Annotated in this window: 38 protein-coding genes and 1 pseudogene; 18 read left to right on the top strand and 21 right to left on the bottom strand. The window is 60.1% G+C overall.

What is annotated here, in order from left to right; translation table 11 throughout:
- The 3 genes from IVB29_RS26585 to IVB29_RS26595 all read left to right on the top strand — a co-directional run.
- Positions 1-1,116, top strand: a 1,116-nt coding sequence (locus IVB29_RS26585; protein WP_346731303.1) for a site-specific integrase, incomplete at its 5' end; no start/stop codon positions are given.
- 266 nt (positions 1,117-1,382) lie between these two features.
- Complete coding sequence (locus IVB29_RS26590) at positions 1,383-2,396, top strand: hypothetical protein (RefSeq protein WP_247506369.1); 1,014 nt, start codon at positions 1,383-1,385, stop codon at positions 2,394-2,396.
- Between the two features lie 332 nt (positions 2,397-2,728).
- Positions 2,729-3,052, top strand: a complete 324-nt coding sequence (locus IVB29_RS26595) for a hypothetical protein (RefSeq protein WP_247506370.1) — start codon at positions 2,729-2,731, stop codon at positions 3,050-3,052.
- A 142-nt stretch (positions 3,053-3,194) separates the two neighbouring features.
- Here the strand turns inward: IVB29_RS26595 and IVB29_RS26600 are convergent, their stop codons facing one another.
- Together IVB29_RS26600 and IVB29_RS26605 are read right to left on the bottom strand one after the other, a co-directional pair.
- Positions 3,195-3,758, bottom strand: coding sequence for an ImmA/IrrE family metallo-endopeptidase (locus IVB29_RS26600; protein WP_247506371.1), 564 nt, complete (start codon positions 3,756-3,758; stop codon positions 3,195-3,197).
- Between the two features lie 6 nt (positions 3,759-3,764).
- The gene (locus IVB29_RS26605; protein WP_247506372.1) at positions 3,765-4,121 is read right to left on the bottom strand and encodes a helix-turn-helix domain-containing protein; all 357 of its coding nucleotides are present in this window, start codon (positions 4,119-4,121) and stop codon (positions 3,765-3,767) included.
- A gap of 167 nt (positions 4,122-4,288) precedes the next feature.
- Here IVB29_RS26605 and IVB29_RS26610 point away from each other — a divergent pair, with 167 nt between their 5' ends.
- The 4 genes from IVB29_RS26610 to IVB29_RS26625 are packed head-to-tail and all read left to right on the top strand — an operon-like array spanning position 4,289 to position 7,279.
- Positions 4,289-4,705 (top strand): hypothetical protein, encoded by a 417-nt coding sequence (locus tag IVB29_RS26610; RefSeq protein WP_247506373.1) that lies wholly within the window; start codon positions 4,289-4,291, stop codon positions 4,703-4,705.
- Complete coding sequence (locus IVB29_RS26615; protein WP_247506374.1) at positions 4,705-5,211, top strand: hypothetical protein; 507 nt, start codon at positions 4,705-4,707, stop codon at positions 5,209-5,211. The genes IVB29_RS26610 and IVB29_RS26615 overlap by 1 nt, the downstream gene beginning before the upstream one ends.
- 2 nt (positions 5,212-5,213) lie before the next feature.
- The gene (locus tag IVB29_RS26620; RefSeq protein ID WP_247506375.1) at positions 5,214-5,753 is read left to right on the top strand and encodes a Mov34/MPN/PAD-1 family protein; all 540 of its coding nucleotides are present in this window, start codon (positions 5,214-5,216) and stop codon (positions 5,751-5,753) included.
- The gene (locus tag IVB29_RS26625; protein WP_247506376.1) at positions 5,744-7,279 is read left to right on the top strand and encodes a ThiF family adenylyltransferase; all 1,536 of its coding nucleotides are present in this window, start codon (positions 5,744-5,746) and stop codon (positions 7,277-7,279) included. Before IVB29_RS26620 ends, IVB29_RS26625 begins: the two co-directional genes overlap by 10 nt.
- A gap of 188 nt (positions 7,280-7,467) precedes the next feature.
- On the opposite strand, the gene IVB29_RS26630 is transcribed toward IVB29_RS26625, so the two are convergent.
- On the bottom strand, positions 7,468-8,643 hold the full coding sequence (locus IVB29_RS26630; RefSeq protein ID WP_247506377.1) for a serine protease: 1,176 nt from the start codon (positions 8,641-8,643) through the stop codon (positions 7,468-7,470).
- Between IVB29_RS26630 and IVB29_RS26635 the strand changes: the two genes are divergently transcribed.
- The 3 genes from IVB29_RS26635 (at position 8,615) to IVB29_RS26645 (ending at position 17,557) form a co-directional block, all read left to right on the top strand.
- Positions 8,615-12,643, top strand: a complete 4,029-nt coding sequence (locus tag IVB29_RS26635) for a CHAT domain-containing protein (RefSeq protein ID WP_247506378.1) — start codon at positions 8,615-8,617, stop codon at positions 12,641-12,643. The genes IVB29_RS26630 and IVB29_RS26635 overlap by 29 nt on opposite strands.
- A gap of 641 nt (positions 12,644-13,284) precedes the next feature.
- Entirely contained in the window at positions 13,285-14,061 is a 777-nt protein-coding gene (locus IVB29_RS26640) for a Hachiman antiphage defense system protein HamA (protein ID WP_247506379.1), read from the top strand.
- Entirely contained in the window at positions 14,045-17,557 is a 3,513-nt protein-coding gene (locus IVB29_RS26645; protein WP_247506380.1) for a DEAD/DEAH box helicase, read from the top strand. Before IVB29_RS26640 ends, IVB29_RS26645 begins: the two co-directional genes overlap by 17 nt.
- Before the next feature lie 264 nt (positions 17,558-17,821).
- On the opposite strand, the gene IVB29_RS26650 is transcribed toward IVB29_RS26645, so the two are convergent.
- The 7 genes from IVB29_RS26650 to IVB29_RS26680 all read right to left on the bottom strand — a co-directional run bounded on the left by IVB29_RS26650 (position 17,822) and on the right by IVB29_RS26680 (position 25,814).
- Positions 17,822-18,301 (bottom strand): hypothetical protein, encoded by a 480-nt coding sequence (locus tag IVB29_RS26650; protein WP_247506381.1) that lies wholly within the window; start codon positions 18,299-18,301, stop codon positions 17,822-17,824.
- A 77-nt stretch (positions 18,302-18,378) separates the two neighbouring features.
- On the bottom strand, positions 18,379-19,158 hold the full coding sequence (locus IVB29_RS26655) for a hypothetical protein (RefSeq protein ID WP_247506382.1): 780 nt from the start codon (positions 19,156-19,158) through the stop codon (positions 18,379-18,381).
- 322 nt (positions 19,159-19,480) lie between these two features.
- On the bottom strand, positions 19,481-21,436 hold the full coding sequence (locus IVB29_RS26660; protein ID WP_247506383.1) for a hypothetical protein: 1,956 nt from the start codon (positions 21,434-21,436) through the stop codon (positions 19,481-19,483).
- Positions 21,433-22,389, bottom strand: a complete 957-nt coding sequence (locus IVB29_RS26665; RefSeq protein WP_247506384.1) for a hypothetical protein — start codon at positions 22,387-22,389, stop codon at positions 21,433-21,435. Before IVB29_RS26665 ends, IVB29_RS26660 begins: the two co-directional genes overlap by 4 nt.
- Before the next feature lie 4 nt (positions 22,390-22,393).
- A complete protein-coding gene (locus tag IVB29_RS26670) occupies positions 22,394-23,404 on the bottom strand; it encodes a hypothetical protein (RefSeq protein ID WP_247506385.1) in 1,011 nt (336 codons plus the stop codon).
- On the bottom strand, positions 23,401-24,471 hold the full coding sequence (locus tag IVB29_RS26675; protein WP_247506386.1) for a GTPase-associated system all-helical protein GASH: 1,071 nt from the start codon (positions 24,469-24,471) through the stop codon (positions 23,401-23,403). The genes IVB29_RS26670 and IVB29_RS26675 overlap by 4 nt, the downstream gene beginning before the upstream one ends.
- Positions 24,471-25,814, bottom strand: coding sequence for a metallophosphoesterase (locus IVB29_RS26680; protein ID WP_247506387.1), 1,344 nt, complete (start codon positions 25,812-25,814; stop codon positions 24,471-24,473). Before IVB29_RS26680 ends, IVB29_RS26675 begins: the two co-directional genes overlap by 1 nt.
- Before the next feature lie 191 nt (positions 25,815-26,005).
- Between IVB29_RS26680 and IVB29_RS26685 the strand changes: the two genes are divergently transcribed.
- The 4 genes from IVB29_RS26685 to IVB29_RS26700 all read left to right on the top strand — a co-directional run bounded on the left by IVB29_RS26685 (position 26,006) and on the right by IVB29_RS26700 (position 28,542).
- The gene (locus IVB29_RS26685) at positions 26,006-26,416 is read left to right on the top strand and encodes a hypothetical protein (protein WP_247506988.1); all 411 of its coding nucleotides are present in this window, start codon (positions 26,006-26,008) and stop codon (positions 26,414-26,416) included.
- Positions 26,417-26,481: 65 nt separating this feature from the next.
- Positions 26,482-26,880, top strand: coding sequence for a hypothetical protein (locus IVB29_RS26690; protein ID WP_247506388.1), 399 nt, complete (start codon positions 26,482-26,484; stop codon positions 26,878-26,880).
- Between the two features lie 13 nt (positions 26,881-26,893).
- Positions 26,894-27,805 (top strand): tetratricopeptide repeat protein, encoded by a 912-nt coding sequence (locus IVB29_RS26695; protein WP_247506389.1) that lies wholly within the window; start codon positions 26,894-26,896, stop codon positions 27,803-27,805.
- An 11-nt stretch (positions 27,806-27,816) separates the two neighbouring features.
- Positions 27,817-28,542, top strand: coding sequence for an SOS response-associated peptidase family protein (locus tag IVB29_RS26700; protein ID WP_247506390.1), 726 nt, complete (start codon positions 27,817-27,819; stop codon positions 28,540-28,542).
- 172 nt (positions 28,543-28,714) lie between these two features.
- On the opposite strand, the gene IVB29_RS26705 is transcribed toward IVB29_RS26700, so the two are convergent.
- Positions 28,715-29,338, bottom strand: a complete 624-nt coding sequence (locus IVB29_RS26705; RefSeq protein ID WP_247506391.1) for a hypothetical protein — start codon at positions 29,336-29,338, stop codon at positions 28,715-28,717.
- 205 nt (positions 29,339-29,543) lie between these two features.
- On the opposite strand from IVB29_RS26705, the gene IVB29_RS26710 reads away from it, so the two are divergent.
- The gene (locus IVB29_RS26710) at positions 29,544-31,622 is read left to right on the top strand and encodes a hypothetical protein (protein WP_247506392.1); all 2,079 of its coding nucleotides are present in this window, start codon (positions 29,544-29,546) and stop codon (positions 31,620-31,622) included.
- 402 nt (positions 31,623-32,024) lie between these two features.
- Here IVB29_RS26710 and IVB29_RS26715 read toward each other — a convergent pair whose 3' ends face one another.
- Together IVB29_RS26715 and IVB29_RS26720 are read right to left on the bottom strand one after the other, a co-directional pair.
- Positions 32,025-32,525: a hypothetical protein gene (locus IVB29_RS26715; RefSeq protein ID WP_247506393.1), complete on the bottom strand. Its 501-nt coding sequence runs from the start codon at positions 32,523-32,525 to the stop codon at positions 32,025-32,027.
- Positions 32,526-32,584: 59 nt separating this feature from the next.
- Positions 32,585-32,929, bottom strand: a complete 345-nt coding sequence (locus tag IVB29_RS26720; protein WP_247506394.1) for a hypothetical protein — start codon at positions 32,927-32,929, stop codon at positions 32,585-32,587.
- 273 nt (positions 32,930-33,202) lie between these two features.
- Here IVB29_RS26720 and IVB29_RS26725 point away from each other — a divergent pair, with 273 nt between their 5' ends.
- Positions 33,203-33,538 carry a hypothetical protein gene (locus tag IVB29_RS26725; protein ID WP_247506395.1) on the top strand — a complete coding sequence of 112 codons (336 nt, stop codon included), beginning with the start codon at positions 33,203-33,205 and terminating at the stop codon, positions 33,536-33,538.
- Positions 33,516-35,177: a hypothetical protein gene (locus IVB29_RS26730; protein ID WP_247506396.1), complete on the top strand. Its 1,662-nt coding sequence runs from the start codon at positions 33,516-33,518 to the stop codon at positions 35,175-35,177. The genes IVB29_RS26725 and IVB29_RS26730 overlap by 23 nt, the downstream gene beginning before the upstream one ends.
- Positions 35,178-35,600: 423 nt before the next feature.
- On the opposite strand, the gene IVB29_RS26735 is transcribed toward IVB29_RS26730, so the two are convergent.
- The gene (locus tag IVB29_RS26735; protein WP_346731304.1) at positions 35,601-35,822 is read right to left on the bottom strand and encodes a helix-turn-helix transcriptional regulator; all 222 of its coding nucleotides are present in this window, start codon (positions 35,820-35,822) and stop codon (positions 35,601-35,603) included.
- Here IVB29_RS26735 and IVB29_RS26740 point away from each other — a divergent pair.
- Complete coding sequence (locus tag IVB29_RS26740) at positions 35,809-36,306, top strand: hypothetical protein (RefSeq protein ID WP_247506398.1); 498 nt, start codon at positions 35,809-35,811, stop codon at positions 36,304-36,306. The two genes, IVB29_RS26735 and IVB29_RS26740, sit on opposite strands and share 14 nt — an antisense overlap.
- Here IVB29_RS26740 and IVB29_RS26745 read toward each other — a convergent pair.
- The 7 genes and pseudogenes from IVB29_RS26745 to IVB29_RS26775 all read right to left on the bottom strand — a co-directional run.
- Positions 36,293-36,655 carry a DUF2274 domain-containing protein gene (locus IVB29_RS26745; protein WP_247506399.1) on the bottom strand — a complete coding sequence of 121 codons (363 nt, stop codon included), beginning with the start codon at positions 36,653-36,655 and terminating at the stop codon, positions 36,293-36,295. The genes IVB29_RS26740 and IVB29_RS26745 overlap by 14 nt on opposite strands.
- Positions 36,656-36,660: 5 nt before the next feature.
- Positions 36,661-37,938: a TrbI/VirB10 family protein gene (locus IVB29_RS26750; protein WP_247506400.1), complete on the bottom strand. Its 1,278-nt coding sequence runs from the start codon at positions 37,936-37,938 to the stop codon at positions 36,661-36,663.
- The gene (gene trbG, locus IVB29_RS26755) at positions 37,935-38,960 is read right to left on the bottom strand and encodes a P-type conjugative transfer protein TrbG (RefSeq protein WP_247506401.1); all 1,026 of its coding nucleotides are present in this window, start codon (positions 38,958-38,960) and stop codon (positions 37,935-37,937) included. Before trbG ends, IVB29_RS26750 begins: the two co-directional genes overlap by 4 nt.
- A complete protein-coding gene (gene trbF, locus IVB29_RS26760) occupies positions 38,957-39,661 on the bottom strand; it encodes a conjugal transfer protein TrbF (RefSeq protein ID WP_247506403.1) in 705 nt (234 codons plus the stop codon). Before trbF ends, trbG begins: the two co-directional genes overlap by 4 nt.
- 3 nt (positions 39,662-39,664) lie before the next feature.
- Positions 39,665-40,828 (bottom strand): P-type conjugative transfer protein TrbL, encoded by a 1,164-nt coding sequence (gene trbL / locus IVB29_RS26765; protein ID WP_247506404.1) that lies wholly within the window; start codon positions 40,826-40,828, stop codon positions 39,665-39,667.
- Positions 40,829-40,839: 11 nt separating this feature from the next.
- Entirely contained in the window at positions 40,840-41,592 is a 753-nt protein-coding gene (gene trbJ, locus IVB29_RS26770; protein WP_247506405.1) for a P-type conjugative transfer protein TrbJ, read from the bottom strand.
- Positions 41,593-41,619: 27 nt separating this feature from the next.
- Positions 41,620-42,897 (bottom strand): annotated as a pseudogene (locus IVB29_RS26775) (conjugal transfer protein TrbE); the annotation flags it as partial.

A 42,897-nucleotide genomic window follows, 5' to 3' on the forward strand; every position in this document is an offset into this window, starting at 1 on the left:
CGAAAGTCGGAGTGCACACGCGTGGCGACCTTCACACAAATGGCATCTGGGAACTGGCGCGTCCAGGTCCGCCGGAAGACCCGCTATGTGGCCGAGACATTCCGACGGCGTAAGGACGGCGAAGAATGGGCGCTCGAGATGGAGCGCAATATCGACCGCAACGGATCGTCCAAGCCGCGCATGGCGCGGAACGTTCGCACGTTTGGCGATCTGATCGACCTGCACGATGAAGACATGCATGAAGTTGGAAAGCCCCCTCGCCGGTCAAAAGCTGCTGTGATGGCGTCGCTCAAGACTGCGCTCGGCAGCGTGAAGCTTCCCGCGCTCAATCGAGAACGGCTGATCGAGTTCGGAAGGAAGCGCGCCAAGGAAGGCGCTGGCCCTGCAACGTTGGCCATCGACTTATCTTTCATCCGGACAATCATAACTCATGCTGCCGCGGTGCACGGTATCGAGGTTTCAGCCGAGGAAGCCCGCCTCGCACGCGTCGCGTTAAGTCACCTCAACTTGGTGGGAAAAAGCAATGAGCGTGACCGACGACCCACACAGGACGAACTCGACGAACTAATCGAATACTTCGAGGCGAACCGACGGCAATTCATACCGATGGGACGAATCGTCAGATACGCCGTGGCAACGACCTTGCGCCAGGAAGAAATCTGCAAACCCGAGTGGCCGCTGGTTGATATGAAGAAACGATTGGTGGTCATTCGAGACAGAAAGGATCCGAGGAATAAGGACGGAAATGACCAGAAAGTACCTTTGCTCAATCTAACGGGCTATGACGCGTGGGAGGTCGTGCTCCAGCAGCGCATTGTGACCCGAGGCTATGGACGGATCTTTCCCCATAACCACAGATCCGTAAGTGCGGCATTCACCCGTGCTTGCGATGAACTCAAGATCGAAGACCTGCACTTCCACGATCTGCGTCACGAGGGAACAAGCCGTCTGTTCGAGGCAGGACTTCCAATCGAAAAGGTAGCATTGGTCACCGGTCACAAGGATTGGCGACAGCTCCAGCGCTATACCAATCTCAAGGTTGAGGATCTTCTTAAGCTGCAATATGCACAGCAGCCGTCGATGGAAGAATTCATGGCGACGTTAGCTGCCTCATAGACGATCAAGCCTGCTTGCGGCAAAGCCGGGCGCTCATAGCGGTCTGGTTGCAGGTTCGAGTCCTGCCGGGCCCACCAACGCGATCAATGGCTTACTTCGTTCTCGTTTCCTGCGGCGCAATCGCCGCACCAGAAACCGCACCAGATACGTCCATCTTTCGTTCAAGAGGACGGTTCGCGCTGCACCTCCCGCGGCTGTAATTTCCCTCGCAGTAAGTGCCATGCCGGGTATACTACGCGAATTGCGATTACCTTCGCGTTCAGACCATGAAACCGATTACACCCACACAATGGAGCTTCCTCAAGCGCTATCAAGGCACCCTAGATAGCAAAGAGTGTCTGTCCAAGCGTTTTGGTGGAGACGGCTGCGATGGAAGAATCGTTCACGCGCACATGATCCCTCGCTCGCAGCTCTTACAAATTGCTGAGCAAGGCCACGTCCACGCCGTTCCTACTCGCCTTTCACCCATCGCGCAGATGAAGAGATCCGGCTTTCAGGCGGAAGATATTGGTATAGGCAACTTCTCGACATTACAGTGCTTCTGCGCACGTCATGACAAGACTCTTTTTGCGCCTTTGGAGGACGTAGCACTCACCTTCACACGCGAACAACTCACCCTGCTGCATTATAGAGCGATGGCAGCAGAAGTTTATGTTCGAGGAAACGCGGAAGACGCAGCCGCGAACGAGGCACGAAAATACCTAAGCAGTGATCCACGACGCGAACCATTTTACGAAGCATTTCGGATCCATTCACTTGCCGCGATCGCAGCGGAAGAACACTTCAAACGCACCGAGAACATGATCAACCTGTCCAGGTACGATGAAATCCGAGCGGCGATCATTCGATTTCATGCAACACCTGTTGTGCTGTCTGTTGGTGCCTTTCGTCCGCTTTACGACGTCATCGGAACGAAGCTTCAGAATTTTTCTGAAGAAGCTGCGTATATCGGAATGCATATTCTGACGGTTGAAAAAATGCCAGCCGTCGTATTCACGTGGCTGAAGGGGCAAAAACCAAGCCAGCGATTTGCTAGATCATTTTGCTTGCAACCATACAGGGAGCTCACAACGCTCGCGGTTCAAACGGCCTTCGAATACGCCGAGCACACATGTATGCGCCGAGAATGGTGGATGTCTATCACCAAAGGATGGCGCACGCTCTTGTTGAATCGAATTGAGATGGCGAACAGAGCGGCTTCCGTGCCCGACGAGGATTTCTTATCGTTTGAATTTCCGCTCGATGATTGGAAATGCCGGAGTATCGATTTCGTTAAGTAGCGCAGTGGAACTGGAGAGCACTCCAAAGTTACTTCTGTTGTCTCGGCACGAGCAGCGACAACCGATAGAGTGGTTCGCCGATGAACGCTATGGAATCTTACCAACATCGCATGGGTCTGCGGCCCCAGACGCTTGTCATATCCTTCAACAAATCCGCTAACGACACGCAAGTCGAGCGCGGGTGGAATTCCTCCATCAGCCATTTCGTCTTCGGCGGTCATAACCAACAACGCGATGGCTGATGCGTCGAGCTTTTCTGACAGTCGCGAGATATTCGTTATGCCCGCAACGGGAACACGATTGAACTCATCCCAAGGCAGGCCGAGCCGATCTTGAACGAAGTCCTTCTCGCGCCATGCAGCAGCACGCCCGTGGCCGATGAACACGTTCGTGCCGACGCGATCGGCGGCAGCTTTACCGCGACTCTTGCGTTCAAGATGCGATGCGGCCTTTTTCGCGATGTCGGCGGCGGCATGGCAGATCCCGAACGAATGCTGAAGCGAGGTGACTTCGGCCAGAAGGTCGATATGAGGCGGGACTTGATTTCCCTGGCCCATGGCAACCATGTCCCGGGTCATTATTTGCCCCTTGGGAGCCCAATGCTGTGCAACATCCCTCTTCGACATCGGCTCGAGATTCTCGATATCGCCCTTTAGCTTCGACAAGAACGTGTCGGACCGCGCCGCTATTTCCGTTTCAAGAATGGAGATAATTTCCGATTTTGCACTATCAAATGCCTTCTCTGCCTTTCTTGCAGCGCTCTTTGCCTCGGTGAGGCTTGGGTTCGGTGTCGCCGCATCAGCGTTCCGAGCCCCGCCGCATCTGGATGTCCACGCCTGTCATACGCAAGCGGTATTCGCAAAGCGCTTTGCTGACACCATACTGAATGCCGATCTCGGCGGCGGACTTGCCGCGCGATCGCAGGCGAAAGATTCCCTCGCGCGGAAGAAGGAATGATCCTGCATACCAGTCGGCTTCCTGTTCTTGCTCATCGGAAAAATCGCTCAAAAGCATAAGCCCCGATGGTGAAACTTCGACACGCGCGGGAACATGCTTGAGTTCGATATGGGCTAGCTCATGCATCAGATCGTAGCGTTGCCGAGTGGCCGCATGTGCCGGATTGAGGACGACGCCGAAAACACCGTCCTCCTGGATGGTCATGGCGGACCAGCCGTCCTGATCAACCTCCGTCAATTGCCGTACGGCGGCGGCCGGCAGACCCAGAACCTCAAAGTCCAGAACGATGATGCCCAGGTGCGTGGCATAAGACCTCGGATCGAAGGGAACAGTCGGCGACAATCCCAGCAATTGCCGGGCCGTCGCCGCTGATTTCTCTGCCTGTGCTTTAAAGCCGCGTCGCAAGGGATCTCACCGCCCGACCAGATCCTCGCGCGCGCGTAGGGCGCGCTGAGCGGCCAGGATCAGTTCGCCGAGCGCCTTCGCAGTCTCCATCGGCACGGTTTTCTTTTTCTTGAAATGCACAACGGCCCGCCGTTGTCCGGCGCCTTCGTCCGCCTCGTTCCTCTCCATGCCGAGGAATTCGCGCGGATCGCGCTCAATCCATTTGCAGAGCGCCGCGAAGGTCTTGAGATCGGGCATGTGGCCATTTTCTACCCGGGACAGGGTAGCCGGGCTTACGGCGGCTTCGGCGGCGGCCGCGCGAATGCCACGGCTCCCTCGCTTCGCGGCGACAAGCCTTCCAAACTCTTCGATCGTCAATGACATCAAGTCTCCCTTGCGCAAGACCACGCCCGCCTTGACGGCGGATCGAACAGGCGCTACTGTTTCATTGCTGAGACAGATCGTATCATGCCCGATACGTCCTACCTCTGCAACACCGGGCTGCCGATCAATTTGCCATCAAATGACGAGGATTCGCAATGTCTGACGGAATGCACGGTGAAGGCGGCTTGAAAACGATCGAGCAGATCATTGATCAGCTGGAACATGCCGAGGCGCATTTGGCCAAGCTTCGCTTGGAAGAGGCCGAGGCCGAGCGCGAGATCAAGGAAGCGCTTGAGGAGTTGAAAGCCTTTGAGCACCATGTGGTCGAGGTCCATGTCGTTCACGTGAATGAGGTGGAAAAGACGGTCTTCAAGGCCCATGTTGCGGCAACGCTGCAGAAGGTCTGGGACAAGGCTTACCTCAAGCTCGAGATCCCGCACCAGCCGAAGGACGTGTTCCAGACCGCCGGCGAGCACCCCAAATCCTTGATGAGCCACCTTTCCGTTTCGCTTAAGGAAGCGAAGGACACGGGAATCATCGAGAACTACCATTTCGGCATCGCCTCCGAAACTGGCGGCGCCTGATGCCCGCGGCGACCCCGCCCACCATCGATGTCCTGGCCGGCGCTGCTGCGCTCGGTCAGGACATCCCGCGCGTCCTTTCCCTGCTCGGGGCGGAAAGCCTCGAGCAGCTCGGCTGGTCGCGTGTGGATAAGCTGACGCTGCTGGTGCCGATGTGGGGCGAGAGCGGGACGACGCGCGACGACTACGTGCTGCGCTTGGGATTTCAGGCCTATCGGCGTTGGCCGCCGAGCGCTCTGTTCGTCAACCCGGGCACCCTCTCCTACCAGTACCCGGACGATCAACGGTTCGTCCCTCGCCTGACGAGCGACCAATGCCACACGCACACGGCATACGAGAAGCCGGGTGGCGGCCGGATGCAGCTTGTGTGCTGCTCAGCAGTGCTCGAGTTTTACGAGGTTCTACATGACGTCGCTGACGATCATGTCTGGCGCCCGACCGATACATTCTACAAGACCATCATGGCGATCCAGAAGGCCTTCGGCTCGGCCTATGGCGGGAGATCATAACGATGGATGCCGAAGACAGCCTCCGCCGTCCGCCGCCGAAGCGGCCCTACGCGCCTGTTGCTCAAGTCCTGAAGGTTCCGGTTCAGGCACTGGAGGCAACGCTGTCGCTGTTGCAACGTGCCGGGGATCGCGAAAGTGGCCTCTTCTGGTATGGCGATCGCGATGCAGCCGGGAACGGAATTGTGCGACACGTGGCAGCTCCCCGTCAGATGATGAGCTGGGGAAACTTTCATATCGCGCCCGAAGCGCTGGCCGAAATCGTGCATCGCCTTCCTCAGGGGTGCAAACCGCTTGCCCAGATCCATAGTCATCCGGGCTCGGGGGTTGAGCATTCGAACTACGATGACCGAATGATGAGCAGCCAGCGTTCGCTCTCGCTGGTGTTTCCCTCTTATGGCACGGCGTGGGAAGCTTTTCCCGAGGGTGTCGGCGTTCATGAATGGCAGATCGATTATTGGCATCTGCTCGATGCGACCCAGGCTCATCGCAGGGTCATTGTAACGGATGGATCAGCGACAGTCGAGGATCTACGATGGCTATAGCCGCCGGAATATCCGACAGGCACTTGCGTGGAGCCGAAGGGCTGGCGGACAAGCCCCTGCATCTCGCCCAGCGCGTAAGGATCACGATGAATGCCGTGTGGGCTTCATCCCGCGCGGGACAACTTCTCGCGTCCTGCCTTGTCAATCTGCTGACGCGTCAGGTCGGCCTTGTCAGCGAGATCGAGATCCTCATCCCCCCGGTCACGACCGTCATCAGGTTAGCGAATGGCGACTTTACGGACGGCCCCTTGGAGCAGTCGCTCGTACGGATCGCGGCTTGGGCCGTTAATGATCGTGTTAAGGTATACGCGTCGCGAGCCCCCGCAATGGACGCCGACATAACCATTACGGTCGGTGATTCAGCAAGTGCCGGTAAAGGCATCACGCTGTTCGCTGCAGGCAATGGGTGGAAGGCCTGGGTGGGCGCCCCTGAGCACGCACCCAAAGGGATTGCCCCCGACAAATCAAACCCGCTGGGACCATTTCTTGCTGCGGCTCTGGTGGCCGGCGAGGTCTTCAAACGCGGCCGAGGACTAGTGCGGGGCCGCTTTCTTACGGCGAACGGTTATTCGCTATGGACCGGCCAGCAATCTACTGGATGGGATGACCTGCAAGACGGCCCCGCATTGACCGGCGGACAGCTCAAACCTCTTCACATCATCGGGGCAGGCGCCGTCGGTAATGGTCTTGCCTACATCCTCGCTTATGCTGAGTTGGCCGACGCTTATGCGGCGATCATTGATGATGACGCGTATGATACGACGAGTTTGAACCGGTGCTTGCTCGCCGGTCATGGGGATGTCGGTGATCCCAAGGTTGAGGCGATCGAAACGTCGCTCAAAAAACATGACGTCGGCATATACGGGTTTGAGGGCACGATCAGCCGCTATCTTACCGCCCCGCGAACGGGCCTTCGATCCGACCTTGCACGGCAGGCGAGCGACCTCGCTTTCGATCTCGTGGTGTCATGCGTTGATCGCGGGGGCTCGCGGCAGGACATTCAAGGGCTCGCGCCATCTTCGCTCTTCGGCGGCAGCACGCTGCGACTGGTGGCGCGGTCTGATTTCTATCCGGATCGTCCGGGGGCCGCCTGCCTCTCATGTTTCAATCCGCCCGAACAGGACGGCGAGAAACTGCGGGCTCTGGAAAAGAAGCTGCGCGAGCTCAGCGAAGCGCAGCGATCCGTGCTTCTTCGTGAACAGGGAATCGACCCGGCCGCGATTGAGGCTTATCTGGCCAGCCCGAAATGCGGAACGCTCGGCGAGGCCGCGCTGCTCGACCTGGCCACACGATCGCCCGGCGAGTTCTCGGTTGGCTTCGTATCGCTCGGAGCCGCGATCCTGCTTGCATCGAAGCTTTTTCGGCAGGTGCTTTTTGGCTCACCCACGGACGGCGGCGACGTGACCGTCCTGAACTTCCTTAATGGTGGCCTGCAGAATTCATTCCTCGGCGCAGACGATCATTGTCACTGGGGTTGCCAGGAGCGGCGGCGCAGGATCAGCGTACCGTGCGACGTTTGCGCGTAACGCAGGGGCGCGTGCTTGCGCGCGAGGGGCAAAGCCCCTTGGCGGGACTGCCGAAAGTATCCGTGGTAGGTCAGCAGGCAATACGGAAGTTGCTTCCTGCGGTCTTGGCACACGCCGGCGGAAGGTCAGACGCCATATAACGCGCTTGCCGCCGCTAAGAACGCTCGTGCAACGCGCAAGGCGGATCCTCAATAACGGGTGCCGGGAATGTATTTATCGAGGCGCGAGGGTGTCAGCTTGCCGTCGGGATGATAGCCGACGAGGTCGATCTTTCCGTCAAAATCAACGTCATGAAAAGAGATGTCCCACTTCTGGTCGCGATTGCGATCTTCGACTGAGATATCCGTTTTACCGTCGAAGTTCGTATCGAGATGCGCCGAGATGGGCTTGGTGAGGTCGTCCGGCGTGACAAAGGAATAGTCCGGCTTGCCATCACAGTTCGTATCGAACTGCACGAGGATTGCTGTATTCTGCCGGTCCCTTCCCTCATACAATTTCACCGACTTGCAGGTCGCCGGTGCTTTCGCGGGGATTGGCGGGCCGGCCTTGGCGAGGAAGTCCTGGACATCGGCGATGGAGATCGCGAAGTTAAGCGCCTCGCCTTTGGCCTTGAAGGCGTTCACGCCGATAAGCTTGCCGTCATCCGAGAGCAGCGGCCCGCCGGAGTTGCCGGGATTGATGGGTGTCTGCGTCTGGATAACGCTTGCTTTGTGCGAGCCTTCTTCGTCGCGCCATTCGTAATCTTTACGGTATTGGCTGATGAATCCCTTGGTGTAGGTCCAGGCTTCCCCGGTCGGATGCCCGATGGCGTGCACATCGGCACCGACCTGAATGTCGGACTCGGAGCCGAGGACGATGGGCTTGACGTCGCGCGGGACGGAAGCAAGGCGAAGGAGGGCCAGGTCGTGGCCCGGATCGATCTTCACGACTTGCGCGATCTCGAAGTCGGCTTCGGACGGTTTGGTTCCCTCGGTTGGCGGCTTGAACAGAAGGCCGACTTTCTGAAAGCCCTTCACCACATGCCAGTTGGTCAGGACCGTGTCGCCGGGCCCGATATAGGAGCCTGAACCGATGCTGGTGTCGGTAACCACGATGACGACCGAGGGCGAAAGCAGCCGGTAGATCTCGGAATCGTGCCGGCCGCGGCTGACGTAAGGCGCATCGGCGAGCTTGGCGCCCGCGTATTTGGTGACGAGCGAGTTGCCGAGGCCGCCCATGTCGTAAAGTTCGGGGCTGCTCTCAAGGGAGAGTGTGCTAGCGTTCTCAGGCGAGGCCGGTAGGGCCTTACCGACCAGGTCTGCCTGGGCCAAGGCTGTATCCGTGAGAGCGACGGCAATGAAGGCAGACAGGACGGCGCGTTTCATACGATCGGGCTCCCCGTCCCTCTTGTCTGTGCTGGCAGCGATACTGCTTTGCACAACCTTGCAGCTCATTCCCGCTTCGCGTGCACTTTCACAGCCCGCGCCGGATTTGGAAAGCCGAAAACAGGCCGCGTACCAGAAATTTCATCGCGGCCAGGTCCGTGAAGCCGGGCGCGAGATCGCCGGGCTTGTCAAGGAGACGACCGATGCGTCTGCCAAGGCTAACCTGCTGCGCGACCTGACAGAGATCTGTTCGACGGCCTACGAAGTCGGGTGCGCGATCGAATCCGAGGTCGCCGCTTATGAGATCATCAAAACGGACGAGAAGCTCAAACCGCTCTTCCCGGATCTCTATGCTTACCTGCTTCGCGCGCAATTTTTCGCAAACAACGATCCGCAAGCGCGCAAGAGCCTCTTCCCGAACAACAAAGTCCCGTTCAATCCCGCGGCGTCTCCGTTTCCGGCGGTGATGGCCAATCTGACGGCCGTGAGCCACTTCCTGCTGTTGAACGAACACCAGTTAGCTGAGAAAGCCTACTCTACTGCGATCATGGGTCTTTTGCTCATGGACCCCAAGGACAAATACAGTATCTGCAAAGCGCTGGCCGAATTTCTGGAGTCGCTGATTTCGCAACAGGACATTGTGAGCGCGCAGGCGCTTGCACGCCTGATCGATCCCTACATGTCAGCCAATCTCAATCACGAAGGCCCGGTCTTTGCGGGTTACGTGCACATTATGACCCAGCTCGTCGCAATGACAACCCGGTCCAAGCAGGTCGCCGGATTTCTTGAGGAGGCGATCCGGCTCAACGACCGTCTGGACATAAACGAAGGCGTAAAGCTCTACCGGACTTCGACAAGCAATAGCCTTGCATCGCTCTCCCTTCTCTTCGAAAGTGCCACTGACGAAGCTGCCGCCCTCCATGCGCGTCATCCCCTGCAAGCGCAGCGCGACGCAATTATCGCACGCGGTCATTTCGAGACGCTGCAGGAGTTTTACTTCGGACTCTCCGAGTTGCTCATTTCCAGCTCCAGGGATCCATCGCTTATGGCGGCCTGGAAGTCGCACTTCGCGGCGATCCCTGCCGCATGGCAGCTCTCAGGATACGTCGCCGAGAACATTGAATCTTACCGTCATTTCGCACTTGGATTGATAGCTCCTCCAACTTCACGAGCGGAAGCCGCTGCATTGATTCAAACGGCGGCGCGGGAGCGGATTGAGGTCTTTGAAGGATTTCTGACGCGTCGCTTTGAAGGGTTTCAGCTGCCGACCTTGATCGACGCCCTTGTTATTCAGACGGCTCTGACGTCCCTTGTGGACTTCCCGCCACCTGATGCCGCCGACCTGGCGCTTAGGGGCAGCGAAATGCTTTCCCGCACGCTTCGGCATCAGACCAGCGATTTTGCCGTGCTGATTGGCGCCCAAAAGACCGAACGCGCGCGCGACACCGTACGCTCATATTATATCTTGCAGCAACAAAAGCGGCAGTGGGAACTTGATCAGATCAAGAACCTCATGGCTGGCAGCAAGAAGGAAGCTGGATATCTCATTACGACTTACGCAGGCCTTACCGAGACAATTGTTCGGCTGGAAGACGCACTCACGAAAGATGCGGATTACGCCAAGGCGATCGGGTATCCGACGGCTGCACAAATTCAAACGGTGCTCGAACCCAACGAGGTCTTTCTCACTTTCTTTCCCACGCTCAAGGGTATGGGTCGCCTTTGCATCTCGAAGACGGCGACGCTGTTTTCGGTATCCGATGTCGACCCGCAAGTGGCGATCCTTGACGCCAAGCTGGTGCGATTGGCGCTGACGCAGGAGCGTGCGGCTGATGAGACGCTTGATAGCCAGTACCCGGTCCAATCGGCTGTTCGCCTCAGGGATCTTCTCTTCAAGGGTCTCGAATCCTGCGCGCAGCCTGGCTCGCTGGTCAATGCAGCGCCACCTGAGGAACTGTCGGGCATTCCGCTCGCGGCCTTGCTCGAGGAAGCGCCGCCCCGGCGGGGCGACGGATACGATCTGCTCGCGGCCCGCTGGCTTGGCAAGACATACAGGCTCGCGAGTTCGATCTCGGCACGTCATTTTCTTGGCACGCGCACGTCGATCTCGCACCAGCACGCGCCGCTGCCTTATCTCGGCATCGGCAATCCCTCCCTTTCCACGGTCACTCAACAGGCCAGTCTGACGCGCGGTGGCAATACCGACGCCTCTCTGCGCGGCGCCTTGAGCGAACTGGGATCGCTGCCGGAGACGGCGGACGAAATCACCAACGTCGGGCAACTCATGCGGGCTGCAAAAGGCGATGTGCTGCTGGGTACAGATGCGTCTGAGGAGAACTTCCGCACCAAGGATCTCGGCAAGTACGATATCATCCATTTCGCAACGCACGGGCTGCTGCGCAACGACATACCCGGCTTGAACGAGGCGTCGCTGGTTCTCACGCCCAAGGACTTGTCCGACAGTTTCGACGATGGATTGCTGACGGCACCGGAGATCACCCGGCTTCCGCTTGATGCGCGCCTTGTCGTTCTGTCGGCCTGCAATACGGCGCGGATGGATACATCGGCCGCAAATATCGGCATCACTGATCTCGCTGCCGCTTTCTCGGTTGCCGGATCGCCGACTTTGCTTGCATCGCTTTGGACCGTGGAAACCAACGCCGCACATGATCTGATGCTGGCATTTTTCACAACCTGGAACGAACAGCACCCCAAGAGCGCCTCGGCAGCTCTGGCGGGAGGCATCGAACGGTACCTCGCCGGGGCTGACAGGGCTCATCACCACCCGCGCTTCTGGGCGCCTTTCATTGTCTTTGGCTATGGAGCCAGTTTGCCCGACGATGGCGTGAATTCAACAAACGCTACCTTTGATTATGCACCCTTTGGCAACGACGAGGTCGGAGAACTTTTCGATGCCAAACCCCTCGCAGGCCGCCTGATACTGTCGGCGATGGGCGATTGGGATGGAAAATCGATGGCGAGCATCATCAGAGATGCTGAGCAGGACGGCGCCGGCTTTCCGGCCGCGTCGCACGACATCGCCGCCGGCCCTCTCTTCATCGATCAATCGCAGATCTATGCGCTTGGTTACCGGACGTCACCCCACCCTTACCCGGTTGTGCGGCGGCTCGCACCGGATGGCTCCAGGGTGTGGGAAAAGGCCTGGCCGGATCTCGAGGACAACTCGCCAGCGGGTGCGGTAAAGATTGGCAATGACATCGTGATGTTGTCAGGCTCGATTTATTCGCAGCAGACCGACGAACGCGTGGCATATCTGACCCGGTTCGACGTGGATGGTCATGAGATCGCGCGCAAAGAGATCAAGCTCGGAAAGTCCGCGTTTATTGTCGGCCGATCGACGTTGCTCTCAAAGCTCGGTCCCGATCCCGTGCTCGTCGTCAACTTGCGGCAATTTGGCAATTTTGGTGCGAACGAAGCTCTCTTCGGCCTGCCGACCCTCTGCGACGGGCCGCGCCAAACGGTACTCTATCTGTTGGACAGCTCAACTTTCGAAATCAAGAAGACCCTTACGATCCCGGACTTTCAGGCTTTTGGCGCCGATGGTGGCGACGGCCAGCTCAAGATCGGCGGCCAGACGCGCGGAGCCTGCGAGGCTGGCGGCAAGGGACTTCTCCTCCAGGTTGGCCCGCAATTTACATCCTCCGCGCTGTGGAAGGATGATGATCCGTTTCCGTCTAACGTCCAGTCTGTGGCGAGTGAGCAGGGCGAGACATTTTTCTCCGTGAAGCGGCAGCGTCCGATTGGCGTGCGGCGCCTCGGCGTCACAACAGCAGAGACGGGCTCGAAGCGATGGGGCGATAGTGGCGACGAGCTTCTCGAGTTTTCGATCTTCAAGATCGGACCGAATGGTGGGGCCGTCCCTTCCTACAATTCCGCCTTCGGTCTGAGTGCCTTTGCCCAGGGACTTGTGTTCGACCGGGGCAAACCGGTCATCTATGGCAGTCTCGGCGGCAGGCCGGCCCTTTCAACGCGACAATAATGGCTGCCTCCCTCACTTCGATGAGCCGTTTTAGAGAAACGAACCCCGTTACATTTACTCGTAAGCTTTTGTTAGAAACCTTATCAGTTGACGAATTGGCTCCGTTTACCGCCAAAGCCTGTCAGTTCAGGGCAAGGGCAACATTAATCTCCCTAGCAGTTTCCTCGATCAACTGCGCATGCAAGGGCATGCGCGTCAGCTCAACCGTAAGTCCGGCTGTCTCGCCGACTACCTGCTCGACAGTTAGCTAGACTGTCTCTACTGGGACGCGAAGCTGTATGCGCTGGCGCGAATCACTTTTTGTCGTGTCACGTACCTCATAAACGGGTGAAATACCCCATAAGTGAGTGACGTTCGGCCGCGAAATTGGCCTAGCGAACACTGCAAAACCGAGCGAAGTCGTGCATCGTGGATTTTTCGGCCATGCGCGATCGATGCAGCTTTGGTTAACATAGCGTTACGCAACCAGTCCGACCAGGTTCACCCAGGATGGCGCGTTATCGCGTCGCTCGCAAGCCAACCCGCTTGCGCCGGACGAGACTGATCCGTATCGCCACCTGTGCGTGCCAGGGGTGGCGGAATCAATTGCTTTCGTCGTAAGGACTGCGATCGATCCAAATCCTGCGCGGAAGGCGACCCGGGTGGCTCAATTCGACTGGTGCACTTCACTCGATGGTAAGGTCGGAAACCATCACCGGCGGATCATGACCGGGATGACTGCAATGCTCGACGCCGGGATCAAGGCGGCCGCCGCGGTAGTTCCTGGTCATTACGCGTCGCCGGAACGGGTCGCCCACGCGCTCCGTCGCCTCGGCAAGACGGGGGCCGCAAAGCTCATCGAAGACAAGCTTCCGACTACGAAGCAGATGCGATCGGGTGATCTCGGTGAGATCTTCGCCACGGAATGGATCGACGCGTATAGCGGAGGTTATCGCGCGCCGATCAAGCGCCTGCGATGGAAAGACCACCGCAACATGGCGATGCGCGGCGACGATGTCATCGGCATGAAGCTGAACGGCCAGACGCAACGTCTGCTGTTTCTCAAGACGGAAGCCAAGAGTCGCGGCCTGCTCACCGCCCAGGTCGTCGCCGAGGCCCGCGCCGGCCTGGACAAGGACGGCGGCCTTCCGTCGGCTCACGCGCTCACGTTCATTTCCGAGTGTCTGTTCGCGATGGACGAAATTGAGCTGGTCGACGCGATCGACGACGCGCAACGGAAGCACGGCATCCCGGGGCAGAGCGTGACGCATCTGATGTTCGTCTTCACGGGCAACGCTCCCGAAACCATGCTCACGAACGCGCTGCAGAACTACGCCGGCTCGATCGGCCAGTGGGGCATTGGTCTCCACGTGGACGGCCACGGCAAGTTCATCGGTGCGGTCTACGATATGGTGATCGGTGATGCCAACAACGCCTGAAGCGATCGCGGCCCGCATCGAGGAAGCCGTGACCGCCGGGTTTCGCGGCAACCTGATCGCGCGAGGCCAGGCGCGCGCGATCATCTGGCGGGACGGCACCCTGCCGGCGGACGCTCCGGCGTTCGCGCCGCAGCTCAGCTACGATCTGCATTCCTACGGATACTCGCTGTTCGGACTCGGGCTCCGCCTTCTCGAACTCGGAGGCGACCCGACCCGGGCCCGGAGCGCCTTCGAACAGGCCGCCACCGCGCTCGAGTCGGTGATCGCCAAAGGCAATCGGGGCGAGGTCGACCGCGACTTCCATTTCGTCATGGCTGCGGCGAGCTACCATCTCGCCCATTATTCGGCGCGCGCCTACTCGCTGCTCGCGATCGTCGAGGCCGACGAGAACTTCTCTCCGACGGAGCGCGTGCTCGCCCAACTGATGCGGCGGAATTTCCGTGATTTCCGACGCACGGCGCTGGACTACCGGGCCTCTGCAAACGGCAGCGACGGGCAAATCGTCCACGCCATCCAGGCGGCTCTGGAATCTGCCGCCGAAGCCGGCGGTGACGATTTTCTGTTCGACGGCCTCGACACGGCGTTGACGGACGGGTTCATGGCGGCGATGTCCCTGTTCGTACAGGCGGTGGAACGCGGCGAGCGCGGTCTCGTCGACCAGGCGGTCGAACGCCTCCGGACTGGGCTTGCGATCTGCGGCGAATTGAACATGTTGCCGCAATGGTGGACCCATCGCGTCGCCATCCATCTCATCCGAGACCTTTGGTCGAATACGTTCCATGAAAGGGTGCCGGTTCAGCCGACCGGCGGCCCGGCGGCGGACTGGGCGCGTCTGCGCGAACTGTTCATCGCTCTGTTGCAGAGCCGGATCAAAGCGGAGGTGGACTTGTGGCCCTCCCAGGTCGATGCGGCCGGCCGCGCCGTGGAGCAATCCGACGACCTGGTCGTTTCGCTTCCGACGAGCGCCGGCAAGACCCGCATCGCGGAGCTTTGCATCCTGCGCTGTCTCGCGGGCGGCAAGCGAGTGGTCTTCATTACGCCGTTGCGCGCGCTGTCGGCGCAGACGGAAACGACCTTGCAACGCACCTTCGGCCCCCTCGGTAAGACGATATCGGCGCTCTACGGCAGCATCGGCGTCAGTGGCTTCGACGAGGACGCCATCCGGGAACGCGACATCGTGGTGGCGACGCCGGAAAAGCTCGACTTCGCCCTCCGGAACGACCCTTCCCTTCTCGACGATGTCGGCCTGCTCGTATTCGATGAAGGGCACATGATCGGTCCCGACGAGCGGGAGGTCCGCTACGAAGTTCAGATCCAACGACTGCTACGCCGTCCGGACGCGGCGAAGCGTCGGATCGTGTGCCTGTCGGCGATCTTGCCGGACGGCGAACAACTCGACGATTTCGCCGCCTGGCTGCGGCGAGACCAACCGGGTGGCGTGATCAAGCACGATTGGCGACCGACCCGATTGCGGTTCGGCGAGGTCGTCTGGTCGAAATCCTCGTCCTCGGCGCGGCTCAACCTGCGCGTCGGCGATGAGCGTCCGTGGGTCCGGCGGTTTATCATTGGAGCGGTTCCGCCAAAATGGGCGCCGCCTAAGCGCGAGCGCACAATTCCATTCCCGAAGAATCATCAGGAACTCTGCCTCGCTACTGCGTGGCGACTAGTCGAGGACAAGCAGACCGTCCTTATTTTTTGTCCGCAACGCCGAAGCGTTGAGCCTTTCGCGAAAGTCGTCGTCGACCTGCACGAACGCGGCGCGCTTCGCTCTCTGCTCGAAGCCGACCCTTCCGTGCTGAAGACCGCGATCGCACTGGGCGAGGAGTGGCTGGGTACGAACAGCGCGATCCTGAAATGTCTCCGCATCGGGGTCGCGCTCCACCACGGCGCGTTGCCGACCGCCTACCGCAAGGAGATCGAGCGTCTGCTGCGCGAAAACGTCCTCAGAGTCACCATCTCGTCGCCGACGCTCGCGCAAGGACTAAATCTGTCCGCGACTGCTGTGATCATGCAGTCCCTGCATCGCTCCGGCGAACTGATCAAGATATCCGAGTTCAAGAACGTCATCGGCCGGGCCGGCCGTGCGTACGTCGACGTCGAGGGCATCGTGCTCTTTCCGATGTACGACGACATCGCGAAGAAACAGAAGAGCTGGGAAGCGCTGATCGAGGATCTCGGCGCGCGCAACATGGAGAGCGGGCTGATCCAGTTGATGATCGCGCTCCTGAGTCGAATGAGCGTTCGCGTCGGCGGCGACGTCGCCCAACTGACGGAATACGTCGTCAACAACGCGGCCGCGTGGGAATTTCCTGAGATCGCGAACGAGAAGGGCGATGTACGCGAAAGAGCCATCGAGGGCTGGCAGCGCAACATCGCGACGCTTGACACCGCCATCCTGAGCCTCATCGGCGAAGCCGATGTACCGGATGGTTCGATCGAGGCCGCGCTCGACGGCATCCTGCAGTCATCCCTCTGGCACCGCCGGTTGCAGCGTTACAACGCGACGGTTCGGAGCGCGTTGATGGCGGGTCTTGTCGCACGCAGCCGCCACGTGTGGAAACATTCAGACGCTGCGCGCCGTCGGGGCTACTTTCTCGCCGGCGTGGGCCTCTCCGCCGGACATTCGCTCGACGCCATCGCGCCGGAGGCGAATCCGCTTCTGGTGCGGGCCAACGTTGCGATCGCGCAGGGCGACACCGACACTGCAATCAAAGCGATCACGCGCTTCGCCGAACTCGCCTTCGCATTCCAGCCGTTCGTCCCGGACCCTATGCCCGACGACTGGCGGGACGTCCTGAAGGTCTGGTTGCTCGGTCGATCCCTCGCGTCGACGGCACTTGGTCACGAAACCGAGACGCTTCGCTTCATCGAGGGGGGCCTGGTCTTCAAGCTCCCTTGGGCGCTCGAAGCCATACGCGTCCGCGCCACGACGCACGGCGAGACCGTCGACGGCTTGGCGATCGACGACTACGATCTCGGCTACGCGGTCTCCGCCGTGGAGACCGGTACGCTGAACCGATCGGTCTCGATCCTGGTCCAGGCGGGCTTCAATTCGCGGCTCGCCGCCATCAAGGCCGTCGCCGATACCGGCGCGACCTTCGGGAGCGGCCAGGAGTTGCGCCAGTGGCTCGCCTCCAATGACGTCGCCGCGCGAAGCGCGCTCGCCGACTGGCCGACAGTCGAGACGAAGACCATGTGGATGGACTTCCTGCATAGTTTCAGGCGGAGCGATAATCGGACATGGGCGGAGCGAAAGTACGTGGCGAACGTGGCATGGCTGGGGTTTCCGCCGCCGCCGGGTACAGTCGTGCAGATTCATGATTTCGGCGGACATCCACGCGTGCTCGCGGCCGATGGCGCGCCGCTCGGCACGGTGCAGGCGGCCTTGAACCCGGCGCGGACGGGATTGGCCCGCGCCGGGGTGTCACTTCAGCACGGCAAGATCGACGTATCGTACTTCGGTCCGGACGACTTCAACGCGGCCAAATCTCCGTAGCGCTCTCGGCTCACCGGCGGGGCACTTGAACGCTACTCATATTTCTACCTCCTGAAGAGGTTACGCATCCGGAGGCGGCATTTCTCGCCCTGTAGATCAGGAAGTGCCAGTGCCCGAGCAAAGCGTTCCTATCCGGTGGTCGTCTGTAGGGCGGCCCCAGCGTCCCGTCCTGCGACGCCCGGTCGACCGCGTGATCGATACCGTAGCGCCAGTCCTGTGCGACCTTGAAAACGCGCACGTAGTGATGTTCGACGACGGCAAGGTTTACGATCGGTAATCCTTGAGGTGCTGATCGTACTTGATCGATTCCGGATATCGGAAAGTCTGACCGGTCGCGTCGACCTCCTCGATGTGCCTGACCACGTCTTCGAAAAGCGCGACGTCTTCGGTCGTGTGATCGATGGCCTTCAATAGCTTCTTCGCCTTCTTCCAATTCCGCAGAAGAGAGTGGCCCGGCTGGTATTGCCGGCCGGTTCCTTCCACTCTGCTTAAGTCGGCGATGATATATTTCACGTAGAGCTCAATGGCGTGCCGGAAGTTAAAACAGATGGGGTATACCAACACGTCGATCTTCGCGCCCGGCTCGTCCGCATCTTCTAGTAGCAGGCGCGTGGCTTCGAAATAGCCCCAGGCATAGTCGTACAGATCGTACGGACCACCGTTGTTGCCGACACACGCATTGAGACGCGACAGGTCGTTTTGAAGTCCTCTGAAGAGCTCGTTTTGCCTAAATGCCGCGACCATGGGCGGGTGTCCCCAGATTGAAAATGGTTTGCAAGACCGCGGATATTGGCCTTCCTACAATACGACTAGCTCCTCGGTCAGATTTCCAGTTGCGACGCATCGGACTCCGAAGTCTGCTCCCAACCTCGCTTCCAAGCGGTCGCCACTCTCAACAGAAAGCTCCTGATATATTCGACCCGGGTGGCCGCGATGACGTCATTTTCGTTCCAGAACCAGACCATCCCGGCCACGTCGGAATAGCCGGGCGTCCAATCTTTCCCCACCATGGCGCACTCCATGAAGCGAGTGTTCCACACCAGAGATCCGCTCATGCCGGAGGGGTTCGGAAGGTCGTGATCTCCGAAAACTTTCGTGGCAAGATCTCGGTTGTACTCAAGTTCAAAATGTATCTGCTGATCGAGCCGCGGCTGCGATGGCAGTTTCGCTTCCCGACAAAGATAGGCGGTGCCGTCGACGCGCAGGGTGTCGAAGAAAAACTCGGAATTCTCCTCAGCAAACCCGAACACGAAGAACAGTTCGTTCGGAACGGCATCGTGGACGATGGCAAGGCGATCTTCCGGGATGGCGTCCGATTTTCGCCAATGTTCGTCCCACAGGACGGGCGAGATCCCAGCGGCGGCTGCGTCGATCGGTTCGACGATGTAGGCCTCCGGTCCATCGATCGCGATGTATCGGTCCTGGTCGCGGACCCAATGCGTCAGAATGTTGTTTTTCCGTTTTCCCAAGACGTGTTCGCAGGAGACCAGCGCGGTGGTACCTCCAAGGCCGACGAAGCTTCCGGTCCCAAGATGCTTCCCGCCCTTGTCGTTCATCGACAGCGCGATCGGCACCGTAAAGTTCGAAACGGCTTCGTACATGCGGCGAAGCACTTCCTGACATCGTTCTGGCCAATCGGCCGGCCCTATCGCTGCTTCCGTCATCGACACCCTTCGCTCAATCCGAGCCGGTGTTGTAGCAGACACGCCTCGAAGCTGGGCTCCCAAAAAGAAAACCGACGTCGCGGCTCGGGCCGTGTTGGTAATTTACCGTCTACACCGTAGTGTTGCCAAGACGACTTTGAGAGCTCAAGGGCTTCCATTCAGATCGTCTTGACCGAGTACGAAATCGGGATCGGCGAATGACGCATCGTGAGCCTTCAGGCCGCGACCGGTGGGACTAGCTAGGCGTCGGACATCAGGTTTAGCCTAACCACCAGAAGAAGCCGACCTTCCGCTTCGGCTCTTCCTTCGGTCCGGCGTAAACGAAGTCGATTTCAGCGTCGGCAAGGCCCGCGCACGACAAGGTCACTCTGCTGACGGTGGTTCGCTTCTGAAGACCGTGCAGGGCCAGCATGATCCGTCTGTTCAAATCCCAATTGTCATCGTAACCGACACTCGGCAGCGATCTGTCCAGCAGCTGCCGGGCTTCGCCAACGAGCGGACGGGCGTTGATCTCCCGACGCAACTCGGGAAGCACCGCCTCGATCAGGGTCCAGCTTGCCAAGCTCGCCTCCCGAAGCGCCCGGACCAGCAGACTGGACTCGATATCGAGGGTCTCTTGTAACGAGACGTCTCGCCGCAACGACCTCCAGCGGTTCGCCCAGCTCTCCGACGATCTTCCGATCTCGAAGACGTCGCGCTCCAGGTCGGTCAAGCGTGCAATCGTCAATACGTCGGCAAGCCCCGCAGCAAAGGACAGCAAGTCGAGACTCCGAAGCTCATCCCGGAGACCGGCGATTGGCCGACGCCATGCGGCGTCGAGTTCGCCCTTCAGTGCCGCTTCGATCACCGACCGGCCGACCAGATCCGGAGCGCGCTTGAAAGCCTCTTGGACGTGATCACCCATGTCTCGCCTCACGGCAGCATTGACAATCGTCGCAATCGCTTCGGGATCTTCGCTGGCCGCGAACAGCTTGAGAAGATCACCCGCTGGAAGTCCGGCGATACTACCGCTGGAGACGAATTCGGGACGGCCCATCAGGATCCGCATCCGCATCTGCGTGGCGGAGACCGAATTGACTATCTCTTCGTCGGCGCGCGCGACGGTCCACTCGAAGATCGGATCGCGCAGCCGCTCGAGGCGATCATCGTCCGACGACGCGAAATCCACGACCTCCACGACCTCCGCGCTCGAGAGTTTTCCGAAGCGCCGTTCGATCTCGGACAATTCGAACGTCGAGTCCGCGACATCGCCGTCGAGCACGCGAAGCATGTCGAGAAAAGAGACGGGAGGACAGATCGACAATGAGTTCGTACCGAAGCCCAGAATGTCGTTCTTCAGGATCGTCCCTTCGCTTGCTTCGGGCAATTCGCCGAAGACCCTGGTAGCGGATGCCAGTGGCAACGCATCTGACGTCTTGGATACGAGGAACGTATCCACCAACAGGCGAAAACGCTCCCTTGGCTTCTCCATGTCGCGTCCGTAGCGCCAGAGAAAACGTCGGAGGGGCGTCACCTTGGTACCGCCCGCGTCCGCTGCTGCGACGTTGATCCAATCGGCGGATCGCAGGTCCTCTCCCGTCTCGGGAATTGCGACTTGGACGTCGTAGCGCCCGCTGCGCCTCGGAGCCGATCCGAGTTGTGCCGTCCGAAACGAAAACTCCATCCGCAACCGCGGCCATTGCTGCGACCACACGGCCGCGATGGCCGCTTCGATCGCCTCGGCGCCGGCGCTCGCGGCCAGAAATGTCGGCTGGTGCGAATAGTACGTGCCGATGATGTCGGCGATCATGTCACCGCGGACCGCGTTCGGCGGCGCCGGCGCGTTTCCAGCCACGTCCAGCGTCAACTGGCTGGAGTAGAAGCTCCGGCCGACCTCTCGCGGGTCTCGGAACAGCGAAAAGAAGATCGACATGTCGGCCTGTGCGGACATGACGGACTCGTCCAACAGCAGCACGTGGCTCCATACGCAGCCAGGCCGAGGCATCTCCGGAGCCGCCCACGTCCGGATCAGCGCGAAACGTCGCGATTCCGCCAGAGGCAGGCCGGTCACGTAGCTCTTTGCCGGTTCGAGCTTGACGCCGCTGGCGAGATCGCTCGCCGCACTCAGATGATACATGTCCTGCGAGGGCAGTCGGACGGTGGACGCGAGCTGGCGATGGCCTTCGGCGTAGCCGAAGAGCGCGTGATCGAAGCTTCTGGGCGTTTGTGCCGTCAATTCCAGCCTTCCAAGCCGCTCAGCCATCTCACCGGGTGAGTAAGGTCGTGTTTGTTCGCACCATGACCCACGACGCGGATGCGCTTGCTCGCTGGCCGGATTGCCGTGAGGCGCTTGCGATCCTCGTCGTCTTTGTTCGCTTTCTTCTTGCTGGGATATGTGCCGCCCTGGGCAGAAACGCCGTAGATCCGTACAGCGTCGGCGATCTCGCCGCCGCGAAGAAACTGATCCAGCAGGGGCATGCTTTTCGCCAACCATTCGTCGGCGGTGTTGAATTTCGCGAGATCCCACAAAGAAACGATCATTGCGATCCGAAAGGGTTTCTTGGAGAAAGGATTGAGGCGCAGCGACTGCAACAAGTCCACCAAACGCACCTGAAGCGGGACTTTCGCCGGATCGGGCTCGGGGTCCTCTTCCGGGGCCGCGGGTGCACCGTCGTTCGGCTCACTACCCTTTCGCTCGCCCTCGTCCTCGTAGTCGTCGTCATCGTCTTCTTCGTGATCGTCGTCCGATTCCCCGATCTGGGCCATGACGTCCAGGATCGTCACGCCATCCATTTCGTAGTTGGCGCTGACGAAGAGCAGCATGCCGTCGGCCTGTTTGACGAGTTCGACGAAATCCGGATCGCAGTAGCGGGTCGCGAAAGCGTTCTGAAGACTTTCGCCCGCGATGTCTCTGAATTCGAGCGAGAACTCTGCGCCGCTTTCCTCGTGGCGCAGACCTATGCGAACGTCCTCCACCTCCTCGGATTTCGTGCGTTCCAGACGCCAGCCGTCGCTCCACCTCTTGGCGATCTTCTCCAGGTAGACGAAATTGCCGGAGTGCAGGCCTTTGGTTAGCACCGTTGGCACTTCGCGAGTGTCCACCAGATGCCAAAGCGCCGCGGCGAACGTCGATTTGCCCGCTTCGGACAGGCCGAAGACGAGATAATTCTTGGAGTTCTGCCCCGTCATAGCGTCACCATTTCGCAAGCAGGCGGTCGATCTGCCTGACCGCATCGTGCACCGCCGGCTGCACAACGCTCGGTAGCGGCTGCGGCGTGGTCCACCGTTTCAGGGTCTCGCCCAAACCCAGATAACCGGTCTCCAGATGAGACTTCGGCAACGCACAGACGCGATGGAATCCGAACGCATGTCCGGAGGCTTTCATTTCCTCGGTGATCTGGCGCTCGTAGTCGTCGAGGATCGCCGCGCTTTGCTCCGCACGCTCCGGTCGATTAGTCGTGTCGATCTTGGTCGCGATGACCTCGATCGCCGCACCGTCCCGGAACGCGCCGTTGTCGTTCAGCGCCGAGATCATCTGCTTGAACTGGCGGCTGTAAGTCGCATGTCGCTCCGGGTTGGTGAGTTTCGCCGCGTCGAGCACGAAGCAGGCCCGATCGGCCAACTTCAACTCGGTCAATTTACCCACCAGCGAAGTGTCCTGCCTCGCCGCCTGGTAGGCTTCCCCCGATCTGTCGGAAATGACGAGATGGGAAACTAGTCCACCGCTTTTCGGTCGTAGAGCGAGATGGTAGAACGAGGTCGGGTCGTCGCGGCTGGTGCGCGGCGTCTTCGGCGTACTGCGCTCCGAGTTCAGCAGGGCGAGGTGGTGACGTTTCGCGAATCCCACCAGCGTCCGGCTTCCGACGAACTCGCGATCGCCGACCGGCCCCTTGCAGAGCGACGCATAGATTGCCGCGATCAGCGTGGTCTTTCCGCTTTTGGGCTCACCGATGACGCTGACCGTCTGAATCCGGTGCCCTCGCGAGAAGGCTTCGAGGTCCTCCCACACCATCGCGTCGCCCGACGCGATGCGGGCGGCTGCCACGGTGCGGGGCGCGGGCACTTGGGTCTCGGACGGCGTTTCGGCGTTCCGGGGCTTGCCGTAGTTGGGGCACAGCTCGACTGGGTCGTGCTGGAGATCGCACTTCCCGGTCTCGGCGACCTTGCAGCCGGGCCGCTGGCACAACACCGGCGTGGCGTTCATTCCGCCATTCCTACGTTCGTCAGGGCAACCCGCTCCCGATAGGCCTGCGTCGCCAATTCGAAATGGGTAAGCTTTTCGCTCGCTGCGGAGGGCACAATTTTGGCAAACCGCTCGGCCCAATCGCCGCCGGTGGCAGCGAGCCGCAGCGCGGTCAGAACCGGAAACACGTCGGGAGCCTTGTCGAAAGTCAGCCGCGCGAGCTGCGCGCCGTCCAGCCCCGCGACGGCATCTGTCAACGACGTGGCCTTATCGTGATCCTTGCCGAGCGATTGCTTGAGGATTCCGTAGGCGCCGTACGGTCCGGGCGAAAATCTAACCATAGCTCCGAGATCCACGCCCGAGACCAAGCCGACGCTCTTTTTCGATATGCCCGACCTCGGAACGTCCAAGACGTTGCTCCAGTCGCCCACATGCCACCAAAGCATGTCGACTTCCTCGGCGAGACGGAGGTTGTCATGCCTCAGCGCGAGGTAGGCGTCGCTCAACGACTTGACTGCGGCAGCCGAACTGTCGCGCAGATCCTGCACGGCAGCTTCGATGAACGGCGCCGCGCGGGCCGCGTCGAACCCGTTCGTCATCTCGGTCTTGAGTTTCGACAGATCTCCCGCCTTGCCGAGAGCCACCTTGCCGGACGGTGCCGTCATCGCACCCTTCTTCGCCGCGGCGGTAACGACGTCCCGCGATTGGTTCACGAGCTCGCCGTTGTCGAGGGCCGATCGCTTTCCCGCGAAGGACGCCGCAAGCGCGATAAGCGCGGTCGTGCAGGCCGTTTCGTTTCCCTGCGACGCGAAATGCCGAAGGATCAGCGTCGCGACCCTGCCGGCCTCCGCAGCGTCCTGCGCGACGAAGAAGTGCGCGTCGGTGTCGTGTAAAGGTTTTTGGAACCAGTCTTCGTAGACCTTGGCGTCATACGGCAGATTGAAGGCCAGTCTGCTCAGATCGACGATCTGCTCCCAGTTGATGTTCTTGACGATCTCGGCGAAGGAGGCGTTTCTCCACTCGACGACGCCGCGGTCCGCCGTCGGTTGAAGCTCTTTGTACGCCTCGATGAAATTGAATTGCGCCATTATCGTCCCCCGTCCGCCAATATCGCATCGATTTCGCGATCCAATTCACCGAGTTGGCCGCGCTCCTCCGCCCGCTGCACGGCGGCGATCGCGACCTCGTAGTCCTTAAGTTCGTTGTCGCCAGTCGCGTCGAGCTTCATTTGAGCGATGAGACGTCGCTGCTCGGGCTCTCTGAGCCGGAAGATCTTGGTCGCGACGCTTCTGACGGTGACGGGCTTTTCGGGCTCGACCATCATCGGTAGCTCCATGGCCTGGGGAGAAGCTTCCGCCATTTTATCCTCTCTCCGTTCCACCCTAGCGGGTTGCCGCTGACGTTGCCACGCCGGAAGATCGAGAGGGTTATCGTGCGCCTCGTTATGGTTGCGATCGAATACCGGAGTAAAATGGTCCACCTCGTGGGCACGCGCCCAAACCTTGACGCGCAGTTTTTCACGCCCCTCGATCTCCACGACGGACGCTTCGATCCAGTTATAGCCAGGTCTCCAGTTGGGCGCGTCCCGGTCGGGCTGCAGCGCACCGGCCCGGACGCGGACGAAATACTTATGCTCTTCCACCCGCTCCGTATGTTCGTGACCGAACAACTGCACCTGGACGACGCCTTCCATGCGCTCCTGGAAGGGCGCTTTGTTTTTGATCCAGTTGAACGGGTGGTGGCACATCACGAGGTGGGCGACTCCGTCGTCACGCTCGATCTGGGCGGCGGCCGGGTCGACCAGCATCTTGTTCACGTTCTCGTCGTCGGTGAGGTCGGAGACTAAGACCGAATTGAAGCCCCAGATTCGCAGTTTCCAGCCATCGTTGAGGTCGACGTCGCGCCGCACATACGGCTTCGACACGTTCTCGACGACCTTTCCGTCCTTGCCCTTGATGTTGTAGGGCCCGATCGGGCAGAGCAGTTTCGCCGCGAAGTGCCTATTGTAGTTCTCAAGCGGGCCGAAAAGGATCTGGGATGAGTGAGGGTCGTGCAGCCATTTGACGAGCTTGCGATCAACGTCCGCCGCCTTCGTTGCGCGCAGATCGCGCCTGGCCGCCTCGAAAGCCGGATTGTCTTCGGCCTTCAGATCGACGTCGTGGTTCCCGGGGATGGACAGCACGTCCTCGATCGCGCACCCCGCAGCAGGGCAGAGATCGTTCACCAGCCACGAATATGCGAAATCGTACTCGTCCTTCCGGCCATGATAGGCGATGTCGCCCGACAGCAGGATTATATCCGGTGAACACAGCCGGGCTCTCATGTGCCTCACATCGTGAATCAGATCATCCCGCAACCCGCGGTTTGGGTCATCATCGAACCCGATCTCTCCGTGTTTGAAGTGGATGTCGGAAATGTGCAGCATCAACATGATGTTAGGGCGCCTTCTGGCTTGCAGAGCGCTAGGCGAAATATTGGACGCGCTGCCGCTCCGATATAAATGTTCCCGGTTCGGTCTGCCAGCACCCAATTCTCCAAACTACGTTCGAGGTGATGGCTGATTTTCGTCCGAACCCAGGTTCGCGACTCGACTCCAATGTTCATGATATGTTCTATTGTGGCATGGCCGACCGACCCGCGAGCTGGCGCATGCCGACCCGAGACCAAGTGGAGAAGATGGCATCCGCCGTCCGCACGAGCGCGCTTCCGTCACCTGGACTGGCACCCGATGGCGACTTGCCGTCGGAATACTGGCAGGCACTCCTGGAGGACGCCCGCGCCGACGTGGGCCGCCCGGGCCCGGGCTCATCCGCACGCCTGCTGCAGCTAAGCCAAATTCCCCAGCATTTACTGAGGGTGTCCTGCAGGCGCTGCGCCCGAACCGTCGAGATTCAGAGGGTGGATGCCGTCCGGCTCTACGGTTCGGACGCGGTCTGGAAGGACGTCGGCCAGCGCCTGCTGGACAACACGTGCTCCAACCGGACCGGGCGCCATGAGGAAGACGGCTGCTGGCCGTCGTACGACACACCGTAGCCGGCGGGACCGGCCATGGCCCCGAAGCACCACCCGCCCCCCTCAGTGGCGGCGACCGCAAGGCATTGGCCAAGGAGCTCGGCCATGCGCGCGCCATGACCACGATCCTTGCCGCTCAGGCAGCCGAAGCCCGGACCAAGGGCGAGGCGCTGATCCGGACGGCCGACCGGCTTCTTTGCGAAAGCTGGAACGAGCGCATGTGGGCGGACGGGGAGCCGATCGATCCGTCGCCGACGATCGATCAGGCCGTGAACGGGGGATACCCGTGGCTCGAGATCGAGTGCTCCCGCTGCAGGACCAAGCGGGACGTCGACCTCGCCTCGCTGCGCCATCCCTCGACTACGTTCGTCCACGACCTCGCGAGCCGGCTCCGCTGCAGCAAGTGCGCCAAGGCCAATCGCCGGCCGCCGGCGACGCTGCTACAGTTGGTGCAGCGCCCTCGCCAGGCCGCTCCGGAGACCTGAAGGAGAGAGCAAAATGTTCGCGCGCTGCCTGCTCTTAGTGATGAGTGTCCTGCTCACGGTTTCGCAAACCAGTGCAAAATCACAAATCGACGATCTGGTGGATCGAGCGAAAAAGGGCGACCCGGAGGCTCAGTTTGAGTTGGGTAGCCGTTACGCGCCGAATACGCCTGGTGGATATCAGATCTTACCCAAAGGAGATGAGTCCATGTCCGATGGAAGCCGGGTCCAGACAAATTTCCAGTCGGCCGTCGACTGGTTGCGTAGAGCCGCGGATCGCGATTACGCGCCAGCCCAGTTCGCGCTAGGTCTGATTTTATATCAAGGAGACGGATCTCTTGAAGATCGTACAGATGAAATCGAATCTGCGCGGTGGCTGAGAAAATACCTGGAAAACAGTCACGCGAATAAGGTCGATGCGGTGAAGGCTCAATTCATGATTGGGATGGAATACCAATTCTTCAACAAGTGCGACCCCTATTGGACGCGCAGCCGTCCGGGAGATCCCATATCATTCGATGGCCTGTACTGCGGAGATGCACGCGAAGGCAAACATCTGACGGAAGACTACCCGGCGTCAGCACAATATTTGCGGTTGGCTGCTAAAGCCGGCGATCAGGCCGCTCAGTATCAACTGGCCAGATTGTACCAAGATGGAAAAGGCGTTCCACAGGACTACCAAGAGGCGGCAAAATGGTATCTGTCTGCCATCGGTTCGGGCTTCTCTCGCGCACGCGGGCCGCTGGGTAAACTGTACGTCGAAATGAGGGATTTGGTATCGGCACACATGTGGTTCAACTTGGCTGCCCTAACCGATGATCGATGGGCTGCCGAGGAACGAGATAATATCGCCCAGAAAATGACGCCCGCTCAGATTGCCGAAGCACAAAAACTGGCAAGAGAGTGGACGGAGACGAATGCGAGGTAGGGGCAAGCACGATGTGCAACCTCTACAGCATCACCACCAACCAGGCCGCTATCAGCGCGCTGTTCCGCGTAGTCAACCGCTACGTCGGCAACTTGGCGCCGATGCCGGGCGTCTTTCCCGACTACAAAGCGCCGATCGTTCGGACCGGACCCGACGGCCGCGAACTCGCGACCGCCCGTTGGGGCATGCCCTCGTCGGCGCACGCGCTCATGGGGGCGACCAAGAAGCGCGCCGCGAAGCTGGACGCCAAGGGCAAGACCGTCGATTTCAAGGAATTGCTCCGGATGGAACCGGACTCCGGGACGACCAACATCCGGAACGTGAAGTCCAAGCATTGGACGCGCTGGCTGGGTCCGGAGCACCGCTGCCTAGTGCCGTTCAACTCGTTCAGCGAGTTCAACAAGGCCGAAGGCGGCGACATCTGGTTCGCGCTCGACGAAACCCGGCCGCTCCTCTGCTTCGCCGGCATCTGGACCAATTGGACGTCGGTCCGGAAGGTCAAGGAAGGCGAGACGACCAACGACCTCTACGCGTTTCTTACGACGGAGCCGAACGCCGAGGTAGGCGCCATCCATCCCAAGGCGATGCCGGTGATCCTGACCACACCGACCGAGGTCGAGACCTGGATGACCGCTCCGGCCGAGGAAGCCCTGAAGCTGCAGCGGCCGCTTCCAGATAGCGCGCTCCAGATCGTCGCCCGCGGCGTGAAGGAGGATAGCGCATCTTCGCTTTCCTAATGCCCCGCGAGTTTGGGTGGCTGGCCTGAAGGGCGGCGCAGCAGCCGAACATGGAAGGGGTTCGACAGGACCGTCGAAGCGCTTACTCCGTGCATAACATTCGGACGAAAATAGAACAAACGACCCTGCTCGCCAAACGACACGACCTTGGCATTGGTGATCGAAATCAGTCCTAGAGATCCCAGTTCCTCGGAGGCGGGCGGTTTCGTGATGCCATGACACCGAGGAAGATCAGGCCGCAGAGTTGCACGGCTGCGAGCGCGGCAATGCCGCCATCCGTTATGTAGGGAATATATTCGAAGATAGCGCCCGGTAACACGTTGCCCTTCGCATCCTTCCGGACGGACATTGCAAAGCACGGGGGTGCGGAGCATCCGCGCTCGTGGGCCTTTATGCGGCTTCCAACGAACGATTGGTCGAGCGGCGTTGGATCATCCCATTGATGGACGCGGCTATCGGAATAACGAACGCCAAAGAATATGAGAGCTGCCAAGCAGACGGCGGCGAATACGCTAAGGGTACCCCACGAAATGAGCGTATTCCGATTGGCGGGATCCTCGAACATCGTGTTCGGCGGTAAAATGGGCCCGATATCGCTTTGTTTTGCCAGCCTGAGATATGACCCGAGTGTCCAAGTCAAGGCCGATCCCGCTGCGAGACTAGCGAGCAATCCAAGATATCCCCGTGAGATTAGAACACCTTCGTCCGCCCCGTTGCGCACGAAATAGGCCCACGTGAAAGCAATCGGCACGAATAACTGTCCGATCCAGGTCCAGAGTTTCGCAAGAGGCAGCATTCATTCGTCTCCTAAGCCAACCGAGATGCGCCACCTTTGGGGCGCCGGCTAGTGGAAATCGCATCATGCCAGCAGACCAAAAACAAATTGTGCATTTCGCTATCCGAGCGCGACTAGCGTCACAAGTGTGATATAGTCGTTTTGCACCATTGGATAGTAGCTAATTTTTGCAACCGTTTTAGTCATTCCCGCATTGGGGCAGACGATGCGCAAGATATTAATCGCCGTTGCGTGCAGCGTAGGCTTGGCGTTTCAAGCATCGGCCGCGGAGCCATCGGATCAGGGCCAACGGCGCCTCGTTGTCGCCCAAGCGCTGGACGTCAAGTCGCTCTTAGGTTCGATTGCAGCAAACTGGAACCCACTCGATACAAAGCAACAGCGGTGGCGCGGGATCGCAGGCGCCGAGCAAGGGCTTGCGTCGTTGGGTGCTCCGAGTGTGGCGGTCTTCGTGGATAAGGATTCCATTTCGAAGCACGTCGAAAAGGAAATTTCGAAGGTCAGCCTCGGCGTAAACGGGTTGAAACTGCAGGCACCCGTCTTGACGTTTCGCCAACAAGGCATTGATGTGCATCTGGCATTTGAGGTTCCGATCAGTGCGGTCAGCGTAAGCGGCACCGCCGATGGCACCGTGTCACTCGCGGTCATCGGGACGAGCTTGTCTATCCTGCCTGCGTTTTCCACGCTTCGCGTCACGAACGTCGATGCCGGCAACCAAATTATAAATGCCGGCTTAGCGGGTGTAGTGAATGCGGGTCTTTCGTCTCTGCTAAAGGCGCTCAACGCCGCCGCCCAGACTGCCGTCAAGCCCATCCCCATCGAGATCAGCCCGATCGCGCCAGTCGACATCGCCGGGCAGCTGAAGGCGATCCCTGGCGTCGTTCGCGCGGACGCCAAGCCCATTGCCATAGATTACACCTTCGCGGGCGCTGTGCCGTTGATCGATGAAACGGGCCTCACGGTCCTTGCCCGCATGGCGCCAAAAACGGAGCCAGGTCCGGGCGCCTTGCCCGAAGCCCCACAGAATGTCGATGACCAAGTGCTCGACCAGAAATTCGCAGCCTTCGGCACCAAATTCCATGCGGCGCTAGACGCTGCCTTCCCGGGCCTGCCGGCAAGCAGTCGCCCGTGGGCCGCAACTTCGAGGCTTTTCGTCGCATCCGTACTGGCCAGAGAAACAAACAATGCAGCGGTTTCTGTCGCTTACCAAGTCAACGACGTTTCGACGACGTTCAAGTCAGGCCCAATTCAGCCTTTCAACTACGAAAGCATCTCGTGTCCGCTGCAACAGGATGCGAGAGAATGCGCCTTGCGCCAGTGTACGCTGAGCACGGACACGCGAGAATGCGCCCAGCCGCACGATGAGCGTGAGTGCGGCAGATGCGCCGATGTTCCTTGCCCAACATGGAGTAGCCCGGGACGTTTCTGCCGGAAGTGCATCAATGATCCGGTGTGTGAAGGCGCCAAGGCAACACAAAACGGCATATATGCTACAAATAAAGCAGCCTGCGAGAGCGCAAAAGCCGGTCAGAATACGCTTTACCAGACACAGTTCGTAGCCTGCCAAGCCGATGCGGGGCGGTTGAAAGCGCAGTGCGAAGCAGAAAAATCGGGACAGAACGCGATATACGCGTCTTTGAAGGCTGCGTGCGAAACGGGCAAGGAGGCCGTCAAGCGACTTCAACTGATTGGTCCGATCGGCGAAGTTCACGGCGATGCGCACGCGACAGGTACACTCAACGTCAACCTATCTGATATCACGGTCGATTCCGGGCTGGAGCGTGTTTCAGCGAAACTCGGGGTCGGCGGCGCAGCCGATATCAACGGCAATGTCGGGTTCCAGCCCTACAATGCTGGCGTAGTCGTTTGTGTATTCCCGTGGCAGGAGCCCTTCCGTACGAAGGCCACGATCCCGAGCCAGGATCTCGTTGAGGCCGTGACCGTCGATATCCATAACGAAGCGGATCGTGTGGCGATCGAGTTCGAATTGCAGAGCCAGGAGGCCAAGTTCAGCTTGCGGCCGACTCCCGTGGAGGCTCTCTTCGTGGCTCATCCACAGGTCGCTCTCAATTGCAGCCTTGTCGCCGCGGTGGCGGGGGTCGGAGCGGCGGTTCAACCAATCACTGGTGATATGCTAGGCGGAGCCACAAGCGGCGATTTCAAGCAAAAAATTCCCAGCCTGAAGTTCGCGACGAAAGTGCCCGCGTTCGATCTGCCAGTCGCTGATGAGAAGCTGCACCTCTCGCCCCAACTCTTGAACGGCAGCATCCTGTTTTCCGCAAAGTGATCTGCCTAAGAGTGATAGGAAGGCGGCATCAAAGGCCCCTAAAAGCGGGGATTTTCGCAATAGGCAAAGCGGCTCGCGATAAGCGGATCTTGAAAGCCTCAAATGCTGTTATGACTTCGCTCGGTTTCGCGGAGGCCTGACCGACGAAGGGTCATTCGGTTTTGCTCGCCGGAGGCACTCGCGCGAGGGGCCCCACCGTCATTTCATGCCGGCATCGTTATCACTGCCCATCGCGCGGGTACATTGTCAACCGGTCTCGCGACTGCACTCGTTTTCGGGCCCCGCTGCCATTTCATAACGGCGTCGCTATCACTGTCCCGACTCCGGTTTCGATCGAAGGTTCGCAGAACGCTACTGGCCGGTCTTCGAGTTCACGCGTTTTTCGATCCGGGTCTGACGCCGCTAGGGACCGTCGGTCTCCGCCTCGTCGTCCTCGTCGAGCTTGGTCGCGAGGCTGTAGCTGACGAGCCTGGCGCTACGGTAGCGGAGCTTCGAGCCTCTCATCACCAGGTACTTCGGGTGGCCGGCAGCGAGGACCTGCAGGACCGACGGCAGCATGTCCACCGGTATCGACATGCGCGCATCTAACCTGTCCGGGTAGGATTCGATCGAGCCGACCGCAATCGGCTTGAGGTCCTTCCGCCGCTCCTCCAGCAGGTTTGTCGACGGGAAGAGCGACGCCGTGACCCGATCGGTCTGCAGGCCAACCGGCCGCAGCAGCCGCCCCCTCACTTTCACGTGCCGGTGCTCATGATAAGGATCGAGCGCGTTCCGAACCGAGTTGAGCGCCAGCCAGTAGCTGAAATCCCAACCCTCGATCTCGACGACGTAGTCGACGATCTCCTCTGCCGGCTTGCGCCGGCGCTTCGCCTTCCTCGGCGCCTTCTTCGGTTCGGTGCCCATCGTGCTGTCCGCCGGCGTCAGGGTGGGCGTCCAAGCTATCCGAGACGGCGCCCGGCAGGCTAGGAGGCGCCTTCGCCCGCCACGAGGCCGCGAAGAATTCCAGCCGCCCGACCAAATCCCGGGCGGCCTCTTCGAACCGGCCGGACCATCCTGGCGAAGTCGCCCCACCACCGGCTCGCCCAGCGCTCCTCGATGGCGTTGCCGAGCACGAGAATGAAGGTCGCTTCCACGACCTCGTTCTCGCGGAGCCGGTCGCGAAGCACGGGCACCGCGCCCACTGCTTCGCCGACCGCAGCGGCCCGCGATCTCTCGTCGGCGATGGCCTCGGCGATCTTCTCTTCGATGAAATCCAGAAGATCGAGAACGAAGGCGGCGAATTCGGCGCGTCGGCGGGTTGTCATCATGTGCTCCGTCGGTCTCGATCCGGGTCGTCTAGCCGGCGAAGGTTTCACATGGGTCTCATCGGAGCTCGATGGGCCAAATTTGTTGACGGGAAATCTTCGCACCTGGCTTGTGGCAACCGCCTGCCCAACGAAGTCAGCGCCCTGGCAATTCGGCGTGAAGGGTGATGCGCTGTCGCGATATTGTCGCATAAATGTGACCAACGACGAAGCATTGCCTGCGATTACTAGCCAAAGTAGTCTTTGCATACAACGTATCCGACGCGGAGAACCGTCATGGACGATATCGATCTGCAACTGAACTTCTCGGATTCCGCCACTTCAGCGGCCTTCTCTGCCGACCTCGACGCCGCCGAATTCCCCGACTTTCGAGCCGCCACTTTCGAGGCCAAGCAGAATTTTGATGCGGCAACGCTCATCGTCGTGCTGAAGGTGCTGGCGGCCGGCTTCTCCGCGCTGTTGGCCTTCCTCAAGTTCGTGCGCGAGTTCCTGAAGAAATCGGAAAAGCCGCCGGTCACCCTGACGCACAGGGGCCGGACGGTAGAAATCCGCGGCGACGCGAGCGACGAGGAATTGAAGCGGATCTGCGATGACCTCGTCGGGAAAAAGTGACGACCTGCTGTGCTCGGACGGCGACGGCGTCTATGACATTTCCTTCTTCGCCGCTTCGATCGGTCACGCCATAGGGCTATCGCGCGATATCCATCAAAGACTCGAGGGTCAGATGTCGCAGCTGGGCTCTCTATGGCAGGAAGCCGACGGCCCGGAAAGGAAGGCGTACCTTCTCGAACTACATGAGACTTCGCATCATGCCCTCATGTATTCGACCCCGGCCGGCGCCCTGCTTTGGCGGCTGAATCAGGTCATCTCCCGCGACATCGGCTGGATCTTCCGCAAGCTGGAAGAGCTAGGCGTCGGACTTGCGAAGAACCAGACGCCCGAAAAAGTCGTCACCTCTCCCGGGTGGCAAGCCATGTTCGCGGCGAACTCTTCGATCCATCCCGGCGTGCGGGACTACGTCTTACGCACCATCCGTTCCCTCACGGACGTGCTGCTGATGCGCAGCATCTTCTTCGGGCGCGACGCCTCCCGGAGGCACGCCGACCTGACGTTCGGGCAATTGATTCCGATACTCGAACGCGGCTTTGCTTACCTTTCGGACCGGTGCGAGGTTCGGTTCGTCACCGATTGGCGCACCCGCCTTTCCAAGAAGACCTTAGTGTTTCCGCGGGACAAATCCTTCAACGTGATGGACATCGCCGAAGTCCACGCGATCGCCTCCGAGCTGTTCGCGTTGCGCGCCCTGGGAGATTTGGACCGATTTAGCGCGCGCCGGGCGCACGCCGAAGCCGGTCCGTTTGCGTCGGCATTCGCGGTCGCCGTCGCGGCGACGAGGCACGTCAATGAGCTGGGCCTCAGCCCGCACCAATTCCAGATGGCCGCCCTGGTCGCCTGTTCAGCGCCCCTCGACGTCTCGGTCGAGACCGACGCGAACTACGTCGAAAAAGCGCTGCCATGGTGGCGGTTCGCCTCGAAGGACGTTCTGGGACCGGACCTCGTCGTGGATTCCATGCGTCAGTGCATGTCTCTCGCGGGCGAGAAACTGATAGGAGCCGGCAGTAACTGGCTCAAATTCCTCGAACATGGCCCCATCACTCCGTCGGAGATGACGCCGAAGGCCTACTCCGTCTATCTGGAAGCACTAATCACGTCCTTGAGGAGCCTAGGGCTAGATCTCCAGATCCACTCTCTACATCGTGGTCTCTCTTTGAATTGGCGCTATCTCCTCACAGTCATCCTGGAGTCCAACCCCGGCTTCCCCGAACTTCCGGGATTCGAGCGTCTTTCTTACCAAGACTGGCGCTCCGAACTGCAACTCGCGATACCGTTTCTGGAGTACACCGACGGACTGCTGTTTCACGGCATCGACATGGACGACGTGTACGCGCCGGACAATCCGATCCGGCAGCTGCAAATGTTCCAGCGGTTCGAGAAGCGCGAGTTCCAGCTGCTCGCGCACCTTCTCAACGGCGCGACGGCGAGGACGAGCTATGCTGCCTATGCGGGCAAGCTGATTCCGAGAAGCGAAGTTCTTCACGCGAAGATCGCAGCTACGCTAGGCAGCAGGAATGTCGCCGATTTCATTTGCAGGCTCATGGCGCATCTGTTCGAGGGCGGTGCGGGCCTGAGTATAGCCTCCGAGCATTTCTCCGTCGTTCCTCCAACTGTACCGCGCGATCGGTATATCTAACCGCCAAATCTCCGGGTCCGGCGAGCTCGGTGCCGCACGTGCGGCCAAGTACCAATCGCCTCGACCGACATTGACGGCCGAAGCGTACACAGCTGTGGTCGCAAACCGAGATCGGGTTTTGGGGAATCCTTGTTTTCAGCGGATTTTGCGGAGTCTCGGCGCAGCAGGGAAGAAGCAACATCCGGCTTAAGCTGGAAGGCACTGCAGCTCTTTCCTCAGACTGATAAGCAAACTCTCAAAACCTTATCAGTACCCGACGCCGCCTTCATCGGCAGCAGTTATGACCAAAGTCATCTCTGATAATTGTCTCCGCAACCGGGAGTATTCTCCGAAAAGGTTGGAGACTTTTCGGCACGCCAGTTCTGTAGAGAACCTCGCTTCTGCGCCGCCGGCTGCACGACCCGTGCCGGCACGCGGCTCAAATTATCGTTTTAGTAGGTCGCTCGCCTCCACGCCTAGCGCCTTGGCAAGTTTGCCGAGCATCGTAACCGAAGCACTGTAGGTGCTGGTCTCCAACTGGCTGATATAGCTTCGATCTACCTTCGCTCGAAATGAGAGTTCCTCCTGGCTCCAGCCTTTTTCATGCCGAAGCCGCCGAAGGTTCTTTGCAACAATGTCTCGCATTCCGTCCATGAAAGACGGCATGCTTCTTGTTGAGCATACTCCTCAATTGAGTATACTCAACAAAGAGGCTACGGAGGCAGTATCCCGTATGGATGGTCCTGAGACAGTACGGCTAGAGCCGTTCGCGGAAGTGGTGGGGGACGCTTATCAATTTGGATACCGCACTATCGGAGTCAGCAATTACGTTTCTGCGGTCGAAGTGCCTATCCAAATCGTAGAGCAAGCGGTGCTGACGAGAGCTTCGTTAACCGTAGGCATTGGTCCGGACGGAACAGTAATTTCGCATTTGCTATCGTCACATGTTGCAAACACCCTCTCATATCCGCCGACCGACCTGGAAGCGCTCGACGTCCTAGTCCGACGAGCCGTAAATTCCGAAAGTCTTCGGATGGAGGAAGCAACTCTTTCAGACCTAAATACGCTTTTGCAGCGACTTGAGCGTTCTATCACTCTCGTGAAGGATGCCATCAGCCAGATATCAAGCGAACCGATTACTCCGGTCTAGATGGCGAGAATCTCTGGCTCGCTTCTTCCCTGGTAGCTGGCCGATAGGATGGTTCCTTGCTCTTGCTCGGGCTCTCTCCCAGCTCTTTCTGGGTAGACGGATTATTGACACGGCGGGGCGTAGTGATCGTCGGATCCTTCACGCCGCCTACCCGGCTGGCTCGCTTGAAATCCGCGTCGCCATCAAGAAACGCCTCGAGTATGAACGGTACGAGATCGGCCACTTCTTCCCGTGTGCCGTAGGTCTCTGCGTAGAATTCGGCGTAGTCGCGAAGCCGCGCCGCAAGGTTCGGCGTCAGCGTCGTGCTGAGCTTGACCGGGGTACGGTCGGGCAGTTTCGAAAGCTTCATCGGCACTATCTCGCCTTGGCCACCGTCTGAATGTCCTGATAGGGCCTTAGCACGAGATCCTTCGAAACAATCACCCGTAGCGGCCAACCCGGCCGCACCGTGATGGTCGGCTGCACGTCGAGCTCGCGCTCCACCAGGCGCTGCCCCGCACGATTGGTCGTTTGCTGCGTGCTTTCTCGGAGCGCCTTGACGAGATCGCTCTCGTCGTTTCCGATCGAAAGTTGTGTCCCCACCCCGATCAGGGTCGCCAAGGCGACGCCCTTGAGCAATTGCCAAGTGTGGAAGTCGACCTCATCCTCGAGCCCCGCATAACCTGCAACGTCTGAGGCCGGAAGGTTCTCGATCACGATCGAATTGCCGTTCGGCAGGATGAGCCGGCTCCAGATGACCAGCGCCCGCTTCTGGCCAAAAGCGACGACACTATCGTACTTGCCCACGATCCTTGTCCCCTGCGGGATCAAGAGATGTTCGCCGGTTACGGTGTCGTAGACGTTCTCGGTGACCTGACCGATGGTTGCGCCGGGCAAGTCCGAATTCAGCCCCGTGACGAGGCTCGCCGGGATGATCGACCCCGCCATCACCGCATAGGTGGATGGTGCTGGTTTAAGCGCATGAGGATTGATGGTCTCCGTGTCAGCTTTCGCTCCCACGAAGGCCAGCTTTCGCGCCTGCGATGACGGAATGATTTCGCTGGAGCGGTCGACCATCGCCTGTGCTGTCTTTGCGAGTTCCGCAGCGGACGGCCCTGTATCCGGCGTTGAAGGCCGGAATGCGGATGGGACAGCAGCCGGCGCTTCGGTCGTGCTTGCCTGCTTACTCTTCTCCTGTTTCTCCGAGAGGCGGAAGAACAGTCCCGACTCCTTTGCCTGTTGAGCAATCCGCGTCTGCCGGATCCGCTCAGCCCGCTCGGCGTCTTCCTCCGGGTTAGTCCGGAAGCCGCCGTCCGAAGCCACGCCGACCTTCTTCTCGTTTTCGGCAAAAGCCCGGCCAATGTCCCCAGGCGACGGCGGTCCAAGCCGCGGCGTCGATGGCGGCAACTCCTCATAGGACTTTGGCAGCTTGCTCAAGCCCTCGGCGGTCTGCTTGCGGTCGGTGTTGTAAAGCTCTGTTCGTTCAGACTGCTTGAAGGAGGACGGTCGGAGCGCAATGAGTACCGCTCCGCCAACAAACAGCGCTGCGACGGCGCAGCCGATCATGAGAGCGCGCCTGTTGAGGCGCCGCACGGGCCGCGGCCGTGCTCGCAGTTCCAGCGGCTCCGGATCCTGGTCCAATCCTGTCGTCATGAGGCGCTCCCGGTGCTGAAGACCTGCGATACCGGTCGCGCGTCGATACGAATGATCCGGACGATACGCTGCGGATCTTCGCCAAGACGAAGCTCGGCGGCACCGAACATCCGGTCGACGATGTAGTAGGAGCCACGGACCCGGTAGTTGACCAGGTTCGGCCGCCCATCGGCTCCGGCGACAAACAAGGGCGGCGCCTCCCCTTGCGACAGGCCGGACGGCATCTGGATGTAGACCTTGCGTCCGTCGTCAAAGGCGCGCAGCGGCCGCCACGGCGGATCGTCTCCTTCAATGCGATAGCGGAAATTCAGGCTGTCGAGCCGCACGCCGCGATCGGCGATCCGCTCCTCGCTTTCCTGAGCAACAACGTTCTGCTTGTGGAGCGCAACGAGGGTATCTGTCGGATACGTCCACGAGATCGACGCCATGTAGGTCTGCTTGGTCGAGACGAGCTCGAGGTGATAGGCCCGCCGGTCAGTCAGGACCACGAGGTTGGTTTGAATATCCGGCAGCGTCGGTTTGACCAGGATGTGCACACGCCGGGAGTTGCCCTGCCCGCTCGAAGTATCGCCAACCACCCAGCGAACCGTATCGCCGGTGGAGACATCAATCAGTTCCTCGCCGGGTTGAAGCGCGATGGTCGAGACCTTTTCTGGACTGGCATAGAGCCTGTAGAGCGCGCCCTCCGTCCACGGATACACTTGGATAGCATTGATATAGCCGGCACGCGTCGGCTCCATTCTCGCCGCCTTGTTCGCCTTCGCGATCGCCTGCTCTGGCGGCAGCTTTTCCTCTTTGCCACCCTTCGTCGGATAGGGCTTCAACTGGCCAGGCAACGGCAGGACCTTGGGCGTTTCGACGATTTGCACCGGCGCTGGCGGATCGGTCTCTGGAAGCGCCTTCTCAAATGTCGTCTCGTCATAGGGCGCTTCGAGATTGAGCTTGGTGGCGCATCCGGCAAGCCCAAGCGACAAGGCAAGGACGCTGGCCGACGCGAACTTGGTGAGGGCTTTGGAATTCATTTGGCGTCTCCAATGAGGTCGCGCGACCAGTTGAGGGAATGGACGTAGAGGCCGAGAGGGTTCTTCCGCAGCGTTTCGGCATCTGCGGGCGGCTTGAGAACGGTGGTGACAAGACCCGTGAAGCGCTCGGTCTTTGCGATTGCGCCGTTCTCGTAGGTGTTCTCTTTCCAACGGATCTCGAAGCTGTCGCCGGACGCGCGCACCACGGATGTGACCTCGGCGGTCACGGTCTTGGAGCCGATCTTTGTGAACGGATCGGCTTCACGCGCGTAGTCGTTCAAGGCCTGTGCGCCGCGATCGGTGACGAAGTCGTAGGCACGCAGCCAGTTCGCCCGGACGATGACCGGATCGATCGACAGCGAGCGGACATTCTCGATGAACCGCGCGAGAAAATGCGCGATCTGCGCATCTGACGGCTGGTAGGATTCAAGCGCCGGCCCGACTGCTCGAACTTCGCCGAGCCGATCGACCTCGACGACGTATGGGACGACACCGGAGCGGGCAATCTGGGTGAAGATCGTCAGTCCGAGCACGACGGAGAGGCCAATGGCCGCCAGGGCCGCCAACCGCCAATTGCTCGCCTGCACGCGGGCTGATCCCAACCGCTCGTCCCAGACCTGGGCTGCCTTCTGATAGGGCGTAACCGGCTCGGGCGTTTCGCCATAGCGAACGGACACGCGCTGAAAGGGATGACCTGCCATATCCTATTCCTCCCCCAGCTTCGGGCCCGAAGAATGCCCGCCCTTGTCACCTTCCTTCAGCGTGTGGGCGGCAACTTGCGCGGCTTCCCTTGCGTGACCGCGTGCTGACGACGCCGCCGCACGTCCCGCGCCTGAAGCAGACGCTCCGCTCGTTGCGCCGCCGGTGCTCGCGCTGGAGAGCTGATCCATGGTTGAGGCCCGGGCCGACGTGCCCGCCACCGAGGACGCGCCGCTGAGCGATGCTGCGGAGCGAACCGCAGTCATTGAACCGCCCGCCGCAACGCGTAAGCCCCCAGCGGCCACCGCTCCGCCGCCGATTGCGATAGCCGCCGCGCCCGCTACCGTTCCCGCGGCCGCACCGGCGCCTAACTGGGGGGCACCTGAGACCAGGCCCGCCGCGATTCCCGGGCCAAAGATGCCAAGGCCAAATAGCGAAAGGGCCGCAAGCAACAAGCTCATGGCCGAGACGATCTCGACTGGCCGGGTCAGCGTGCTTGCGAGCTGACCGAAGATGGTCGAGCCGATGCCGATGATGATCGCAAGAACCATCACCTTCACCCCCGAGGCGACCACGTTGCCGAGCGTCTTTTCCGCAAGGAATGCGGTCTTTCCCCACAGGGCGAACGGCACCAGGATGAAGCTCGCAAGCGTCGTCAGCTTGAACTCGATCAGCGTGACGAAGAGCTGGATCGAGAGCACAAAGAACGCGAGCACGATCAGGATCCAGCAAAACAGCAGGATCAGGATCGTCGGCAGGTTGGTCAGGACGTCAAAGCCCGAGAATTGGCCGGTCTCCTCCAGAAGAGGATGAGCCGCCGTAAACCCGGCCGACGCTACAAAGCCTGGCCGCGCCAGGTCGGCGGCGCTTAAGCTCCCGCCGGATGCCTTCAAACCGATACTGGAGAAGGATGCAAAGACGATATCGGAAAGGCTCTTGAAGTTACCGATAATGAACGCGAAAGCGCCGACATAAAGCACCTTCTTGGCAAGCGTGACCATGACGTGGTCGTCGGCGCGCATGCTCCAGGCAAGCCCGGCGAGCGTCAGGTCGATGCCGATCAACGTTGAACTCAAGAATGAGACGTCGCCGGAGAGGAGACCAAACCCGGAGTCGATGTAGCGCGAGAACGTCTCGGTAAAGCGGTCAATGACGGAGAGATCAGCCATGGCGCCCTCACCTACTTGCCGCTGGTGTAGGCATGGCCGTCGCCGATGAAGCGAGTAAATCGCTCCTGGGCGGCGGCGGACGATGCCTGCTGTTCGGCTGCACGCAAGGTGTCCGCGCGCGCCTGCGTTGCCATGAGCGCCTGGGTCTGTAACGACTGCTTGATCTGCAGGGCGAGCAGTTCGTTACCGGACTGTTGGGCCTGCAGCGAGCCGACCGCCGCCGACGAATTGGCCATCAGGGTTCGAAGCGTCTGGCCGTCCTGATCCAGGCTACTGACAATGGCAGATTGAATGGTGAGCGACTGCTTCAGCCCATCGTAGCTATTGTCCCAACGTGATGTCGCGTCCAGAACCATCTTGTCGGACGAAACGGCTGCTGCATATTGGCGGGGATATAGCCGCTCGAAATCCTGCTGGGTCTTCTGGACATCGAACGAGATGTTCTTCGCCTGACCAATCAGGCTGTTCATCTGATTGATCGTCGATGTGAGCTGTCCGACGACGCTGGTTGGAAGGCTCGTCAAATGCTTGGCCTGGTTGAGAAGAGACTGAGCCTGGTTTTCGAGGCTCCTGACCTGATTGTTGATCTGCTCAAGCGCACGCGCAGCGGTCAGAAGATTCTGGCTGTAGTTCGTAGGATCGAAGACGATATCGAACGCCCCGAGCCGTCGGGACCCGTTCACGGCGATGACAAACGATAGTATTGTTGTTATGATAACTCTTGAGGTTGTACCCAAGAACGTGCGGCCGATGCTTTCGAGCATGGAAGACTCCAAGGATTGAGGTTGAGCTCAGATTTCGTGGGCTTGTTCGAAGGTGCTGATCAGGTTTGCTGCCCAGTGCAGGTTTCGTTCGGCGAGATAGTGCTTGGCGAAGTGATGGGGACCGGAGCGGGACAGGACTGCATCGATGGTCCGTTGATCCTCAGGCGAGGATGCTGCGGCCAGCGCGAGGGCCACCGGTCCGAGGCCCAGCTCAAACAGGCGGTTTCCGGCGCGGGACTGCAGATAATAGTCGCGCTTGGGGAACGCCTCCGCGATCAGGCGGACCTGAGTGTCGTTCAATCCAAAGCGCCGATAGGTCTCGGTCTGGGTCGGCTCCAGCGCACGTGGGTTCGGCAGGAATATTCTGCTTGGACAGGATTCGATGATCGCAGGAGCAATCTGGCTGTCGGCGATATCTGCGAGTGACTGGGTCGCGAAAATGACAGCCACGTTCTTCTTCCGCAGCGTCTTTAGCCATTCGCGAATCCGGCTCGCGAACAGTGGGTCGTCCAGAAACACCCAGGCCTCATCCAGCACCAGCAGCGTGGGCCTACCGTCGAAGCGGTTCTCAAGAGTGTGGAAGAGATAGGTCAGAACCGGCGCCACCAGGCCAGGCAACGCCATCAGCTCTTCCATTTCGAAGGTGAGCACATCCGCGCCGGAAAGACGGTCGGCGTCTGCATCCAGGAAGCGGCCGTACGGTCCTTCCAGTGTGTAGGGCTGCAGCGCCTGCCGCAGCGCGTCACGGGCAAGCAGTGCCACGAGCCCGGTCATCGTTCGCTGCGAGACGGGGGCGGACCCGAGACTCCTGAGCGCCGACCAGAGCGTCTCCTTGACCTCAGGCGTTACGGTCACGCGCTCATGGGCGAGCACACCGCAGAGCCAGTCGAGCGCCCAGAGCCTGGCTCCCTCCTCCGCGACATCCTTGAGCGGCTGAAATGCGATGCCCCCCTTGGCGCCCAGTTCATACCAGGCCCCCGACAACGCTAGAGTGGTGGCCCGCGCCGATCGGCCCTTGTCAAACGTGATCAGCTGCGCGTTCGGATAGCGCCGGAATTGAAGAGCGAGCATCGAGAGCAGGACCGACTTGCCCGCCCCAGTGGGACCGACAATGATCGTATGCCCGACGTCGCCGGCGTGGAGCGACAACCGGAACGGGGTCGCGCCCTTGGTCTTGGCGATCAGGAGCGGCGGGCCATCAAGGTGCTCGCACCGCTCAGGTCCAGCCCATACTGCCGACAATGGGCACATATGGGCCAGGTTCAGCGTATGAACGATTGGCTGGCGGACGTTCGCATAGGCTTG

This window comes from Bradyrhizobium sp. 1 (assembly GCF_023073315.1).
GTDB lineage: Bacteria > Pseudomonadota > Alphaproteobacteria > Rhizobiales > Xanthobacteraceae > Bradyrhizobium.

Coding starts and splice junctions, on each gene's coding strand:
- IVB29_RS26745 (WP_247506399.1), bottom strand. CDS start 36,655: ATGAAGCTTTCGAAACTGCCCGACCGTACCCCGGTCAAGCTCAGCACG.
- trbF (WP_247506403.1), bottom strand. CDS start 39,661: ATGGCAGGTCATCCCTTTCAGCGCGTGTCCGTTCGCTATGGCGAAACG.
- IVB29_RS26590 (WP_247506369.1), top strand. CDS start 1,383: ATGAAACCGATTACACCCACACAATGGAGCTTCCTCAAGCGCTATCAA.
- IVB29_RS26695 (WP_247506389.1), top strand. CDS start 26,894: ATGTTCGCGCGCTGCCTGCTCTTAGTGATGAGTGTCCTGCTCACGGTT.
- IVB29_RS26670 (WP_247506385.1), bottom strand. CDS start 23,404: ATGAACGCCACGCCGGTGTTGTGCCAGCGGCCCGGCTGCAAGGTCGCC.
- IVB29_RS26620 (WP_247506375.1), top strand. CDS start 5,214: ATGGATGCCGAAGACAGCCTCCGCCGTCCGCCGCCGAAGCGGCCCTAC.
- IVB29_RS26710 (WP_247506392.1), top strand. CDS start 29,544: ATGCGCAAGATATTAATCGCCGTTGCGTGCAGCGTAGGCTTGGCGTTT.
- IVB29_RS26635 (WP_247506378.1), top strand. CDS start 8,615: ATGAAGGCAGACAGGACGGCGCGTTTCATACGATCGGGCTCCCCGTCC.
- IVB29_RS26750 (WP_247506400.1), bottom strand. CDS start 37,938: ATGACGACAGGATTGGACCAGGATCCGGAGCCGCTGGAACTGCGAGCA.
- trbL (WP_247506404.1), bottom strand. CDS start 40,828: ATGGCTGATCTCTCCGTCATTGACCGCTTTACCGAGACGTTCTCGCGC.
- IVB29_RS26720 (WP_247506394.1), bottom strand. CDS start 32,929: ATGATGACAACCCGCCGACGCGCCGAATTCGCCGCCTTCGTTCTCGAT.
- IVB29_RS26740 (WP_247506398.1), top strand. CDS start 35,809: ATGAAAGACGGCATGCTTCTTGTTGAGCATACTCCTCAATTGAGTATA.
- IVB29_RS26605 (WP_247506372.1), bottom strand. CDS start 4,121: ATGTCATTGACGATCGAAGAGTTTGGAAGGCTTGTCGCCGCGAAGCGA.
- IVB29_RS26725 (WP_247506395.1), top strand. CDS start 33,203: ATGGACGATATCGATCTGCAACTGAACTTCTCGGATTCCGCCACTTCA.
- IVB29_RS26730 (WP_247506396.1), top strand. CDS start 33,516: ATGACCTCGTCGGGAAAAAGTGACGACCTGCTGTGCTCGGACGGCGAC.
- IVB29_RS26610 (WP_247506373.1), top strand. CDS start 4,289: ATGCACGGTGAAGGCGGCTTGAAAACGATCGAGCAGATCATTGATCAG.
- IVB29_RS26735 (WP_346731304.1), bottom strand. CDS start 35,822: ATGCCGTCTTTCATGGACGGAATGCGAGACATTGTTGCAAAGAACCTT.
- IVB29_RS26675 (WP_247506386.1), bottom strand. CDS start 24,471: ATGGCGCAATTCAATTTCATCGAGGCGTACAAAGAGCTTCAACCGACG.
- trbG (WP_247506401.1), bottom strand. CDS start 38,960: ATGAATTCCAAAGCCCTCACCAAGTTCGCGTCGGCCAGCGTCCTTGCC.
- IVB29_RS26665 (WP_247506384.1), bottom strand. CDS start 22,389: ATGACGGGGCAGAACTCCAAGAATTATCTCGTCTTCGGCCTGTCCGAA.
- IVB29_RS26630 (WP_247506377.1), bottom strand. CDS start 8,643: ATGAAACGCGCCGTCCTGTCTGCCTTCATTGCCGTCGCTCTCACGGAT.
- IVB29_RS26700 (WP_247506390.1), top strand. CDS start 27,817: ATGTGCAACCTCTACAGCATCACCACCAACCAGGCCGCTATCAGCGCG.
- IVB29_RS26715 (WP_247506393.1), bottom strand. CDS start 32,525: ATGGGCACCGAACCGAAGAAGGCGCCGAGGAAGGCGAAGCGCCGGCGC.
- IVB29_RS26655 (WP_247506382.1), bottom strand. CDS start 19,158: ATGTACGAAGCCGTTTCGAACTTTACGGTGCCGATCGCGCTGTCGATG.
- IVB29_RS26650 (WP_247506381.1), bottom strand. CDS start 18,301: ATGGTCGCGGCATTTAGGCAAAACGAGCTCTTCAGAGGACTTCAAAAC.
- IVB29_RS26705 (WP_247506391.1), bottom strand. CDS start 29,338: ATGCTGCCTCTTGCGAAACTCTGGACCTGGATCGGACAGTTATTCGTG.
- trbJ (WP_247506405.1), bottom strand. CDS start 41,592: ATGCTCGAAAGCATCGGCCGCACGTTCTTGGGTACAACCTCAAGAGTT.
- IVB29_RS26615 (WP_247506374.1), top strand. CDS start 4,705: ATGCCCGCGGCGACCCCGCCCACCATCGATGTCCTGGCCGGCGCTGCT.
- IVB29_RS26625 (WP_247506376.1), top strand. CDS start 5,744: ATGGCTATAGCCGCCGGAATATCCGACAGGCACTTGCGTGGAGCCGAA.
- IVB29_RS26685 (WP_247506988.1), top strand. CDS start 26,006: ATGGCCGACCGACCCGCGAGCTGGCGCATGCCGACCCGAGACCAAGTG.
- IVB29_RS26680 (WP_247506387.1), bottom strand. CDS start 25,814: ATGTTGATGCTGCACATTTCCGACATCCACTTCAAACACGGAGAGATC.
- IVB29_RS26645 (WP_247506380.1), top strand. CDS start 14,045: ATGCCAACAACGCCTGAAGCGATCGCGGCCCGCATCGAGGAAGCCGTG.